Raw genomic sequence first — 56,935 nt, 5'->3', positions numbered from 1 at the left:
TCATTCTTGCCCCCGTTCGCCGACTCGACTCCGAAGCCGGGCTGAAACTGGCCACCCGCCTGCAAGCCGTCGCTGAGGAGCCGATCTCACTTGATGCCACCACGATCTATGTCTCAGCCTCGGTGGGCTTCTGCCTTGACAGCTTCATTCGCGGCGGCACCGGGCGCGACCTGTCCGATGCTGCCGGTACCGCGCTGGTCGAGGCGCGCCGCCACGCCCCATCGGCCATTCGCGCCTACAGCCCCGAGTTGCGCCGGGTCTCGCCCCTGCCCGAGGGCACCGCAACAGAGGTTTTGACCGCACTGACTGATGGGCAGATAAACGCCTGGTTCCAGCCGCAGGTCTCCACCGATACCGGCGGCATTTCCGGGTTCGAGGCGCTGGCGCGGTGGGAACATCCCGTTCGCGGCCTGATTCCGCCCGCAGAGTTTCTTCCGCTCCTGCAGAAAATGGGCAAAACAGACATTCTTGGCACGAAAATCCTGCGGGACGCGCTTTCAGCGCTCAAATTCTGGGACGATGCGGGGTTCGACGTACCTCAGGTCGGTGTGAATTTCTCTGCCGGCGAACTGCGCGACCCGAAACTGGTCGACCGCCTCGCGTGGGAGCTTGACCGCTACGATATCGCGCCGACGCGATTGACGATCGAGATTCTTGAATCCGTTGTCGCCTATTCCCCCGAGGATACGATCGTGCGCAATATCAGGCGCATGGCCGAGATGGGCTGTCACATCGACCTCGACGATTTTGGCACCGGGCACGCCTCGATCTCGTCGGTCCGTCGGTTCGCTGTGCACAGGTTGAAAATCGACCGCTCGTTCGTCAAGAAACTCGATCGCGACGTCGAGCAGCAGCGCATGGTCAACGCAATCCAGCTCATGGCAGAACAGCTTGACCTCGAGACCGTAGCCGAAGGCGTGGAAACCGCGGGCGAACACGCGATGCTAGCCCAACTTGGGGTCGGCCATGTTCAGGGCTTCGGCATTGCTCGCCCCATGCCGGCTGTCAGAACAATCCAGTGGATCGGCGATCACCTTGCGCGGGTTCAGACGCCGCCACGCATCGGCCGTAGCGCCGGCTAGGCCACCCATCGCATCACTGGGCGCAATCGCATCCGTGACGCCCAAGCCCGCAACAAACCTGTCAACGGGCTTCGGTGCAAGCTGCGACACAGTTTTTCACATCACCACGAATCTGCTCTGCCCCCTTGACCTTTGCTGCTGCACTCTGTTGAACGCCCCAAACGAATGAAACTTGCACGGGTGGCCATCCACGATGGACGAACAGAACCGCAATCTCCTGCTGGCAACGGGCCTCAGCCTGTTGGTGATCCTTATCTGGTTCCTGCTTTTCCCGCCGCCCGAGCCGGAAGAGACGCCGGAGGCGACCACCACCAGCACGTCCACCACGGAAACCGGCACCACCCCGTCCGAGCCTGCGGGCGACACGGCCAGTGTGCCAAGTACGGCCGACGACACCGCCGCGACACCCGAGGCGCAACAGGCCGAAGCAGAAACCGACGACACGCCGCGCATCGAGATCGACACGCCCACCCTGCAAGGCACCGTCTCTCTGCGTGGGGGGCGGATCGACGACCTTCAACTCAAGAACTACCGCGAAACGCTCGAACCGGATGCGCCGATCGTCACGCTCCTGTCGCCCGTCGGCACCGACCGCGCCTATTATGCGCTCTTCGGCTGGGCGCCGGGCAGCGGCCTGACGCCCGACCAGGTGCCCGGCGCGAACACCGTCTGGGACGTCGAGTCCGATGGTCCGTTGACCCCCGAAAACCCGCTGGTCCTGACCTGGGACAACGGCGCTGGCCTGACCTTCCGCCGCGAAATGTCCGTCGATGACCGCTCGATGTTCAACGTCACCCAATCGGTGCAGAACACCGGCGACAACGCCGCCTCCGTCGCGCCTTACGGCATCCTCGCCCGCCACGGTTTGCCGCCGGACCTCAAGAACTTCTTCATCCTTCACGAAGGCGGCATCAGCCTGACTGACGGCGAGCTGCGCGAGATCGACTATGACGATTTCGAAGCTGCGGGCGCGCATGAGAATATCGCCCTGCAAGAGGCCGGCTGGTCCGGCTTCACCGATCACTACTGGATGACCGCGCTGATCCCCGGCCAGGCCGAAGGCTCGACCTTCTCGACCTTCCAGGACACCAACCGCAACATCTACCAGACCAACATCAAGCAGCGCACCGAAACCGTCGCGCCCGGGCAGGAAGTGACCATCCAGACCCGCCTCTTCGCCGGCGCCAAGGAATGGGAAACCATCCGGCACTACCAGAACGACGAAGGCGTGACCAAGTTCATCGATTCGATCGACTGGGGCTGGTTCTTCTTCCTGACCAAGCCGATCTTCTGGCTGCTGCACAACCTCAACGAACTCATCGGCAACATGGGCTGGGCGATCATCGCGCTGACCCTCATCATCAAGGCTGTCCTGCTGCCTCTGGCCTACAAGTCCTACGTCTCCATGGCCAAGATGAAGGAACTCCAGCCGCAGATGGAGAAGATCAAGGAAAATGCGGGCGACGACCGCCAGAAGCTCCAGAAAGAGATGATGGAGCTCTACAAGAAGGAAAAGGTCAACCCGGCCTCGGGCTGTCTGCCCATCCTGATGCAGATCCCGATCTTCTTCTCGCTCTACAAGGTGATCTTCGTAACGCTGGAGCTGCGCCACGCTCCCTGGATCGGCTGGATCGACGACCTCTCGGCACCCGACCCATCGTCGCTCTATAACCTCTGGGGCATCCTGCCCTGGGCCGCGCCCGAACCGGGCTCGATCCTGGCGTTGATCTTCATCGGCATCCTGCCGCTCTGCCTCGGCGTGTCCATGTGGTTGCAACAGAAACTGAACCCGGCGCCGACCGACCCGACGCAACAGATGATCTTCGCGTGGATGCCATGGGTCTTCATGTTCATGCTGGGCAGCTTCGCCAGCGGCCTCGTGGTCTACTGGATCGCCAACAACGTGATCACCTTCAGCCAGCAATACCTGATCATGCGCAGCCAGGGCTACAAACCGGACGTGTTCGGCAACATCAAGTCCAGCTTCAAGAAGAAAGCCAAGACCCCGCCGCCGGAGGACAAGTGATGGCAACCGTGGCCGCGCTCTGGCGTCACCCGATCAAGGGGCACGGCCGCGAAGCGCTGGACACGGTCACCCTGACCGAGGGCCGGACCCTGCCATGGGACCGCCGTTGGGCCGTCGCGCACGAGATGTCCAAGGCCGACGGGACCGAATGGGTGCCCTGCGCCAATTTCTCGCGCGGGGCCAAGACCGGCACGCTCATGGCCATCTCGGCCAAGATGGACGAAGCTGATGGCAGCGTCACGCTCACCCATCCCGATCGGCCCGATCTGACTTTCGATCCCGAACGGGACCAAGACGCCTTCCTCGACTGGGTTCGCCCGCTCATGCCCGCCGACCGCGCGCAATCGGCCCGGCTCGTGCATGTGCCCGGGCGCGGCATGACCGACACCGACTACGCGTCGATCAGCCTGATCAACCTTGCCTCCAACGACGCCATGACCGAGGCGATGGCGCAGGACATCTCGCCCCTGCGCTGGCGCGGCAACATCCACCTTACCGGGCTCGACCCATGGGCCGAGTTCGACTGGGTCGGCCAGACCCTGCGCATCGGCGACGCCGAACTGAGCGTGCAGGAACCGATCAAGCGCTGCCTTGCCACCACCGCCAATCCGCAGACCGGCGAACGTGACGCGGACACGCTCGGCACGCTGAACACCCGCTTCGGCCACCAGGATTTCGGCGTCTACGCCACCGTCATGCGCTCGGGCACGATCCGCGTCGGCGACACCGTGGAACCGATCTGATGGCGCTCCCCTTCCCCCTGGCTGAGGCGCCCAGCGAGGCCGCTCTGGAATCCGGCCGAAAGCTCTTTGCCGGCGAGGTTACTTTCGTCAAGGGCGTGGTCGCCATGTCCGGCCTGCCCGACGCCGACCGTCCCGAGGTCTGCTTCGCCGGGCGCTCCAACGTCGGAAAATCCAGCCTGATCAACGCGCTGACCGGCCGCAAGGCGCTGGCCCGGGCCTCCAACACCCCGGGCCGCACGCAGGAAATCAACTATTTCGACCTCGGCGGCCAGACATTCCTCGTGGACCTGCCCGGCTACGGCTATGCCAACGCACCTCTGCCGAAGGTCGAGAAATGGCAGGCGCTGCTGAAACAGTACCTCTCGGGCCGCGTCACCCTGCGCCGCGCCTTCGTGCTGATCGACGCCCGCCACGGGATCAAACCCGTAGACGAAGAGATCATGGCCCTGCTCGACAGCTCCGCCGTGACCTTTCAATGCGTGCTCACCAAGGCCGACAAGGTCAAGGCTGCCGAGCGCGACAAGGTGCTGGCACAGGTCCGCACCCGCCTTGCCACCCATGCCGCCGCCTTCCCCGAGATCGTCCTGACCTCTTCGGAAAAGGGCGACGGCATCGCCACCCTGCGCGCCATCATCGCCACGCTGGAATAGCCCGGGATCACCTCCGGCTTTCTCTTGCCGTAAATACTCATGCACGAAGGCGACCACTGGCGCCCCGATCCTTCAGCGGGGTAGGCCCGCCACAAGGCTTCCCTCCCCCGAGGGGAGGGTCAGGGTGGGGGTCACCTAAAGTCTTGCGCGCCAGCGCCCGTCCGGTGATAACGCCCCGAACAAGGATCACGCCCATGAAGACTCGAGACATGACCCGCGACAACCTCACAACCGCCCGCACCCTCAGCGAGGCCCTGCCCTATCTTCAGCGCTACGACGACGCCATCGTGGTGATCAAGCTGGGCGGCCACGCCATGGGCAGCAACGAGGCGATGGCAACCTTCGCCCGCGACGTCGTGCTGATGCGGCAGGTCGGCGTGAACCCGGTGATCGTTCATGGCGGCGGCCCGATGATCAACCAGATGTTGGAAAAGCTGAACATCAAGTCCGATTTCGTGAATGGCAAGCGGGTGACGGACGAGGCCACGATGGAAGTGGTCGAGATGGTCCTCTCGGGCCGCGTCAACAAGCGCATCGTGCAGGCGATCAACGCTCAGGGCGGCAAGGCCGTGGGCCTGTCGGGCAAGGATGCGGGCCTTATCACCTGCGTGCCCACCGACCCCAAGCTCGGCTTCGTCGGCACGCCCGACAAGGTCGATCCGTCCATCCTGCACACGCTCTTTCAGGATGACGCGATCCCCGTCATCGCTCCCTTGGGCGCGGGCCGGAACGGTGAAACCTTCAACATCAACGGCGACACCGCCGCCGGTGCCATTGCGGCGGCGCTTCAGGCCGACCGCCTGCTGCTGCTTACGGATGTGGACGGCGTGCGCGACGGCGAGGGCAACATCCTCACCGAATTGACCGCATCGCAGATCAAGTCTCTGACCGATCAGGGCGTCATCTCGGGCGGCATGATCCCCAAGACGGAAACCGCGCTCGATGCACTCTCGTACGGCGTGCGCGGCGTGGTCATCCTTGATGGGCGGCTGGACAATGCCGTGCTGCTGGAGCTTTACACCGAACACGGCTCCGGCTCGCTGATCCGCGCGGGTTGAGCGCCGTTAAAAGCGTCACCGCCTTGTGACCCTTCGTCTCTTTGCGGACACATGCGGATGCAATAAATATACCGCATGGAAAACGAGTTGCTGATCCGCCTGTCCGTCTTCATCGGGCTTTTCGCGGTCCTGGCCCTGGTCGAGGCCAAGGCCCCGCGCCGCGTGCGCACGCAACCGCGCAATACGCGCTGGATCACCAACTGGGCCATCGTCCTCCTCGACACGCTGACCCTGCGCGCCCTCGCGCTCGCCCTGCCGCTGCTGGCCGTCGGCGCCGCCGTGGATGCCGAGGCCAACGGCTGGGGCCTGATGAACGCCGTCGACATTCCCGGCTGGATCGCCGTGGTACTGACCGTGCTGATCTTCGACCTTGCCATCTGGGCGCAGCACCTCGTCACGCACAAGATCCCGCTCCTGTGGCGCATCCACAGCGTCCACCATGCCGACCGCGACATCGACGTGACCACCGCGATCCGGTTTCACCCGGTGGAAATCGCGCTGTCGATGCTGCTCAAGATCGGGCTCGTCTACCTGCTCGGCCCGCCCGCGCTCGGCATCATCCTGTTCGAGATCATCCTCAATGGCACCGCCATGTTCAACCACGCCAATATCAAGCTGCCTCTGGGGCTGGACGCTGCCCTGCGCAAGGTTCTGGTGACCCCTGACATGCACCGCGTGCACCATTCCGACCAGCGCAGCGAACACGATAGCAACTACGGTTTCGCCCTGTCGATCTGGGATCGCATGTTCGGCACATACATCGACCAGCCCGGAAAAGGCCATGACGACATGACCATCGGCCTTGAGTGGCAGGATGATCGGCCCTCGCGCCTTGGATGGTCTCTCGGGCTGCCATTCTTCCGCAAATGACGACACTCGACGACATCGCACAGGCCGCGGCCCCGCACCATCTGGCCACCTTCGGCGTGGTGACAGGGGCGGAGATGCCCGACGGCATCGGCACGCTCGTTCTGCTCGGACCGCAGGAGCCCGGCTTCTGGCCGGCCTTCACCGCGTCGCCGGAATATGCCGACACTGCGCCCGACGCGATGGACCGCTGGTCGTCGCGCGTGATCCGCGGCCTCGCCCGGGATCTGGACGGCACTGCCATCTTCCCCTTCGGCGGCCCGCCCTACCAGCCATTCGTAACCTGGGCCAAGGCCAGCGGTCGGGCGCATTCCTCGCCGGTCGGCCTGCTGGTGCACGATGCCGCCGGTCTGATGATCTCGTATCGCGGCGCGCTTGGCTTCGGTCACATCATCGACGCACCGGCCCCTCCGCCCAATCCCTGCGACAGCTGCGCCACCCGGCCCTGCCTCACCGCCTGCCCCGTCGATGCCTTCGCCACCGGCACCTATGAGATCGACGCCTGCAAGGCAGACTTGGACAGGCCGGAAAATGATTGTATGTCAAAAGGATGTGCAGTGCGCCGGACCTGCCCGGTCAGCCAGTCCTACGGGCGGCTGGAAGACCAGTCCGCCTTTCACATGAGGGCCTTCAAATGAGACGTCTCGTACTGATGCGTCACGCCAAATCCAGCTGGGGCGATCCCACGCTCGACGACCATGACCGCACGCTCAACAAGCGCGGCAAACGCTCGGCCGACGCCCTGGGCGACTGGTTGCGGGCGCAAACCATCGTGGTGGACGAAGCGCTTGTGTCGTCTTCGGTCCGCACCGTCGAGACAATGCAGCGGCTCAAGGTCGACTGCGACCGTCAGGTGCTCGACCGGCTCTACCTTGCCGGCCCGGCGGAGATGCTGAAGGTTCTGAAGGGCGCCACGGGCCAGACCGTCCTGATGCTGGCGCACAATCCCGGCATCGCGTCTTTCGCACACCAGATCATGGCCGAGCATCCCGACCATCCGCGTTTCGAAGACTATCCCACCGGGGCCACGCTGGTCGCGCGGTTCGACATCGACGACTGGGGCGCGTTCACGCCCGGCACCGGACGGCTAGAAGCCTTCGTGATCCCGCGCGAACTGGTTGAGTGACCGGGGCCGGGCCACATCCCCTTTTCATCGGGTCCGAGATCTACCGCGGCTCCAGCTATGGCGCGCGCCACCCGCTGAGCATCCCGCGCGTGCCCACGGTCATGGACCTGTGCCACGCGATGGGCTGGCTGCCCCGCGACCGGTTCCGCGTCAGCCCGCGCGCCAAGCCCGCGGCGCTGACGGGCTTTCACACGCCCGCCTACATCACCGCTCTGCAACAGGCCGAGGCAGCGCGCAGGGTGGACGAGGCGACGCGCGCGCGCCACCAGATCGGCACGCTGTCAAACCCGATCTTCCCCGAGATCTACCGCCGTCCCGCCACTGCCGCTGGCGGGTCGCTTCTGGCGGCGGACCTGCTGGCGCAGGGCGGCATCGTGTACAACCCGGGCGGCGGCACGCATCACGGCATGGCCGACCATGCGGCAGGCTTCTGCTATCTCAACGACCCCGTGCTGGCGATCAAGGCGTTCCTCGCACAGGGCCTCACGCGCATCGCTTACGTCGATATCGACGCGCATCACTGCGACGGCGTCGCGGCGGCGTTTCACGGCGACCCGCACGTGCTGATGATCTCTACCCACGAAGAGGCCCGCTGGCCCTTTACCGGCGCGCTCGACGACCGGGCCGGCAGCCATGCGATCAACCTGCCCCTGCCGCGCGGTACGCATGACGACGATTTCGCGCTGCTGCGCGACGAAGTCCTCCTGCCCGCCGTGCAGGACTGGCGCCCGGAGGTCATCGTCCTGCAATGCGGGGCGGACGCGGTGTTGGAAGATCCGCTTGCCCGTCTGGCCCTGTCGAACAACGCTCATTGGCAGGTCGTCACGGCCCTGAAACAGATGGCCCCGCGCCTGCTGGTCCTTGGCGGGGGCGGATACAACCCGTGGACCGTCGGCCGGCTCTGGTCCGGCGTCTGGGCCACGCTCAACGGCTTCGAGATTCCCGACCGCCTGCCGGAACGGGCGCGGTCGGTCCTTGCCGCCCTCAGCTGGACCCGCCAGCGCGGCGACCGTCCCGATCACCTCGTCGAGACGCTCCGCGACACGCCCCGCCATGGCCCCGTGCAGAACGAAATTCGCCGCCGGGTGCAGGTGCTGCAGGCCCGGCGGCGCGTTTGGGTGTAAGGCCCCGAAGGCCCCCGATCAGTGCCCGAGGATCTGGCTGAGGAACAGCTTCGTCCGGTCGCTTTTCGGGTTGTTGAAGAACTCCTCGGGTTCGTTCTGTTCCACGATCTGGCCCTGGTCCATGAAAATCACCCGGTTCGCCACCTGCCGGGCAAAGCCCATCTCGTGAGTCACGCACAGCATCGTCATGCCTTCCTCGGCAAGGCTGACCATCGTGTCCAGAACTTCCTTGATCATCTCGGGGTCCAGCGCCGACGTGGGCTCGTCAAAGAGCATGATCCGCGGCTTCATGCACAGCGACCGCGCGATGGCCACCCGCTGCTGCTGACCGCCCGACAGTTGCCCGGGATACTTGTCGGCCTGTTCGGGGATCTTCACCTTCTCAAGGAAATGCATCGCCGTTTCCTCGGCCTGCCGCTTGGGGATCTTACGCACCCAGATCGGCGCCAGCGTGCAATTTTCCAGGATCGTCAGGTGCGGGAACAGGTTGAAGTGCTGGAACACCATCCCGACCTCGGACCGGATCTTGTCGATGTTCTTGATGTCCGAGGACAGCACCGTCCCGTCCACCTCGATCCGGCCCTTCTGGTGCTCTTCCAGCGCGTTGATGCACCGGATCAGCGTCGACTTGCCCGACCCGGACGGGCCCGCGATGACGATGCGCTCGCCCCGGTGGACCGACAGGTCGATGTCACGCAGCACGTGAAACGTGCCGTACCATTTGTTCATGTTCTCGATCCGGATCGCGATTTCGTCCGAGACCTGCATTTGAGCGGTTTCCGCCATGGATAACCCTCCCCTTACCTGTGATCAGTGTTGAGCTCGCGCTCAAGCCACTGCGAATATTGAGACACGCCATAACAGACGACGAAGAACAGAAGCGCGGCAAACCCGAACAGCTCCCAGTAGACCCCGTTCCAGTCGGTCGAGGCCAGGATCGGACCCCGGATCATGCCGACAAGATCGAACATCGAGATGACCGAGACCAGCGTGGTGTCCTTGAACAGACCCACCGCCACGTTCACGATGCCCGGGATCGAGATCTTCAGCGCCTGCGGCAGGATGATCAGCCGCATCGCCTGGGCATAGTCCAGCCCAAGGCTGTCGCCCGCCTCGTACTGCCCGCGCGGCAGGGCGGCGAGGCCGCCCCGGATCACCTCGGCGATATAGGCCGAGGCGAAGGCCGTGATCATGATGATCACCCGGATGATCAGGTCGAATGTCGTGCCCGGCGGCAGGAAATAGGCCAGCACCACGTTCGCCACGAACAACAGCGTGATCAGCGGCACGCCCCGGATGAACTCGATGAAGACCACGCAGATCCACTTGATGATCGGCATGTCTGATTGCCGCCCCAGCGCCAGCGCGATGCCGATCGGGATCGACAGCGAAACGCAGACCGTGCCGAGGATCATGTTGAGCATGAAGCCCCCCATGTCGCGCGATTGCACCTGCTCCAGCCGCAGCACCTCGATCTTGCCGATGCTGCCGGCCAGGATGATCGCGACGATAAGCACCCCGAGGCCACCCAGCGCCGCGACGCCGAAGCCCCTCTTTTCCAGCGCCTTGAACGCAACATAGGCCGCGACGAACCCAAGCAGCAGCAACAGCGGCGGTACAATGGACCCGCCCCAGATCAGCCAGAATGCCAGGAACGGGTAAACGCCGGTGAACAGCAGCAACTGCCGTGGCAGGTACTTGAAGAACATCACCGGTGCCGCCGCCACGAACAGCAGCAGGAAGGCCAGCGCCGGGCGCCAGTATTCCGTGCTGGGATACTTGAACCCGAACAAAAGCTGGTTCCACCGGTCACTCAGCACCGCGAAACAGCCCCCGGTCGCACCTTCCAGGATCTCGCGGCATTCCCGGATCGACGTTGCATTCCAGATCCCGTTCAGGATCCAGGGCAGCGTTGCGGCCAGCAGGAAGTAGATCACCACGATTGCCGCCACGGTCAGAACCGAGTTGGGGATCGTCGCGAACAGGTTCTGCTTCATCCACTTGGTGACGCCGGTTTCCGCCGCCGGAGGTGGAGTTTCCGGTAGCATGGTGTCGCGGACATAAGCGACGGATTCTGCATGTGTGTCAGACATCTCAGCGCTCCTTCAGCCGCACGGCGTTGTTGTAGACGTTCATCACCGCCGAGATCCCGAGCGATATCAGCAGGTAGAACAGCATCAAGAGCAACACGCATTCGATGGCGCGGCCCGTCTGGTTCAGCGTGATGCCCCCCAGCGTGGCGGTGATGTCGGCATAGCCCACGGCAATCGCCAGCGAAGAGTTCTTGGTTATGTTCAGGTACTGCGAGATCAGCGGCGGGATGATCACCCGCAACGCCTGCGGCAGGATCACGAGGTTCATGATCCGGCGCGGACGCAAGCCCAGGCTTGCCGCCGCCTCGGTCTGGCCCTTGCTGACGGCCAGGATACCGGCGCGCACGTTCTCGGCGATGAAGGCGCCGGTATAGATCGACAGCGCGAACCACAGCGCGATCAGCGGTGCGCCGATCTGCAGCCCTCCGCGAAAGTTGAAGCCACCCAGCTCAGGGAAGTCGAGCGAAATGGGCTGGCCCATGATGAAGAACATCAGGATCGACGGCACGAACAGGATCGCCAGCGACGGCCATCCCATCGGCAACAGCTTACCCGTATCGAACAGCAGTTTCTTGGCATAGGCGCGATAGGCGAAAACTCCGACGATCGACGCCAGGAACGTCACCACGACAACCATCGACCCCGGCCCCCAGATCGGCATGGGTATATAGACGCCGCGGTTGGTAAAGGCGACCGACCCCAAGATCATCGACGCATCCGGATCGTCGCCGCGAAACGCGCTCGGCGCTGGCAACACGGCCGTCATGATCGTGAAGATGATAATGATCCAGATCAGCACCGGCACGTTGCGGAACGCCTCGACGTAGCCGGCCATCAGCTTGCGCACCAGCCAGTTGTTCGACAGGCGCAGCACGCCAGCGATCACGCCGAATATCGTCGCCGTGGCACAGGCCAGGAACGCTACCAGAAGCGTGTTCAAAATGCCCACGATGGCGGCGGTCAGGTGCGAGCTTCGGCTGGTGTACTCCACCAGCGTCTGGTTGATGTCATAGCCCGCTGGCTCGCCCAGGAATTCGTAGCTGATGTTCAGACCCGCGGCGCGCAGGTTGAGCACAAGGTTATAGCCCAGGTAGGCGATGATCGAGATCAGCACGATCAGGGCGATGAACTGGAATGTGTAGGAACGATAGCGCGTATCGTTCAACAGCATAGACGGTCGAAACGACTCCTGTGGAGGGTCGGTCAATGTTGTCATCTGGAGTGTCCCCGTTGGCGGCCCGGATTATTGTGTGCGCTTGTGCGCGGGTGGGCCTGTCCTTGGTTTAGATGCGCGAAGGGCGCGGAGTGATCCGCGCCCTTCGACTTTGTCTCTTAGCGGAACGGCGGCGAGTAGAGCAGGCCACCATCGGTCCACTGCGCGTTCAGGCCGCGCGCCAGACCGATCGGCGTGGTCTCACCGATGTTCTTTTCAAAGAGCTCACCGTAGTTGCCGCCAGCCGAGATGGCCTTCACGGCCCAGTCGGCCTCGAGGCCGAGCATCTCGCCAAGGTTGCCCTCGGTGCCGAGCAGGCGGTTGATCTCCGGGCTGTCACCGGCGGCCGAGGCCATGTCGGCGATATTGGCGCTCGTGACACCCAGCTCTTCGGCTGCGATCAGCGCGTTGAGGGTCCAGCGAACCACGTCACCCCACTCGTTGTCACCGTGACGGACCAGCGGGCCCAGCGGTTCTTTCGAGACGATCTCGGGCAGCAGGACGTGCGCCGACGGATCTTCGAATGCGGCGCGCGTTGCGGCCAGGCCCGAGGCGTCGGTGGTGTAGACGTCACATGCGCCAGCCAGATACTGCTGCTGCGCTTCGGCGTTGGTTTCGATCGGAACCGGCTCGTAGTTCATGCTGTTCTTGCGGAAATAATCCGCCAGGTTCAGCTCGGTCGTGGTGCCAGTCTGGATGCAGACGGTCGCGCCGTCCAGATCCTTGGCCGACGAAACACCCAGTTCCTTGGGAACCATGAAGCCCTGACCGTCGTAATAGTTGACGCCGACAAATTCGAACTTCAGGTCGACATCGCGCGAAAAGGTCCAGGTGGTGTTCCGTGCCAGCATGTCGATCTCGCCCGAGGCCAGCGCGGTGAAACGCGTCTTGCCGGTGGTGGGCACGAATTCGACGGCTTGCGGATCACCCAGCACGGCGGCGGCGACAGCACGGCAAACGCCGACGTCAAAGCCATCCCAGTTCCCGTTGGAATCCGGGGCGGCAAAGCCGACCAGCCCGGTGGTCACGCCACAGTTCAGCGTGCCGCGCGCCTTGACGTCGTCAAGCGTCGCGGCTGCAGCTGCGCCAGCCGTAAGGCCGGCCACTGTCAGCGCGCCTAGAAATACGGATTTTTTCATGTTTACCTCTTCCTGATGTATCCGCCCGATCTAGGGCGGTTTGGTCGGTCCAACAGGACCGGAGCGATACTGTGAAAGGGGGTCCCCCCACGTCAGTGTGCATAAGTGTAAGTGGATTCATTCCTGAACGTCAAGACCCGTGTCACGAAAAACGATGGTATCAGGCCGATGTTTCCGTTTGGGAAACCATCGTCCAAGACCCGGTCTAGCCGCGTTGCGCCAGATCGTGGAAGCGCTTGGCATGCAGGAATTCGGCGCGTTTGACGGCCTCGACCGCGCGGGCTTCCTCGTCAATGCCCCATTGTTCTTCCTGCCAGCGCTCGTCGAGGCGCGAAATCTCCCACAGGTCCTCTACCGGTCGGGCGTCCTGAAGCGCGGCAAGCCCGATCACCAGAGAGCCCGACAAGCCCACGAGATTGTGAAAGGCAGTGAGGGCAAAATTGTCCATAGCGTGCACTTCTGCTGAAAAAAGCGCCAGTGATCGGGCATCCTGCGGACGGTGCATCACGCCCGCCACCGGCACCAGCCGCGCCCCGTACCGCGTTTCCGCCCAGTCCAGCAGCGGGTCCCACACCTCGGCCTGGCGCCGCACAAGGCTGTCGGGGCTGTCGGCGCGATAGCACAGAAGGTCCGTATCGCCGTAACCGGCCAGCATCTCTGCCACTTCGGCATGCTGGTGCCGCACCTTGTCGATGGCCGCATTGGCCGACCGTGTCACCGGCATCGTGCCCGGTTGGATCAGGTCCTCCTGCGCGTCCCACTCCACCGCGATCGCCTCGGCCAGTGGGCGCGTCGGCACGATCATCGCCGCCTTGGCCGGCGTCTTGACCGCCCGGCCATCCAGCCGGATGCAGAACCCGCCCGCTTCCTCCACGACGGTAGCCTCTTTCCAGAACCGCTTGGCCTTCCACTCGCTCATGCTGCGGCCTCCCATATTTGCTGCAACAGGGGCGGCAGGTCCTCGAAACGTTCGATCACGTGCCGCGCCGCGCCCAGCGACTCGCGCGGGTGATAGCCCCAGCCGACGCCAATGCCCGCGACGCCCGCCGCCGCGGCCATCTCCATGTCGAAACTGGTGTCGCCGATCATAACCGCCTGGTGCGGCTCCAGCCCGGTCTCGGACAGGGCCGCGCGAATCATCGACGGATGCGGTTTTGACGGGTGGTGGTCGCTGACCTGCTGGGTGATGAACATCCGCTCGAGCCCATGCCCTTCCAGCAACTTGTCCAACCCCCGGCGCGACTTGCCCGTCGCCACGCCCAGCAGCGTCTCGGGTTGCGCGTTAAGCGCCTCCAGCACCTCCCGCGCCCCGGGATAAAGCGGCGAGGATTGCGCTGCACCGATCTCGGCCCGCAAGGCAATGTAGGCTTCCTTGTACCACTCCACCATGCGGCCTTGCGTGCCAGCATCCACGTCCGGCGCCAGCAACGCGATGGCCCGGTCCAGCGACAGCCCGACAATCGACAGGATCGCCTCGCGCGTCGGTGGCTCTCGCTCGGCCCTCGCAAAGGCATGGCTCATCGCCGCGACGATATCCGCCTGGCTGTCGACCAGCGTGCCGTCCACGTCGAAGATCACCAGCCGCAGCGCGCTCATCGCAGCGCCTCGAACGGGTCCTCGGCGGCCAGGTCCGGCGTCCAGCCCAGCGTCTCGAACGTATTTGCCATGTGCTCTGGCAGCTCCGCGTCGATTACCACCGGCTTTTTCGTCACCGGATGCTCGAACGCCATGGTCCGCGCATGCAGGTGCAGCTTGTTCGAAATGATCCCGCCCAGCTTTGCCCCCCAGCCGTCGCCAAGGTTCTCCTGGCTCGAGCCGCCATATTTGCCATCGCCCACGATGGGGTGGCCGATCTCGGCCATATGCGCCCGCAACTGATGCGTGCGCCCTGTGATGGGCTCCATCGCCACCCACGCGGCCCGGCTGGCCACCCGGTAGAGCGTCGCGTATTGCGTGATCGCCCGCTTGGCGCCCTTGGTGTGGTCCACCTCGCCGGGATGGATGCAGACCATCTTCTCGCCCTCGCCGCGCGATCCATGCCCCCCGGCCTTGACCAGCCCGTATTTGACCTCGCCCAAATACGGCGTCGGCACACCGGCCACCACGGCCCAGTAGATCTTGCGCGTCTCGCGGTGCCGGATCGCCTGGGTCATCGCCGCTGCCATCGCCCGCGTGCGCGCCAGGATCAGGACACCGGATGTATCCTTGTCCAGCCTGTGCACCAGCCGCGGCGCTTCATCCATTCCGAACCGCAGCGCATCGGCCAGCCCGTCCACGTGCCGGGTCAGCTTGCTACCCCCCTGCACCGGCAGGCCCGGCGGCTTGTTCAGCGCGATGATATGATCGTCGCGATAGATCACCGCGTCCCGCATCATTTTCGCGTCGGCGTCCGAAACCTTGGACTTCTGTTTCTCCACCGGCACGCTTTCCACCTCGCCCGGCTCCGGCAGGGGCGGCACGCGCACCTGCTGGCCCTCTTTCAGACGCGTGTTTGCCTTCACCCGCCCGCCATCGACGCGCAGCTCGCCCTTGCGGCACATCTTCTCGATCCGGCCTTGCGCCACATGCGGAAATCGTCGCCGCAGCCAACGATCCAGCCGCTGGTCGCCCTCGCCGGCCTCCACCGTCAATGTCTGCACACTGCTCATGCCCAGATCCCCCGCGCCAGCCAGACGCCCAGTGCCAGTCCGAGGATCGACAGCGCCACCGACAGGATCACATAAAGTGCCGCCGTCCCCACCGCGCCGCGCTCGTAAAGTGTGAACGCCTCCAGCGAAAAGGCCGAGAAGGTCGTGAACCCGCCCAGCACGCCGGCCATCAGGAACGGGTTCAAATGCGTGATGTCCTTGTGGAACGTGTAGACCACCACCATCCCCATCAGGAACGACCCCAAGACGTTTACCGGCAGCACGCCCAGCGGGAACCCGCCAGCGACGTGACGCGCCACCGCCTGCCCCACACCGAAGCGCAGCATCGAGCCCATGGCGCCGCCAAGGCCCACCTGAAGAAAGGTCATCCACATGGCCGCGTCTGTCGCCTCTGCCCCCGGTTTTGTCAAGCTGGGCAGGCTTGGCTTGCATGCGCCGTGAACAACGCTACGCTGCGTCAACCAAAGACCCGGAGCCCCCGATGCAAGACCCCGACAGCTTCCTGCGCCGCCTGTTCGACCGTGCCGTGGAAGTGGCCGACCCGATGCAAAGCCTCGCCGCGCACCTTCCACCCCGCCCCGAGGGGCGCCTCGTGGTGATCGGCGCCGGCAAGGCCAGCGCCCGCATGGCCGAGGCGGTCGAGGCCGCCTATGGTCCCTGCGAGGGGCTGGTGATCACCCGCTACGGCTATGCCCGTCCCTGCGAAGGTATCGAGATTGTCGAGGCCGCGCATCCCGTCCCGGATCAGGCCGGGGTCGACGCCACCCGCCGGATGCTGGCCCTGCTGGAAACCTGCGGCGAAGGCGACACCGTTCTGGCCCTCATCTCCGGCGGCGGCTCCGCGCTCCTCTGCGCGCCCGCCGAGGGGATCACGCTCAACGAGAAACAGGCGCTGACCGACGCGCTGCTGGCCTCCGGCGCGCCCATCGGCGCCATCAACGGCATCCGCAAGCAGATCTCGGCGGTCAAGGGCGGCAAGCTCGCCGCCGCCGCCCACCCCGCCAAAATGGTCGCGCTTCTGATCTCCGACGTGCCCGGCGACAACCCGAGCGACATCGCCAGCGGCCCAACCGTCGGCGACACCGGCACCCCGGCTCGCGCCTTGGAAGCCTTGGACCGCTGGAACGTCACGCCGTCGCCCTCCATTACCGACTACCTGAGCGCGGGCGGAAATCCCCTGCCCCCCGACGATCCGCGCCTGTCGACCGTGGAAAACGTGATTTACGCCGCGCCCTCGCAATCGCTCGCCGCCGCCGCCGAGATGGCGGAAGCGGAAGGGATCGAAGTGCAAATCCTCGGCGACGCAATCGAAGGCGAGGCCCGCGACGTCGCCGCCGAACATGCCGACCTCGCGCGTAAGGCACAGGGCGACAAACCCGTCCTCCTGCTCTCGGGCGGCGAACTTACCGTCACCCGACGCGGCAACGGCATCGGCGGGCCTAACGCGGAATATTGTCTCGCTCTCGCCGTCGCCCTCGATGGCGCGCCCGGCATCCACGCGCTGGCCTGCGACACCGACGGCGTCGACGGCGCGGCAGAGGTCGCCGGTGCGGTCGTCTCACCCGACACACTCTCCAAGGCCCCCGACGCCGCCGACGCGCTCGCCATCAACGACGCGCACGGCTACTTCGGGCGCATCGGCGATCAGGTCGTGACCGGCCCCACGCTCACCAACGTCAACGACTTCCGCGCGATTCTCGTCTTGCCAAAACCGTGACGCTGCCGCCCGACCTCTCGGCGCAAATGACCGAATGGCGCCATGCCTTTCACCGGATGCCGGAACTGGGCTTCGACCTGCCCCGCACCAGTGCCCGCGTCGCCGACCTGCTGCGCGGCTTCGGGCTGGAGGTTCACTCCGGCATCGGCCAGTCCGGCGTCGTCGGCATCCTTCAGAAAGGCAACGGCACCCGCACCATCGCCATCCGCGCCGACATGGACGCGCTGCCGATCACCGAGCAGACCGACGTCGCTTACCGTTCCGAGGTTCCCGGCCAGATGCACGCCTGCGGCCATGACGGCCACACCACAATGGCCCTTGGCGCGGCAAAGGCGCTGGCCGAAGCCGACGACCTCTCGGGGCGCATCGTCTTCCTCTTCCAGCCGAACGAAGAACACGGTCAAGGTGCCGCTGCCATGATCGCCGAAGGTGTTTTCGACCGCTTTGACGTCGAGGCCGTCTACGGCATGCACAACATCCCTGGCATGCCCGTGGGCCAGTTCGCCACCCGCACGGGCCCGATCACCGCCAGCGAAGCGCTTTTCGAGATCATCATCGAGGCGCGCGGCGGCCACGCTGCCCTGCCCCACATGGGCGCCGATGCCATCACCATCGGTGCCGAGCTCGTCGGCGCGCTGCAAACCATCGTCTCGCGCAAGCTCGACCCAGCACAGAACGGTGTCGTATCGGTCACCGGCTTCGAAACCGACGGCAAGCGGAACGTCCTGCCCGGACGCGCCACCCTCACCGGCGACGCCCGGGCGCTCACGCCCGAGGTCAACGCCCAAATCGAGGCCGCCATGCGCCGAATCGTGGCCGGCATCTGCACCGCCCATGACGTCACCGGCCATGTGACCTACGACACGATCTTCCGCCCCACGATCAACGCGCCCGAACCCGTCACCACGGCCACCGCCGCCGCGCAGGCCATCGGCGCACCGATGGATGCGGCCTGCCCGCCGAAACTCTTCTCCGAGGATTTTGCCGAAATGGCCGCAACACGCCCGGGATGTTTCGTGCTGATGGGCAACGGCACCGAAGGGCCGCACGCACGCCCCCTGCATTCGGCGGACTATGACTTCAACGATGACGCGCTGGCCCACGGCGCAGCTTTCTGGGTTGCCGTTGCACGGGCCGAACTGGCCGGCTGACCTACTCTGCCGCTTCTTCCGCTTCGGGTCTGCGCTCGAACGCGGTGCGGCCGACGCTGTCATAGGCGATGAACCCGGCGCGTTTCGCGTCCTTGACCGAGTAGATGTTGCGCAGATCGGCCATCCGGGCGACGTTCATCCGCCGCGCGATCCGCTTCAGGTCCAGCGCCCGGAACTCGTTCCATTCCGTCAGGATCACCACCAGGTCTGCATTGCCCACCGCCTTGTAAGGGTTCTCGGACCATTGCACGCCCGGTAGCCGTTCATGCCCTTCCCGCTCGCCCTGCGGGTCGCAGATGCGCACCTTGGCCCCCCCGCCCACCAACGCCGGCACGATGGTCAGCGACGGCGCCTCGCGCATGTCATCCGTGTTGGGTTTGAATGTCGCCCCCAGCACCGCGATGATCTTGCCGTTGAAGCTGCCCTCGCAGAGGTCCAGAAGCTTGTCGATCATCCGCCGCTTCATCTCTTCGTTTACGGAAATCACCGCCTCGGTGATGTGCAGCGGCACGCCATATTCCTGCCCGGTCCGGGCCAATGCCCGCGTGTCCTTGGGAAAGCAGCTGCCGCCATAGCCCGGCCCGGCATGCAGGAACTTGTTGCCGATCCGCCCATCCAGGCCCATGCCCCGGCTGACCTGCTTCACGTCTGCGCCGGTGCGCTCGCACAGCGCGGCGATCTCGTTGATGAAAGTGATCTTGGTCGCCAGAAAGGCGTTCGCCGCGTACTTTATCATCTCCGCGCTTTCCAGATCCGTGATCAGGATCGGGAACTCGCGCAGGTAAAGCGGGCGATAAATATCCTCCATCACCTCCGCCGCGCGCTGCGACTGCACGCCCACGACCACGCGGTCGGGCTTCATGAAATCCTCGATCGCCGCACCCTCACGCAGGAATTCAGGGTTCGAGGCGACGTCGAACTCCAGATCCGGATTCGCCTTGCGCACCGCCTGTTTCACCTGCCGGTTCGTGCCCACGGGCACCGTCGACTTGGTGACGATCACGATATAGTCGTTGGCCAGCTTCGCCACTTCCTGCGCTGCGGCCATCACGTAGGTCAGATCGGCATGCCCGTCGCCGCGCCGCGTGGGCGTGCCCACCGCGATGAATACGGCCTCCGCACCGTCCAGCGCCTGTGGCAGGTCCTGCGTGAACGTCAGCCGCCCGGCCTCGACGTTCTTCTGCATCAGAACGTCCAGCCCCGGCTCGTAGATCGGCACCTCGCCATGGTTCAGCTTCTCGACCTTGGCGGCGTCCTTGTCGACGCACACGACGTCATGCCCGAAATCCGAGAAGCACACCCCGGACACAAGCCCGACATAGCCGGTTCCAATCATCGCAATCTTCATCGGGTTTCGCCCCTGATCTGCCTGTCGCCCCCGCCCTTCTTATGCGGTCGCGGTTCGCCGTCCGTCAACGCGCATCTGCGACGGGCCGGCGGGGCTATGCGTTCTATGCCACAAATGGCTCATGCCCGCGCGCACCATTGGACAGGGCGCAGCCGCGCTTGTATGAGAATGGTCACAAAAACGTCACGGGGCTAAAGGTGCGGGTGCATGGCTGACAAACTGTTCGGAACCGACGGTGTCCGCGGAGAGGCCAATACTTGGCCCATGACCGCCGAACTGGCGCTGAAGCTGGGCGCGGCCGCCGGCCGTCACTTCCGCCGCGACAACCAGGAACACCGCGTGGTGATCGGCAAGGACACGCGCCTGTCGGGCTATATGATCGAATACGCCCTGACCGCCGGATTTGCCTCGACCGGCATGGATGTCTTCCTGCTCGGCCCTGTGCCGACACCCGCCGTGGGGTACCTGACCCACTCGCTTCGGGCTGACGTGGGCGTGATGATCTCGGCCAGCCACAACCCGGCCAGCGACAACGGGATCAAGCTTTTCGGCCCCGATGGCTTCAAACTGTCGGATGAGTCCGAAGCCGGGATCGAGAAACTGCTGCAGGACGGCGCACGACTTGCCAAGCCGGAAAACATCGGCCGCGCCAAGCGGTTCGAGGACGCCCGTGGCCGCTATGTCGAGTATGCCAAGACCACCTTCCCCTATCGCGGACGGCTCGAAGGGCTGCGGATCGTGGTCGATTGCGCCAACGGCGCGGCTTACAAGACCGCCCCCGCCGTGCTGTGGGAACTGGGCGCCGACGTGATCTCTCTCGGGGTCGAGCCCGACGGCACCAACATCAATTTCGAATGTGGCTCCACCCACCCCGAAGCCGCTGCGCGCAAGGTTCTGGAAACCCGCGCCGATCTCGGCATCTGCCTCGACGGCGACGCCGACCGCGTCGTGCTGATCGACGAAACCGGGCATATCGCCGACGGGGACCAGATCATGGCCCTCATCGCCACCCGCTGGGCCGCCGAAGGCCGGCTGAAGGGCGATGCGCTGGTCGCCACCGTCATGTCCAATCTTGGGCTGGAACGGCACCTTGAATCCAAGGGCATCGGGCTCAAGCGCACCAAGGTCGGCGACCGCTACGTGGTCGAAGAGATGCGCGCCAGCGGCCACAACCTGGGCGGCGAACAGTCCGGCCATATCGTCATGACGGATTACGCCACCACCGGCGACGGGCTGATCGGCGCGCTTCAGTTCCTCGCCTCAATGGTGGAAACCGGCCAAAAGGCCAGCGAACTGGCGCGTGTCTTCACCCCCATCCCGCAAAAGCTGATCAATGTCCGCTACCAGTCCGGCCAGACCCCGCTCGAGGCCGACGCGGTGCAACAGGCCATCGCCGACGGCGAGAAGAAGCTGGGCAGCGACGGCCGCCTTCTGATCCGCAAGTCCGGCACCGAACCCCTGATCCGCGTCATGGGCGAGGCCGTCGATCCCGCCCTTTTGGACACCGTCCTGGAGGATGTCGTGGGTGCGGTGAAACAGGCGACGGTCTGAACGCATCGCGCGGAACAAAGGCGCTGCAAAGCAGCGCCGCCGCGCGATCGCCAGACCGCCCGGACGGGCTGGCGATTGGCGGAGGTGGGCGCGCCAGTGCGAGGTTTCGCGGATCTGGCAGCGATAAAGTTCCTTGAATATCTGTCAGATCGCCATCCCGCGGTCCGGCGATCGCGCGGCCAGCCTCACCCCAACCGCCGCTGCGTCGTCGCCACTTTGTCGACCACGCCCTCCTCGATGACCACGCCAAAGAGCCGCTCCGCCTCCTCGACGCTGTACCGCCCCAGCCGCACATCCGCGGCCACCAGCGCCGGCTCCCGCTGCATCGGGTCCCCGTACCCGCCACCGCCCGGCGTTTTCACCCGCACCCGGTCGCCGGGCTCAAGCGGAATGTCCTGCTCCTTCGAAAAATGCACCGGCGTATAGGGCACGTCGCCCCGCCACACCGTCACCTCGTTCGGCGCACCGTCGCCGCCGCCCATCGCGCCCTGAGGCCCGAACCGCCCGTGATCCATGACAAAGCTCGCCTTGGCCTGACCGCGCCGCAGTTCCACCTCGTAATCAAGGCCGAACCCGCCACGCATTCGGCCCGCCCCGCCTGACCCTTCGCGCAGCGCATAGCGGTGGTAGAGCACCGGAAAGGCCTGCTCCATGATCTCCACCGGCGGCGCCTTGGAAATCCCGATGGTCGAACAGCCATTGGTGATCCCGTCACCATCGTCCCAGCCGCCATAACCGCCGCCGGACAGCTGATACATCACGAAATCCCGCCCTTTCGCCGGGTCATGCCCGCCCAGCGCGAAGTTTCCGCTTGTTCCCGCCGGCGCCGCCGTCACCCGCTCGGGCAGCGCCTGAACCAATGCGCCGAACACCGCCTCCGCGATCCGCTGGCTCACTTCTGCGGCGCATCCCGACACCGGGCGCGGATACTGCGCATCCAGGAACGTGCCCTCGATCCCCGTCACTTCCAGCGGCTCGAACGCCCCCGCGCTGATCGGCACGTCGGGAAAGATATGCCGCATCGCCAGGTAGACCGAGCTCAGGGTCGTTGCTCGGACCGAATTCATCGGCCCCAGGCACGGCGGCGCCGACCCGGTGAAATCGAACACCAGCCGCTCGGCCTCGCGCGTGACGGTCAGCCTTATCGCCAGCGGCTCATCCACAACGCCATCGCTGTCGATCCACGCAACGGCCTCGTACGCCCCCGCCGGAATCTCCCCGATGAACCGCCGCATCTGCTGCGCCGCGCGGTCCCGCAACTCGTCAATCGCCGCCTCGACCACCTCATCGCCATAGCGATCCATCAGCGCGCCCAGCCGCTCGGCCCCCAGATCCAAAGCCGCGGCCTGCGCCCGCACATCGCCGATCCGCTGATCGGCCACGCGGATATTGGAACAGATGATGCTGTAGATCTCCGCATCCATCTGCCCCCGCTTGAACAGCTTCACCGGCGGCAGGCGCAGCCCTTCCTGCTCCACCGCCGTGGCACTGGCGGAAAAGCCTCCGGGCACCGCACCGCCGGTGTCAGGCCAATGCCCCGTATTCGACAGCCAGCAGAACAGGCGATCCCCGCGATAGAAAGGCCGCGCAAAGCGCACGTCCATCAAATGCGTGCCCCCCAGATAGGGATCGTTGACGATATAGATATCCCCCGGCTCCGGCGCGCCCACGCGCCCATCCCCGATCATATCGATCAGCGTGGCCGTGGAATATTGCATCGTGCCGACGAACACCGGCAGGCCACCCGCCCCCTGCGCGATCAACGCCCCATCGGCAGCGGCGTATATCCCGTCCGAACGGTCATTCGCCTCGGCGATCACCGGCGAAAACGCGGCCCGTGAAAACGCCAGGTCCATCTCGTCGCAGACCTGCTGCAACCCGGCCTGGATAACCGACAGCGTGATCGGATCCATCGTCATGGCGCCTCTCCCACGGAGATCAGGATATTGCCATGCGCGTCTCCCGCCGCCACGCAGCCCGGCTCTATCAGCACGGTCGTGTCCATCTGCGCCACGATGCCCGGCCCCTGCAGCCGGAATTCCAAAGGCAGGTGATCGCGCCAATAGATCGGCGTCTCGTGCCAGTCGTCCTCGAACCGCACGCGCCGCGATCCCTGCCGGGCTTCTTCCAGCGTCGCCTTCCGCCCCGCCGGATCGACAAGCACCGACAAATCCAGCGGCGCCCGCTCTCCGATGACAGAGCAATTCGCGTTCACCACATGCGCCCGGATTTCGGGCAGTCGCACCTTGAAGCGCGCAAAATAGACATCCTCGAACAACGACTGAAGCTCCTCCGGCATCACGTCCGGCCGCTCCAGCGGCACGCGCAACAGGTGCGTCTGCCCGGCAAACTGCATGTCCACGCTATAGACATGCCGCACCCCGGTCATCGCCACGCGCTCGCGGTCCAGCATCGCCTTGCCCGCCGCCGCCTGCCCGGCGAAGACCGCCGCCAACTCGCCCGCCTCCAGCGCATGCACGGGCCGGTTCACCGTCTGCACGAAGTCATGCCGCAGGTCGGCCACCACGCAGCCCAGCGCGTTGGTGATCCCCGGCCGGGCCGGCACCAGCACACGCGGCACGCCCAACTCCCGCGCCAGCGCGCAAGCATGAAGCGGCCCCGCCCCGCCAAAGGCAAACAGGGCAAAATCCCGCGGATCGGCCCCCAGCGACAGCGACACCATGCGAATGGCCCCCGCCATCTTGGTATTCGCCATCCGGATCACCGCCAGCGCCGCCTCGGTCACGTCCAGACCCAGCGGCTCGGCCAGGTCCCGAGCAAAAGCCTGCGCCACGTCGCCTGCCGCGACCGCGCCGGACTTGGCCAGCCTGGCCGCATCCAGCCGCCCCAGGATCAGGTTCGCGTCCGAGATCGTCGGCCGTGTCCCGCCCCGCCCGTAGCAGATTGGCCCCGGGTCGGCCCCGGCACTCTCCGGCCCCACATCCAGCAATCCAGCGGAGTTCACCTTCGCGATGGACCCGCCCCCGGCCCCTACCGTGCGCACATCCACCATCGGCACGTGGATCGGCATCGCGTACTCGATCTCGATCTCGTTCGACACCGGCGGCTCCGCCCCCCGGATCAGCGCCACGTCGGTCGAGGTGCCGCCCATGTCATAGGTGATCAGGTTCACCAACCCGGCCTGCCGACCCGTATAAGCCGCCGCCATCACGCCCGAGGCCGGCCCCGACATCACCGTCTTCGCCGCCTCCCGCGCCACCAGCCGCGCCGACACCATTCCGCCATTCCCGTTCATCACCAGAACGTCGCGGTCGTATCCGCCCTCCGACAGGCTGTCGGTCAAACGCTTCAGGTAGCGGTCGAGGATCGGCTGCACGCTGGCATTCACCGCCGCCGTCACGCCGCGTTCGTATTCCCGGCTTTCCTGCAAGATCGCATGGCCCAGGGTGATGTGCCCGTTGGGCCAAACCTCGGCGATGATCTCCCCGGCGCGAAGCTCATGCGCCGGGTTGGCATAGGCATGCAGGAAATGCACCACCACCGCCTCGCACCCTTCGGCCAGCAAACGCTCCGCCGCCGTCCGCACCGCATCCTCGTCCAGCGGCACGACGACGTCTCCAGCGGCATCCACCCGCTCGGGCACCTCGATCCTCAGGTCGCGCGGTATGATCGGCGTGAACTGCCCCGTCATGCCATAGGCTTGCGGCCGTGTCCGCCGCCCCAGTTCCAGCACGTCACGAAAGCCTTGCGTGGTGATCAGCCCGGTCCGGCTCAGCTTGCGTTCCAGCACCACGTTCGTCGTCGTGGTGGTGCCATGCACGATCAGGTCGATCGCCGCCAGCTCGGCCTCGGCCGCCGCCAGGGCATCCATCACGCCGAAGGCCTGGTTCTCGACCGTGGTCGGCACCTTGGCCAACCGCACCTTGCCGCTGGCAGGATCAAGCTGCACAAGGTCGGTGAACGTCCCGCCCACGTCGATCCCCACGATCGTGCCATTCTGCCGGTTTGTCATCGTCGTCCCTTGCCTGCACCCAAAGCGACCGTCCGCGAGGGGTCGGTAAAAGTCAATCTCGGGGAGAGACCCCGCATCTTTCCCCAAACAAATCGTCACACTCTGTAAATAACCTGTGCTAATGAAAATTCCGGCAGAGGCGGCAACAGCCTCGTCATGAAAAGAGGACACTGATATGCTAAGCGAATTCAAAGACTTCATCGCCCGCGGCAATGTCATGGATATGGCCGTCGGCATCATCATCGGCGCGGCCTTCACCGCCATCGTCTCGTCCATGGTCGCCGACCTCATCAATCCGATCATCGGGCTCGTGACCGGCGGGCTGGACTTCACCAACAACTACACCGTCCTTTCCGGCGACGTGGCCGAAGGCGCCTCGCTGGAAGCCGCGCGCGAGGCCGGTGCCGCCGTCTTCGCCTGGGGCGCGTTCGTCATGGCCGTGATCAACTTCCTGATCATCGCCTTCGTCGTGTTCATGCTGGTGCGCTACGTGAACAAGGTGAAGGACGCCGCCTTCAAGAAAAAGGAAGAAGCCCCCGAAGAGGCCCCCGGCCCCAACGAGATCGACCTGCTCGTGGAAATCCGCGACGCGCTGAAGGCCCGCTAAGGCCACACCACCGCAACACAGCGTCTGGCGGGCTCTTGTAAAAGGGCTCGCCTGTCGCAGCTCGGCACCCTGCCGCTCGCTGCGCGAATCCCTCTGGTCATCGCACCGAACAGGCCTATGCTCCGCCGCAGAGTATCTCGTTCCAGGTTGCGGAAATGTACGACATCATCGGGGCCAACGCCCCTGTCATCGCGCTTGTCATCCTCGCGCTTCTCTTCGTCGCCTTCACGCTTGAAAAATACCCGCCCGAAGTGACCGCCGCCGGCGCCGCCGCGCTCTTCATCATCCTCGGCCTCGTGCCCACGGACGAGGTGATGGACGTCTTTTCCAGCTCCGCGCCCATCACCATTGCCGCGATGTTCGTGGTCTCCGGCGCTCTGGTGCGCACCGGCGTGCTGGATGCCATCGCCGGGCTTGTGATCGGTCGGGCCAAGGACCGTCCACTTCTGGCCATCGGCATCTTCATCTTTGCCACCATCGCCGCCTCGGCCTTCATCAACAACACGCCGGTCGTGCTGGTGCTGATCCCCGTGGTCATGCGCCTGGCAGGCAGTCTCAACATCGCCGCCACGCGCCTGCTTATCCCGCTCTCCTATGCCGCCGTACTTGGCGGCACCTGCACGCTCATCGGCACCTCGACCAACCTTCTGGTCGACGGCGTCGCGCGAGAGGCCGGGCTGGAGCCGTTCTCGATCTTCGAAATCGCCCCGGTCGGCATTGTCGTCGCCATCGTCGGCGGTGCGGCGATGGTGCTGCTAGGCCGCTTCCTGCTCCCCGACCGCCGATCAAAGGACGAGGCAGAGACCTCCGAGACCGCCTTTCTGTCCGAGATCACGGTGCTGGCCGACTCCCCCATGATCGGGATGCCCCTGTCCGAGATCGCCGATTTCCAGCGCAACAGCATCCGCGTCACCGGCCTGCGCCGGGGCAGCCAGATCGTGCGCAGGGACCTGTCCGATCAGGTCATCGCCCGTGGCGATGCCGTCATCCTGCTCGCCCCCACCTCCGAGATCCTGACCTTTTCGGAAACGCCCGGCCTTCGCGTCGGCCTGCGCCGCTCGGTCGAACTTGACCCCGAGGCCGAAATCCGCGTGGCCGAGGCCATCGTCACCCCCTCGCGCCGCAGCACCGGGGTCCGCATCGCCGACCTCGCGCTAGGACGCCGGGCGGGAATGCGCGTGCTGGGCGCGTTCCGTGCCGGGCACATCGCCGGCGCCGATCTGTCCGGCGTGCGCCTGCGTCCCGCCGACAAGCTGCTGCTCGAAGGCACCTCCGAAGGCTTCGAGGAGCTGCGCAAGTCCGGCGATGTCGTCTCGGTCAGCGAACCGGGCGGGCGCGCCTTCCGCCGCAAGCAGGCCCCGGTTGCGATCCTGGCGCTCCTGGGCATCGTCGGCCTCGCCGCGTTCGAGGTCATGCCCATCGGCATCCTCGCCCTCGTGGGCGTCGCCGCCATCCTCGTGCTGCGCTGCATCGACAGTGACGAGGCGTGGTCCTCCATCGACGGCTCGATCCTCGTGCTGATCTTCGCCATGCTGATCGTCGGCGCCGGGCTGGACCATACCGGCGCGGTGGAACTGCTCGTTGCCGCGCTCACGCCCTGGCTCGAGGGCATGCCACCCTTCCTGACCCTGCTGGCGATCTACGCGGTCGGCTCGATCCTGACCGAGGTGGTGACCAACAACGCCGTCGCCGTGATCTTCACACCCATCGTCGTGGCACTGGCCAGCCAGCTGGGAGTCGATCCCCGGGCCTTTGTCGTCGCCGTCATGTTCTCCGCCAGCGCCAGCTTCGCCACGCCCATCGGGTACCAGACCAACACGCTGGTCTACGGCGCGGGCAATTATCGATTCACCGATTTTCTCAAGGTCGGCGTGCCGATGAACATCATCGTCGGCCTGACGGCCAGTTTCGCGATCAGCATTTTCTTCCCACTCTGAAGCAGGCTACTCCGCCGCGACCTTGATCACCGGCTCCATCTCGGCCAGCTTCACCTCGGCCAGATGACATTTCAGCTGGTGACCGTCATCCAGCGTTCGCATCGGCGGCACCTCGACCTCGCACAGACCCGCCGGCACCTGGAATTTCCACCGGCACCGCGTCTGGAACGGACAGCCCGAGGGCGGATTCATCGCCGACGGCACGTCGCCTTCCAGCACGATATGCGTCTTCTCGACGCTGGTATCGGCAATCGGCACAGCCGACAGCAACGCCTCGGTGTAGGGATGATAGGGCGGCGCAAATACCTGCTCGGTCGTGCCCAGTTCCACCACGTGCCCCAGGTACATCACCATCACCCGGTCGCTCAGGTAGCGCACGATGCTCAGGTCGTGGCTGATGAACAGAAGCGTCGTCTTCTTCTCGCGCTGTATCTCCATCAGCAGGTCCGTCACCGCCGCCTGCACGCTGACATCCAGCGCCGACACCGGCTCGTCCGCCACCACGATCCGCGCGCCCCCGGCAAAGGCCCGCGCAATCCCCACGCGCTGCTTCTGCCCGCCGGACAGCTGCCGGGGCATCCGGTCTGCAAATTCACGCGGCAGTTTCACAAGGTCCAGCAGTCGCATCAATTCCGCCCGCCGCTCGGCATCGTTTTTGCCCACGCCAAATACTTCGAGCGCGCGGATGATCTGCCGCCCCACGGTCATCGACGGGTTCAGCGTATCGAACGGGTTCTGAAACACCATCTGGATATCGGCCACCGTCTTGGTGTCCCGCCTCTCGATCCGCGTGCGCTCGATATTGCGATTGTCCAGCAGGATCTGTCCGTCCGTCGCCGTCTCCAGCCCCATAAGTACCTTGGCAAAGGTCGACTTCCCACAGCCCGACTCGCCCACGATGGCCAGCGTCTCGCTCTCCCGTGCCTCGAAACTCAGGGTCTCGTTCGCCTTCACGACCTTGGTGTCGCCGCCTGTTCCAAACAGCGCGTTCGCCGCCACCTCGTAGTATTTCTTGAGCTTGTCCATTTTCAGCACGACCTCGCCCTTCTCGGTCGCCTCGGTCGTCACGCTGGCCTTCACCGGCGCGGTCCAGTCGATCTCCTCGAACCGCAGACAGCGCGACGCATGGCGCTCGTCCCCCGGCACGGGCGACATCGGAAGGCCCTCCGCCCGGTTGCAGCGCCCCTCCTTGAAATAATCGCAACGCGGGCCGAAGTTGCACCCCTGCGGCCGCTCGTGCGGCAGGGGAAAGTTCCCCGGAATGGCCACCAGCGGACGCGCGTTCTTGTTCGCCCCGGGCAGCGGGATCGACCGGAACAGCGCCTGCGTATAGGGATGCCGCATCTTGTCGAAGACGTCCCGGATGCTGCCCGTCTCCACCGCTTCGCCGGAATACATCACGCAGATCCGGTCGCAGGTTTCCAGCACCAGCCCTAGGTTGTGGCTGATGAACCGCATCGACGTGCCGTATTTCTTGCCGAGGTCCTTCACCAGCTCGACCACGGCGGCCTCCACGGTAACATCCAGCGCCGTCGTCGGCTCGTCGAGGATCAGCAGCGACGGCTTGGACATCAGCGCCATCGCGATCACGATCCGCTGCTGCTGCCCGCCCGACAACTGGTGCGGAAAGGATTTCAGGATGCGCTCTGGATCGGGCAGTTTCACGTCCCGCACCACGTCCAGCGCGCGTTGCCACGCTTCCGTCTCGCCGATTCCCTCGTGGATCATCGGCACCTCGATCAGCTGCTTGCCGATTTTCATCGCCGGATTCAGGCTGGCCATCGGCTCCTGGTAGATCATCGCGATCTCGTTGCCGCGAATATCGCGCAACTCCTTGGCGCTCATCTGGCTCAGGTCGCGCCCCTTGAACTTGATCGTGCCGCCCACGATCCGTCCGTTCACACCCAGATCCTGCATCACGCCCAGCGCGACCGTGGACTTTCCGCAACCGCTCTCGCCCACCAGCCCCACAGCCTCGCCCGGCTGCACAGAGACCGAGAAATCCATCACCGCAGGAATTTCCCGCAGCCGCGTGAAGAAGGAAATCGACAGGCTGTCGATCTCCAAAATGGGTCCGTCATGCGCTTGCAGTTTCGACATCTCTCATGTCCCTCTCGAAATCCCGTCCCGGGCCTGCCCGGGACCTCGCCGCCAGAGGCCCCGGATCGGGGTCCGGGGCGGGTTGGTCCCTAATCCCTCAAGCTCTCTTCCCGCAGCCCGTCCGCCAGGAAGTTCAGCCCCAGAACGAGGCTGAGCAGCGCCAGCGCAGGCGGAATGGCGATATGCAGGATATTGGCCGACAGCAGGCGCCGCCCGTCGATGATCATCTTGCCCCAGTCGGCGCTCTCGCTTTCCAGCCCCAGCCCGAAGAAACCCAGCGTCCCCAGAAGGATCGTGGTGTACCCGATCCGCAGGCAGAAATCGACCAAGAGCGGCCCGCGCGCATTGGGCAGGATCTCCCACAGCATGATGTACCACGGCCCCTCGCCCCGCGTCTGGGCGGCGGCCACGTAATCGCGCGTCTTGATGTCCAGCGCCAGCCCGCGCACGATCCGGAACACCGTGGGCGAGTTCACGAATACCACCGACACGAACACCACCAACAGGTTGGGCGGAAAGCTGATGATCCCCGTCGGGTCCGCATCCCAAGCGATGCCCAGGTACACCCACGTCCCCAAGACCAAGGTGAGGCCAACGTAAAGGTTACGCTTGGACGCCTGCGTTCGGAACCGCGAATTCCACAGCACCGTCAGGAAAACGATTGGAAAGATGAACAATGTGCCCGCCATGATCCGCGGGATCAGCGTCTCCTTGATCTCGGGCGTCACAAGCAGGTAAAAGAGCAGGATCACCGGAAAGGCCAGCACCAGGTTCGCCAGGAAACTCAGCACCGTGTCGAACCGCCCGCCGTAATACCCGGCCGGCAGGCCCAGCGTGATCCCGACCATGAAGGCGAAGATCGTCGCGAACGGCGCGATCAGCATCACCTTGATGCTGCCATCCACCACCCGGCTGAACACGTCGCGGCCCAGGTTGTCCCCGCCCAGCAGGTAATGCTCCCCCGCGTTCGGGTCCGGCTCGCCGATCAGCTTGGTATAGGGCTCGCCGGGCAGTGCCTTTTTCATCATCGCCGACTGGTCCAGCGGGTCATGCGTGCCCACCATGTCCAGCGCCCCGGCGAAGAACGCCGTGAACACCCAGAACAGCACCAGCGCCAGCCCGATCATCCCGATCACGCTGTCAAAAAGCTTGCCGTAAAGGCCCAGCCTGCGCTTGAACACGAAGGAAACCACAAAGGTCACCGCCACCGCGATCAGCGGCGCCGCGAATTGCTGCACCATCTGCAAGAGGATCCCGCTCCAGCTCAAGGGGTCCATGTCCGCTCTCCTCCCCTCAGCTGACCGAAATACGCGGGTTCAGGTAGACATACCCGATGTCCGAGATCAGCTGCGTCACCAGCACCACGACGACCGAAACCACCGAGATTCCCAGCAAAAGTTCGATGTCATTGTTCCCCGCCGCCAACACCAGCGCCCAGCCGAAGCCCTTGTAGTTGAACAGCGTCTCGACGATCACCACGCCGTTAAGCAGCCAGGGAAACTGCAACATGATCACCGTGAAAGGGGCGATCAGCGCGTTGCGCAACGCGTGTTTCATCACGATGTTGGGAAAGCTCACGCCTTTCAACCGCGCCGTTCGGATATATTGCGAGGTCATGACCTCGGCCATGCTGGCCCGCGTCATCCGCGCGATATACCCCATGCCGTAAACAGCGATGGTCAGCACCGGCAGAAAGAAATTCTCGAAGGTGATATTGTCCATCGCACTGGTCGCCGTGCCCTTGAACCACTTCAACCCCACGGCGGAACTGGCGAAGACGGCGATGAACAGAACACCCGACACGTATTCCGGGGTCGCCGTCGTGCCGATCGAAAAAGTCGACAACGTCCGATCCAGTTTTGACCCTTCCCGCATCCCCGCCAACACCCCGAGGATCAGCGCCGAGGGCACCATCAGCAGCATCACCCAGAACATCAGGATGCCGGTCAGCGCCAGCTTCTCGCCGATCACCACGTCCACGTCTTTCTTCAGACGGTTGGAATAGCCCCAGTTCCCCTGCAACACGCCGCAAAACGCCGGCGCCTGCTTTACGGGCGTCTCGGGCGTGGCGCATTTCGCCCGCACCTTCCCGTCCGTCCCTTCGATGACATACCCGGGCAGCACGCCCAGCCACTGGCCGTATTTCACCAGCGTCGGCTGCAAATACCCGTTGTTCTGAAGATAGCTTTCGACCTCGGCATCCGACATCCGCATGTTGCCCTCGGTCTTCGCCATCTTTTCCAGGTTCGGGTAAAGATTGGTCAGGAAGAAGACGATGAACGTCAGGCAAAGCGCCGTCAGAAGCATCACTCCGATACGGCGCAGGATAAATCGGCCCATATGGCGATGCCCCCGGCTGGCTCTACGGTTATTCTTGTTTGTATGACCATAGAGCCGCTGGGGCCAAGCCGCGCGGTCCAAAAGCGACCTCAGAAAGGTCGCAAAACGACATTACGCCGTGTGCAGCAACCGGGCCTCGCCACCGTACAGAAAGCAGCCCCGGTCGAACAGCGACAGGTCCACCGGGTTCGGCATCCTGAGATCGTCAAAGCCCGGCACGTCCCCGGTCTCGGCATCGAACCTCCGGTCTACCTGGGAAATCGCGGCGATAATGGCCCCGGTTGCTTGCGCATGGCGCTTCAGGTCCTCCAACTGTTCCTGCAACGGCGGATGCACCCGCTTCTGGTCCAGAAGCTGCAGGAAGTCGATCACGATCACGTCGCCCCGCCCCGCATCCCCCGTAGAGGCCAGGATATGCGCCGCGCATATCTCGTCCGATGTATCCACGGTACATTCCGTGGCCTCGCCTTCATCCAGAAGCGTGGCAACGTCCCGGCGCGTGTAATCCAGCGTAAAGAACCACCCCCGCTGCCCGGCCCGCACCGCCTCCTGCGTCAGTTCCAGGCCCAGCCGCGTCTTGCCCTGCCCGGGCCGTGCCGCCAGCACAACCAGCGATCCGGGCCCGATCCCGGCCCGCACCTGCGCCGCCAGCGTCGCCACGGGCCGCGCCGCCATCATGTGGCTCCAGCTTCGGAACCCTTCGCGCACCGCAACCTCGTCCAGCGCCACGTGCAACGGCACGGAGCGGTCCCGCGCCAGTTTCTTTGCGTCTCTCTTCAGTCTGAAAACAGGGGCACTCAGCCGCATGTCGTCTCTCCTCGCGGATGCGCCCCGTGCAGCCCCTCCTCATGCGCAAACGCATCCCGAAAAGTGTCGAAACTCAGCGGCCCTGCACCAAACATGCTGCCCCGATCGGAGGGAGGAGGCCCGGACTCGGCCCTTTTCCCACCGTATCCAGCCAAGCGCCACCGATCAACTCAGGCTTCGTGCCGATTGGTGAAAAGCTCCAGTTGTACCGCGCCCCAACGCCAAGTCCCGCAACCAGCACCCCGCCGAACGTCCCCTTGGTCACCTTCAACGCGTTCTGGCACACCGCCGCCCACACGCACCGCGCATGGGCGGTGCGGTCAGGCAGGGTCACGCCCCATCCGGTGGTCTTGTCATCCTGCTGCAGGCAGTTGATCTTCATGGTTTGAGCCATCAGCCTCTCTCAAGATTGACGCCTACCATACAACCCTGTATTTAACCATACAGCCCTGTACAGAGACCTCGATGCAAGTCACGCAGAAAGAAGACCGACAAACCCGTCTGACCCGCGATGACTGGATCGACGCAGCCCTGCGCCTGCTGATCGACAGTGGCGTCGACGCAATCCAGATCACCGTCCTGTCCCGCAGCCTCGGTGTCACGCGTGGCAGCTTCTACTGGCATTTCGACTCCCGCGAATCGCTCCTCGACACGCTTGTTCACCAATGGCGCTCCCGCAACACCGGCGTTATCGTCGACGCGGTTTCCAAAGCCGAGACACTCGACGACGGCATCCTCGCGCTCTTCGCCGTCTGGACCGATCACCGCCGCTTCGACCCGGCGCTCGATCAGGCGATCCGCAACTGGGCCCGCTACGACGACGCCCTCCGCGCGCGCCTCAAGGCCGAGGACGACGCCCGGATCGACGCCGTCGCCGCCATGTTCCAACGCTTCGATTATCCCCAGCCCGAGGCGTTCATCCGCGCCCGCGTGATCTGCTTCACCCAGATCACCTATTACGCGCTCGACATCGCAGCGGGCGAAACCGACGCCCAGCGAATGAGCTATCTCGAGGCCTATTTCCGCTGCTTCACCGGGCGCGACATCAACCCGGGCACGGCCAACTCCTATCGCGACATCCTGATGCGCGGGGCACAAAGATCATGAACACCCAACGCTCCGGCGGCCGCCGTGGCCGCGCCGCCAAGCGCGCCAATGCCGCCGAACACGCGTTCGACGCCGCCTGGCGCCAGTGGAAGCGTCCCTATCCGCCCATCGAGCAATTCAGTGCCGACGAGATCGAGGCGATCCACCAAACCTCCCTCAGGGTCCTGCGCGACATCGGCATCAAGGTTCTGAATGACGAGGCCCGCGCCCTCTATCGTTCCGCCGGGATGACCGAAGTCGATGACAAAATCATCCGCTTCGACCCCGGCGCGCTGATGGCGCTCATGGCCCACGCGCCGCCAGACGTCACCCTGCACAGCCGCAACCCCACCCGCACGCAGACCCTCGGCGGGCCCAACGTCGGCATCACGACCTCCGCCGGCTCGCCCAACTGTTCCGACCTGCAGGGCGGCCGCCGCCCCGGCACGCAGGCGGACTACGACAATTTCTGCAAGATCGCGCAGGCGTTCGACGTGATCCATTTCATCGGTCCGGTGGTCGAGCCGCAGGACATCGCCCTCGGCCTGCGCCACCTGCACATGACCCGCTCCATTGCGGCCCTGACCGAAAAGATCCCCTTCGTCTATTTCCGCGGGCGCGAGGCCATCGCCGACAGCTACGAGATCCTGCGCCTCGCCCACGGCCTCGGCAAGGACGACTTCCCCAATACCTGCGTCAGCTATTCCGTTGCCAACTCCAATTCGCCCCTGCAACTGGACGCCCTGATGTGCCGCGGCATCATCGACGCGGCCCGCGCGGGCCAGATGATGATCCTCACGCCCTTCACGCTGGCCGGCGCCATGGCCCCGGTCACCATCCCCGGCGCGCTGGTCATGCAGAACGCCGAGACGCTGGCAGGTCTGTGCCTGTCCCAGATCGTCCGTCCCGGCGCGCCCGTCTGCTACGGTAGCTTCACCTCCAACGTCGACATGCGCAGCGGCGCGCCCGCCTTCGGCACGCCGGAATACGTCAAGGCCGCCTTCGCCTCGGGCCAGCTTGCGCGGCGCTACAACGTCCCCCTACGCTCTTCAGCGCCGACAGCCTCGAACGCGCCGGATGCGCAAGCCGCCTACGAATCGCAGATGTCGCTCTGGGGCGCCCTGATGGGCGGCGCCAACCTGATCCTGCACGGCGCAGGCTGGCTCGAAGGCGGGCTGACCATCTCGGCCGAGAAGTTCATCATCGACGTCGAAGTGCTGCAAATGTTCGCTGAACTCTTCAAGCCGGTCGAGGTCACCGAGGCGACGCTCGCCTATGACGCCATCGCCGACGTGCGCCACGGCGGCCATTTCTTCGGTACGCAGCACACGCTGGACCGCTTCGAGACGGCCTTCTATTCGCCGCTCCTGTCCGACTGGTCCAACTACGAGAACTACCGCGACCGGGGTGCGGTGGACACGACCGAACGTGCCAACCGCATCTTTTTCGAAACGCTCGCCGCGCACGAGGACCCGGCCCTGCCGCAAGACCGGCTGGAGGCCATCGACGCCTTCATCGCCAAACGCACCGAAGAAGGCGGCGCGGATATCGTGCAGTAGGTCTGGTGCCGAGTGCGGCAATCAAGCGTAGGGTGGGTGACAACCCACGCGGACCCTACCCTTTCACAACCATCTGCGGCGAGATCACGTCGATCCCCAGCGCCTTGCCCACGGCGAAATACGTCAACTGCCCGGCATGCACGTTCAGACCGTTCAGCAGGTGCGGATCATCGGCACAGGCCTTTTTCCACCCCTTGTCCGCCAGCGCCAGCATGAACGGCATCGTCGCGTTGCCCAGCGCGATGGTCGAGGTCCGCGCGACGGCGCCCGGCATGTTGGCCACGCAGTAATGCATGATCCCGTCGACATCATAGATCGGGTCGGCATGGGTGGTGGCCTTCGAGGTCTCGAAACACCCGCCCTGGTCGATCGCCACGTCCACCAGCACCGCGCCCGGCTTCATGTCGGCGAACTGTGCCCGCTTCACCAGCTTGGGCGCTTCGGCCCCGGGGATCAGAACCGCGCCGATCACCATGTCGGCCTGCTCCAGATGCTCGGCCAGAAGGCCTTGCGACGAATACCCGGTGTTGAAAGTACCCGAGAACACGTCGTCGAGATACCGCAGACGCGGCAGCGAGCGGTCCAGCACGGTCACGTCCGCGCCCATGCCCGCCGCGATCCGCGCCGCGTGCGTGCCCACGACACCGCCACCGATCACCAGCACCTTGGCCGGGCCCACACCGGGCACGCCGCCCATCAGCACGCCGCGCCCGCCATTGGCTTTCTGCAGCGTGTAGGCGCCCACCTGCGGCGCCAGGCGGCCCGCAACCTCCGACATAGGCGCCAGCAGGGGCAGGCCGCCGCGCTCGTCCGTCACGGTCTCATAGGCAATCGCCGTGCATCCGCTTTCCAGCAGGTCCTTCGTCTGTGCCGGATCGGGCGCCAAGTGCAGGTAGGTGAACAGCAGCTGCCCTTCGCGCAGCATCTTGCGCTCACCGGCCTGCGGTTCCTTGACCTTCACGATCATGTCGGCGGTGGCAAACACCTCTTCCGCCGTGTCGATGATCGTGGCCCCGGCGGCGACATAATCCGCATCCTCGAACCCCGCGCCCTTGCCGGCACCGGACTGGATGATGACCTCGTGACCATGGGACACGGCCTCTCCAGCGGCGTTGGGGGTCATCCCCACGCGAAACTCCTGCGGTTTGATCTCAGTCGGGCATCCGATTTTCATGTCGCACTCCTCTTTGCGCTATAGACTAGAATACAGCGGCCTCATTGAAAGGGGTTTGATATTTTGCCCGTGCTTGCTGTAGAAACCGGAATATTCTTCGAAGCACTGGCGTTTTACCAAAAGGTTTTGCCCCGAATGACCCTCGACACGATGGATCGTCGTCTTCTTGCCGTCCTGCAGAAACGCGGCCGCATCTCCAACGCCGACCTGGCCGAGGCGGTCAACCTCTCGCCCTCGGCCTGTCATCGCCGGGTGCAGCGGCTGGAATCCGAAGCCTACATCAAGGGCTATGTCGCCCTTCTGGACCCGCGCCGCATGGGGGTGCCCACCACCGTCTTCGTCGAGATCACCCTCACGACCCAGGCAGACGATGTGCTCGACGCGTTCGAGACCGCCGTGGCCCGCATCCCCAATGTGCTGGAATGCCACCTGACGGCGGGCACCGCAGACTATCTGCTCAAACTCGCGGTCGAGGACACCGAGGATTTCGCCCGCATCCACCGCCAGTATCTCACCCGCCTGCCCGGTGTGGCCACCATGCAATCCAGCTTTGCGCTGCGCACGGTGCTGCAAACCACGGCCCTGCCGGTTTAAGTCAAATCCGCCGTATTTTCCTTTCGGTAATCAACATCGCCTTAGGCTCTTGACGTGATGCTCGCCTCTCGGAGTGGCGGGCATGACCAAGACGTTTTACGGCATAGATAACGAATTTGCGGTTGCGACCGGGGCAAACGTCAACGACACGCCCGGGCAATCGTCATTCGACTATCCGCCCAACAGCTCGCAGGACCTGATCGTCACCTCGAACGCGAGCGACAGTGGCCCCAACCTGTTCGAACTGGGCGAGACCTACGATGTCCAGTATTCCGGCCCCGGCGGCACGCATCTGCTCGACGACGCGGTCGTGATCCGCAGCGACCCGGCCCCGGCTGATGGCGGCATCATCGTGTTCGAAGGGACGGATGGCAACGGCGACCCGGCCCAGGTCATCTGGTCGCCGGGCTTCGATCTGGAAACCTGGTACTTCGACAATTTCACCAACGGCCAGCCGCCCAAGTTTTTCACCTCCGACCAGAACGCCAGCTATACCCATACGGTCAATTGTTTCGCCGGCGGTACCTTGCTCGAAACCCCGTCCGGCGCCCGGCCCGTCGAGCATCTTCGTCCCGGTGACCGGGTGCTGACCCGCGATGCCGCGCCCCGGCGCATCCTCTGGGCAGGCGCGCGGCGCATGGCGGGCGACGGGCCCGCCTGTCCGGTCCGTTTCGCCCCCGGCGTTCTCGGCAACAAGCGCCCACTGCGTCTGTCCCAACAGCATCGCGTCGCGATCCGCGCGTGGAAGGCCGAGCTGCTCTTCGGCACGCAAGAGGTCCTGGTGCCCGCCAAGGCGCTGGTGGGCCAGCCCGGCATCACCTTCGCGCCCTGCCGCTCCGTGACCTATGTCCATCTTCTGCTCAAGGATCATCAGCTTGTCCTTGCCGAGGGCGGCGCGCCCTGCGAAACCATCCTGCCCGGCGTGATGACAGAGGACTGGCTGATCGAAGAAGCCGCCGCGATCCGTCGCGCCGCCGGTACCGCACCCTATCGCGCGGCACTGCCGATCCTGACCTACCGCGAGGCCCGCTGCATCGCGGGCAGGCGCGGCCCTCTCCGCGCACCTGCCTACATGCGGCTTTAGAAACAAGGAAAATCCAAAGGGCCCCGGTTCGTTGACCGGGACCCCCTCCGACGCGCATGATCCGTGAGTGACAGCGCAGCCGGATACCCTTCCGGTACCCGTATTCTAACCGCGGAGCGGCTGAGCGGTGTATCGGAAAAAACACGGGCTTTGACCCGTAGGGAAAACCTTACCTTTGGCTGTGACGTCGCGTCACTTTCCCGCAAAAAAGCCCCGGCGTCTCCACCGGGGCTTTCCGTTTCTCAAAGACCGCGGATTTTACTCGTCCGCAGGCTCTTCTTTCTTGGCTTCCTCGCCGGTCTCCTGGTCGACAACCTTCATCGACAGGCGCACCTTGCCGCGATCGTCAAAGCCCAGCAGCTTGACCCACACGTCCTGGCCTTCCTTCAGAACGTCCGACGGATGGTTCAGGCGGCGGTTCTCGATCTGGCTGACATGCACCAGCCCGTCGCGCTTGCCGAAGAAGTTCACGAAGGCGCCGAAGTCCACGATCTTCACGACCGTACCCTTGTAGATCTTGCCTTCTTCCGGCTCTGCCACGATCGAATGGATCATGTCGTATGCCTTCTGGATGGCCTCGCCGTTGGGCGACGCGATCTTGATGACACCCTCGTCGTTGATGTCGACCTTGGCGCCCGACACTTCGACGATCTCGCGGATCACCTTGCCACCGGACCCGATCACTTCGCGGATCTTGTCGGTCGGGATCTGCATCGTCTCGATGCGCGGTGCGTGAACCGAGAACTCGCTCGCTTCGGTCAGCGCCTTGGCCATCTCGCCCAGGATGTGCAACCGGCCGGCCTTCGCCTGCTCAAGCGCTTTCTCCATGATCTCCGGCGTGATGCCTGCGACCTTGATGTCCATCTGCAGCGACGTGATACCGGCTTCGGTCCCCGCCACCTTGAAGTCCATGTCGCCCAGGTGATCCTCGTCCCCAAGGATGTCGGTCAGGATGCCGTAGGAACCGTCGTCTTCCAGCACCAGGCCCATGGCCACGCCGGCCACCGGCGCCTTCAGCGGCACACCGGCGTCCATCATGGACAATGACCCACCACAGACCGACGCCATCGAGGACGAGCCGTTCGACTCGGTGATCTCGCTGACGACCCGGATCGTGTAGGGGAAATCCGTCGCCGCCGGGAGCACCGCCTGCAACGCGCGCCATGCCAGCTTGCCGTGACCGATTTCACGCCGTCCCGGAGGGCCCACGCGACCCGCTTCGCCGACCGAGTAGGGCGGGAAGTTGTAGTGCAGCAGGAAGTTCGAACGGAAGTTGCCGTGCAGCGCGTCGATGATCTGCTCGTCGTCGCCGGTGCCCAGCGTGGTCACGACCAGACCTTGCGTTTCCCCACGGGTGAACAGGGCCGAGCCATGCGTCCGCGGCAGCAGGCCGGTTTCCGAAACGATCGGGCGGACCTCGTCGAGGCTCCGGCCGTCGATCCGCTTACCGGACTTCACGATGTCACCGCGCAGGATCGACGCTTCCAGCTTCTTGAGAGCGGAGCCCAGGTTCGGATCTTCAAGCTGCTCTTCGGACAGCGATGCCTTGATCTCTTCCTTGGCGGCCGAAACGGCACTCGTGCGTTCCTGCTTGTCCTGGATCTTGTAGGCCGCGGCCAGCTTGTCTTCGCCCGCCGCCTTTACGGCCTCGTAAAGGTCGCTGTAATCCGGCGGCTGGAAGTCGAACGGCTCTTTCGCAGCGTCCTCGGCCAGGTCGATGATCATGTCGATCACCGGCTGGATCTGCTCATGCGCGAAGTTCACCGCGCCCAGCATTTCCTCTTCCGACAGCTCGTAGGCTTCGGATTCCACCATCATCACGGCACCCTTCGTGCCCGCAACCACCAGGTCGAGCCGCTGCTCGGGGTTGTTGCGCAGGTCGTGCATGTCGTCGACCTCGGGGTTCAGCACGTACTCGCCATCGGTGAAACCGACACGGCAGCCCGCGATCGGCCCCATGAAGGGCGCGCCCGAAATGGTCAGCGCGGCGCTGGCCGCGATCATCGCCACCATATCCGGGTCGTTGACCAGGTCATGGCTCAGCACGGTGCACATCACCAGCACTTCGTTCTTGAAACCCGGCACGAACAGCGGGCGGATCGGACGGTCGATCAGGCGCGCGGTCAGGGTTTCCTTTTCCGTGGGCCGTGCCTCACGCTTGAAAAAGCCGCCGGGCACCTTGCCCGCGGAATAGTATTTCTCCTGGTAGTGAACGGTCAGCGGAAAGAAATCCTGACCTTCACGCGGGGCTTTTGCAAAGGTCACGTTCGCCATGACCGAGGTTTCCCCGTAGGTGGCGATGACCGAGCCATCCGCCTGACGGGCAACCTTGCCCGTTTCCAGTGTCAGCGTATCCTCGCCCCACTGGATCGATTTTTTCACTTCTTTGAACATCTATCGTTTCCTAGCTGGAGGCCCTCCCGGGCGTATCCCGGGTCCTCCGTTACATTGGTGGCCCCATTGCCACCGACCCCTCCATCATCTCATGCGCCGGGGTCTAAGGCGTCACGTTTCAGATAGGTGCGCCCATACAGCAGATCGGTGTGAAATGAAAGCGGCGATGTCGCGCCGGCCACAGCCCGAAACACGCACCCGGCGGCATATTGCACAGGACGGCCATCGAACATCGTCATGATTGGAATTTCAGGGCTCGTCCCCGGGACAAGCCGCGCGGCCTCACTGGGTCGGCTTGTCCGGCAGCGATCCGAAAACCTCTTCGGCCAGAACCTCGCCGGACAAGCTCAGCTTTTTCTGCCCCTGCGGGTCTTCCTCGACCTCAAGCCAGACTTTCTCGCCGTCCAACTCGACATAGAACCGCCACTCGTCGTGCTCGATGCTGGCAATCGCGTCTTCGGGCCTGAGTTGCCACGGCGCCTTGCCAAAGAATTTCTTCACATACCCCCGAGCTGCCGGATATCCGTCCCCGGTTTCGTCGAAGTGTTTGCCCAAGTCACCTGTGCCGGTACTGCCATCGCATAAACTCCCTCCAGAGTTTAAAGGATAGCACGATTAACAATTTTGTCACGATTCGCGGCAAAAGCCGGGCGGGTCAGCCCCCCACGTTCAGTGCGGCGCGTCGAAACATGCCAATTCCCAAGGCAAATAGGGCAGAGGGTTCGCATCACACGAGACCCCGCGCCACGCGGCGAAAGGCCGTCAATCCTCGATCCTCCGCATCGACCAGTTGACGCTGAAACCGTGCAGGATCGTGGACAACAGGATGACCAACCCGACAAGCGACCAAAGCTCACTCTCGTTCACGAAATCTATATGGCTCATCGCGTAGCACAGGTAGTAGATCGAGCCGATCCCGCGCACCCCGTAGACGGCAACCACCGCCCGGTCCCGGTGCGGCATATGCGACCCCATCAGGCTCAGCCAGCCTGATACGGGCCGGATGACCAAGATCAGGATCAGCGCAATGACCACATGGGGCCAGGTCAGATCGGCCAGCACCAGCGGCAGGACCGTCCCCAGCGCGACCAGCAACAGGGCGGTCAGCGCATGTTCGATCGATTCCGTGAAATCATGCAGGCGCCGGTGAAATCGGTGGTCCTTTTCCTCTCGCCGCAGGGTCAGCCCCATCACGGCAACGGCGATGAACCCATAGCCCTCCACCAGTTCCGTCGAGCCATAGCACAACAGCACCCCGGCCAGTGCCACCACCCCCGATCCGGTGTCGGCCAGCGGCGCGTTCCGCGGGACCGAGAACAGCACGAAAGCAAGCACGCGGCCACCGGCCCATCCGGCGACGATCCCGACGGCGATGCGATAGAACACATCCCAAACCAGCCAGTCCAGCGCCCAGGCACCCGGGTTCAGGCCTTCCGCGGCCACGATCAGTCCCAGATACACGAACGGAAACGCCAGCCCGTCGTTCAGCCCCGCCTCCGTCGTCAGGGTAAAGCGCACGGGATGCTCCCGGCCTTCCTGCGGCGGACCGACCTGCACATCGGCCGCCAGCACCGGATCGGTGGGCGCGATGACTGCCCCCAAGAGGATCGCCCCGGCCACGGTCAGGCCCTCCAGGCTGACGCCAAGCAGAGCCACGGCGGCGATGGTCAATGGCATGGCGATGCCAAGCATACGCGCCGTCGGACTCCACTTGCGCCAGGGCCTGATCGTGTCGATCCGCATCCCCGTCCCGAACAACGCCACGATCACGGCCAGCTCGCTCATCTTTTCCCACAGCAGCGGCGCTTCGCGCGGGTCAGGCATGAAAGCCGCGGCTGGGATCAGCATGGCGGACCCGGCCCCGAACAGGATCATCAGCGGCGCAAACACCGGCTCCGCGCGGGACACCAGCCGCGGCAGCCACCGCGCGCTGATGACGATCACCCCGGTCACCGCCAGCGCAATGTGATAGGGATCAAGACCAAAAAAGGAATCCGAGTTCATGGATGCTTCTGTTTCGTTGAAATCGTCGTACCAGGAACGGGATTAGCACAGCTTTGCAAGCGACCGCCACAAGGCCTCGGGGCGCGGACGCTGCCGTTTACCGGCACACCCTGTCCGGGCCTCACGCGGTCAGGATCCCGCTGACTTTCAGCGCCCGCTGCGCATTCCCTTCGACCTTCAGCTTGCCCGACATGTAGGCCATAACGGGGTTCTGCTCGCCCGACAGGATGTCGCGAAAGACCGCATCGCTGGCCATCAGCACCACGTCGGCGTCCTCGTCGCCCACCCTTGCGCCGGTCTCGTCCAGCATCACGCTGCCCGCACCCTCGATCACCAGCTTCGCGGTGCCGCGAATGGCCCCCTTCGCCTTGGGGTCCAGCGTTTCGACATAACTCTCGATGATCTCGTTCATGGAATGACGCACCTTTCGCTGTCCCGACGGGCAAATCTCTCCATGCACGGCCCGCTGCGGTCAACGCGAACCTTGCGTCACCAGCGGCTCAGCGCATCCTCGTCGGCGTCCTTGGCATCCACCCAATCGGCGCCGTCCCGCGTCACTTCCTTTTTCCAGAAGGGCGCGCGGGATTTCAGGTAATCCATCAGGAACTCCGCCGCCTGAAACGCATCCGCCCGGTGGGGCGAGGACGTGGCGACCATCATGATCATCTCGTCGGGGGCCAGCGCACCATGGCGATGAATGACCAGCACATCGCCCAAGCTCCAGCGCGCGCTTGCCTCCTCGGCGATCCCGGCCAGCGCCTTCTCGGTCATCCCCGGGTAATGCTCGATCTGCATCGCCTCCAGGCCCGCCGCGATATCCCGCACGATCCCGGTGAAACTCACCACCGCGCCCATGCCACTCTGCCGGCTGGTGAAATCGTTGACCTCTGCGCCAAGGTCGAACGCCTCTTCCTGCACACGGATGTCCAAGGCCTCAGCCCCCCGTCATCGGCGGAAAGAATGCCACCTCGCGCACCCCCGCAAGCGGCGCATCGAAATCCGCCAGCTCCTGGTCCACGGCCACCCGCAGCGCATCCAGATCGGCGAACGCCATCTCGTAGCGCGCCTCCCGCGCCCGCAACTCCTCGACCAGGTCCCGCACCGTCGCGGCCCCGGTTTCGATGTTGTCCTTGGGGCGCCCGATCCGCTCCCGCACCCATGCGAAGTATAGAACGTCCATGTGCTCAGTCCTTCAGGTAAGGCATCGCCTTGCGAAAATAGTCGAAGCCGGTGATCAGCGTCAGCCCGGCGGCCAGCCACAACAACCACAGCCCAACGTGGCCGGTGACGACCATCCCGTCGAATTTCCACCGCAGCCCATGCAGATCCTCTTCGCGACCCGCCAACACATCGGCCACGATCTGTTCGTCCATGCCCATGCTGGACATGCCGAAATAGTGCAGGAAAACACCTTGCGCAAAAAGCACCGCAATCGCCACCATCTGCAACGTGGTCTTCCACTTGGCCAGCCTGGTCACCTTCAGCGTCCCTGCCGTATCGCCCAGGTATTCCCGCAGGCCCGACACGAACACTTCCCGGAACAGGATCATCGTCGCCGGCAGCACCAGCCACGGCGACATCGACGAGTATCCCAGGATCACCGCGAGTGCGATCACAACCATCGCCTTGTCCGCGATCGGGTCCAGCATCGTGCCCAGCTTGGTCGTCTGCTTCCACGCCCGGGCCAGGTAGCCGTCGAACCAGTCCGTGATCGCCGCGCCGACGAACAGCACCAGCGCAAACCAATCCGCCCACGGGCGGTTGAAGTAAAGAAACATCACCGCCAGCGCCGGGGCCGCCAACAACCGCAACACGGTCAGAATATTCGGAAGATTCCACGTCATACGCTCTAAGTAGTGCGAACCGCCCCCGTCCGAAAGCCCTGATCAGGTTTCCACGGCTTCATCGTTCCCGAAATACTCCGGGGGTCTGGGGGCAGCGCCCCCAGCCGGTCGGCGCGGGCGCAGCCCGCGTCGAAATCCGCTCAGCCTTTCTCGTGGAAATGGTCATAGACCTTCTGCGCCAGCGCGGCCGAGACGCCGTCCACAGCCTTGAGATCTGCCAAGTTCGCCCGGCTCACCGCCTTGGCCGACCCGAAATGCGCCAGCAATGCGCGTTTACGCGACGCGCCCACCCCCGCGATCTCGTCCAGCGGTGAGGCACTGACCGCCTTGGTCCGCTTTGCCCGGTGCGTGCCGATGGCAAACCTGTGCGCCTCGTCCCGCAGCCGCTGGATGAAATACAGCACCGGATCGTTGTGGCGCAGCGCCATGGGCCGCTTGCCCATCCGGTGAAACTCTTCCTTGCCGGCGTCGCGGTCCAGCCCCTTGGCCACGCCCACCATCGGCAGGTCGCGCACGCCCATCTCCTGCATGATCGAATGCACGGCGCTCACCTGCCCCTGACCGCCATCGATCAACAGCAGATCGGGCCACAGCCCCTTGTCGCGGTCCGGATCGTCCTTGATCAGCCGCTTCAGCCGACGGGTCAGGACCTCTTTCATCATCCCGAAATCATCCCCGGGGGTCAGGTCGTCGCCGCGGATGTTGAACTTGCGATACTGGTTCTTCATCAACCCCTCGGGCCCGGCCACGATCATCGCCCCCACGGCATGCGCCCCCTGGATATGGCTGTTGTCATAGACCTCGATCCGCTCCGGGGGGCCTGGCAGGTCGAACGCCTCCGCCACGCCCTTCAACAGCTTGGCCTGCGTCGCGCTCTCGCTCATCTTCCGCGCAAGGCTTTCGCGGGCATTGCGCAGCGCCGCCTCGACCAGTTCCGCCTTCTCGCCCCGCTGCGGCACCAGCAGTTCCACCTTGCGCCCCAGTTTGCCACTCAGCGCCTCGGCCATCAGGTCCGGGCTCTCGATCTCGTGGCTCAGGATGATCTGCCGCGCCGGGTCCTTGGTGTCATAGAACTGGCCCAGGAACGCCTCCAGCACTTCCGCCTCGGCCACGTCCGCACCGACGCGCGGATAGAAATCCTTGTTCCCCCAGTTCTGCCCCGCGCGGATGAAAAACACCTGCACGCAAGCCTGACCTTTCTCCAGGTGCAGCGCCACCAGATCCGCCTCGCCCACCGTGCGCGGGTTGATCCCCTGCGCCGTCTGCACTTGCGTCAGTGCCTTGATCCGATCACGCAAGGCCGCGGCGCGCTCGAATTCCATCGCCGCGCTGGCTTCCTGCATGTCGGCGGCCAGCTTCTCCTGGATCTCGGTCGACCGCCCCGACAGGTAACGCTGCGCATCCTTCACCTGCGCGCCATACTCCTGTTTCGAGATATACCCCACACATGGCGCCGTGCAGCGCTTGATCTGGTATTGCAAACAAGGCCGCGTGCGGCTCTCGAACTGCGTGTCGCTGCAATTGCGCAGCTGGAACACCCGCTGCAATTGCCCCAGCGTCCGGTTCACCGCGCCCGCGCTGGCGAAGGGGCCATAATACTGCCCTTTCTCCTTCTTCGCGCCGCGATGCTTCTTGATCATCGGGAAGTCGTGCCCGGTCACAAGGATATTCGGAAACGACTTGTCGTCGCGCAAAAGCACGTTGTAGCGCGGCTTCAGCTGCTTGATCAGGTTCTGCTCCAGCAGCAGCGCCTCGGTCTCGGTCGCCGTGGTCAGGAACATCATCGACGCGGTTTCCGCGATCATCCTAGCGATCCGCGGCGTATGCCCCGTGGGCCGCGAATAGCTCGACACCCGCGCCTTCAGGTTCCGCGCCTTGCCGACATACAGCACCTGGCTCTGCGCCCCCAGCATCCGGTAGACCCCGGGCGAGCCATCCAGCGTCTTCAGGTAAGACTGGATCACCTTATGCCCGGTCTCGGGGACGGCAGCGCGCTCTGTTTCGTGTTTCGATTCGCCGGTCATTCGTTCTGGTTTGATTCTGCCTGTTGGGCTGCAATGATTAGCACACACCCCGCAATAGGAAACATCTCCACCGATCGTGTGGATAACTCTGCGGACAAGTTTTGGGCAGCCGGATTTTTTCGTTGTATTAGACCTGCTTCGTTAAGTTGCACAGAAATTAAGCACAAACATAAGGCATTGTTTTCAATACACAAAAAATCCGTGGTATCCCAAATATATGAAAACATTAAAACTTTTGTAACGCTTCGGTAACCACCCGGCGGCACGTGAACAAGTTGACGTAGCGTCTATACATCGACCCCCAGAACATCCGGCGTTTGCCATGCCAGATGCTGCCCGCCATCGACGCAGATCAGCTGCCCGGTGACCGCCTTTGCCTCCAGGAAATAGCCCAGTGCGGCGGTGATATCCTCGGGGTTCACGCCCCGCTTCAGAATCGTCCGCGCCCGCTGGTCAAAGAACTGTTCTTCGCTCTGCTCAGTGCTCTTCAGCGTCGGTCCGGGGCCGATCCCGTTGACCCGCACGCGCGGGGCCAGCGCCTGCGCGGCGGTGCGCGTCATCGTCCACAGACCCGATTTCGCAATCGTGTAACTGGCGAAATAGGGCGTCAGCTTGCGCACCCGCTGGTCGATCATGTTCACCACCAGCCCCTGCGCCACCGGCTCGCCGTTCTCGTCCTTGACCGGCTCCGGCACCTGCGCCGCCAGCGCCTGCGTCAGCGCAAAGGGCGCGCGCAGGTTCGATTCCATGTGCCGGTCCCAGCTTTGCCGCGTCGCCGTCTCGTATGTCTCGTCCTCGAAAATCGACGCGTTGTTCACCAGCACATGCACCGGCCCGCCCAGCCGCGCCGCCGCCTCGGGCATCAGCGCCTGTACCGCATCCTCGTCCAGCAGGTCCGCCTGCACGGCCACGGCCCTTTGCCCCTTCGCCTCGATTTCGCCGGCAGTTTCCTCGGCCGCATCCGCCGAGCCGCCGTAATGCACGGCCACGTCATATCCCCGCGCCGCCAGGTACAGCGCCATCGCACGCCCAAGGCGCTTGCCGCCTCCGGTCACAAGGGCGCGGCGGGTCTGGGGTTGGTCGGTCATGCGGGGGCTCCGTTCAGCTCAACACGACCAAGACATAGATCACGTAAAGAACGGTCAAGGCGATGCCCCACAGCCGGTGAATGTCCCGGCCCAGGAACACGAACGGGATCAGCAGCAGCGACGCGCCCAGCATCACCCAAAGGTCGAATTGCAGGAACTCGGGGTCGACCGGGATCGTGCCGACAAAGGACGTGATCCCGATGATGGCCAGCAGGTTGAACATGTTTGACCCGATGACGTTGCCCAGCGCCACGTCGGCCTGCTTGCGCAAGGCCGCCATCACCGTCGTCGCCAGCTCAGGCAGCGAGGTGCCCAGCGCGACCAGCGTCAGGCCGATCACCGCATCGCTGACGCCGAATTCCCGCGCGATGATCGACGCATTGTCCACCAGCAGGTCCGCGCCCAGCGGCAGCCCCACAAGGCCCAGCGCCAGAAAGACGAAGATCTGCCACCACGGCATGTCGGGGTCCGCGCCCTCGACCTCTTCTTCGTCCTCGGCCTCGGCGGCTGCCGCGGCCCCGGCCTTGCGGTGGTTGCGCGCATCCCGAAACGCATCGCCCAGCACCAGCCCAAGGCAGGCCAGCAGAACCGTCCCCGCCAGCATGTCGAACGGACCCCGGAATGCCATGCCGATGAAGATCAGCGTCGCCCCGATCATGAACAGATACGTCTTGCGCGTGTTGCACCCCGAGGTGTGCAGCGGCGCCAACAGCGCCGGCACCCCAAGCACCAGCAGGATATTGGCCGTGTTCGACCCGATCACGTTGCCCAGCGCCAGCCCCGGCTTGTTGTCCAGCACCGCGTTGACCGAGATCAGCAGTTCAGGCGCCGAGGTGCCGAAAGCCACGATGGTCAGGCTGACGATCAGCGCGGGAATGCCCACACGCAGGCTCAGGTTCACCGCGCCTTTCACAAGCGCATCGCCTGCCAGCAGCAGGATCAGCAACCCCAAGCCCGACATCAGCCATGGCCACATCAGGATTTGCCCTCCCGGCACTGGCACGGCCCCTTGCCGATGCGAAACCGCTTGCAATGCGGGCAACGGGCCGACTCCAGCTTTTTCTGTCCGGGAAAGCGCAGGCGTCCGAACATCGCCAGCACTGCGATGAAGGCCAGGAATATGAGGGCGATCTTGCTCAGCACGTCACAGGCCGAACCGGGCAAAAGCCGCGCGTTCCTCGACCGAGGCGAACGCATCCTCGACCACCGAAGACCCGAACCGCTGGAAAAAGCCCTTTTTCTTGCCGTAGGTGGCGAACCGCACCTTGTCGCCGTAAAGCTCCTTCAGCTTCGGCACCAGGTGCGCCACCCCGTCGGCCAGCCCCAGCTCGACACCCCGGCCACCCAGCCAGAACTCGCCGGTAAACAGGTCGTCGTCCTCGCTCAGCCGGTCGCCCCGCCGCGCCTTGATCTGCGCGATGAAGTTTCCGTGCATCTCTTCCAGAATGCCTTTCAGACGCGCCACGTCTTCCTTCTTCTCGGGCTGGAACGGATCAAGCGTGCTCTTCGACTTGCCAGCCGTGTAGACCCGCCGTTCCACACCCTGCCGCGCCAGGAACACATGCGCGCCGAAGCCCGCCGAGATCACGCCGATGCTGCCCACGATCGAATTGTCGTCGACCCAGATATCATCCGCCGCCGAGGCCAGCCAATAGCCGCCCGACGCCGCGACGTCCTCGACGAAAGCATGAACCGGCACTTTCTTTTCCTCGGCCAGCCGCCGGATGCGTCCCGCGATCAGCGCAGATTGCACCGGCGATCCGCCAGGGCTGTTGATCAACAGCGCGACGGCCTTGGGCTTGCCGCGGCTGAACGCCTTTTCAATGGCGGGCGCCATCGCCTCGTCGCTCAGCGGCATCCGGGACCCTGCGCCAATCGCACCCGACAGGCGTATAACCGACACCAGCGGGTCGCTTTTCAAAAACGGGATAAATCGCTTCATGGAGGGGCATGTAGAATGCCCGCGCGCGACAAACAAGGTGGCGGCGCGTATCAATAGGGCCGACGGGCAAGAAAGCCACGAATACGACGCAGGGTCAGACCGCCGCCGCCCTTTCCCAGGACGTCGCCCATCCTGCGTAGGGTGGGTGAAAACCCACGCGCCTCCCGACGCCAACCCAGGCGCGCTCTCCTCAACTCTTGATCCGGTACCCCGTCTTGAAGATCCGCCAGATCAGGAACAGGCACAGCGCCGTGAACCCCGCAATCGCCAGCAGGCTCAGCCCGATGGACACGTCCGCCTGCCCGAAGAAAGCCCAGCGGAACCCCGAGATCAGGTAGACCACCGGATTGAACAGCGTCACCGTCTGCCAGAACGGCGGGAGCATCGAGATCGAGTAGAACGAGCCCCCCAGGAACACCAGCGGCGTCACGATCAGCAGCGGCACCAACTGCAACTGCTCGAAATTCTGCGCCCAGATCCCGATGATGAACCCGAACAGCGCGAAACTGATGCAGGTCAACAGCAGAAACACCACCATCGCGCCCGGATGCTGTATCTCCACGTCCACGAACAACGCCGAGGTCGCCAATATCACCACCCCGATGAACAGCGCCTTGGTGGCGGCGGCCCCCACATACCCGATCACGATCTCCAGGAAGTTCACCGGCGCCGACAGCAACTCATAGATCGTGCCGATGAACTTGGGGAAATAGATCCCGAAGGAGGCGTTTGAAATCGCCTGCGTGATCACCGACAGCATGATCAGCCCCGGCACGATGAACGCGCCATAACTCACGCCCTCCACCTGGTCGATCCGGCTGCCGATGGCCGCGCCGAACACCACGAAGTAAAGCGAGGTCGAGATCACCGGCGACACGAAACTTTGCAGCAGGGTGCGAAAGAACCGCTGCATCTCGAACTTGTAGATCGCTGCAATGGCCAGAAAATTCATGCCGCATCCTCCTTCACCAGCCCCACGAAGATCTCTTCCAAACTCGACTGGCTGGTCTGAATATCGCGGATCACCAAGCCCGCCTCCGTCAGTTCGCGCACCAGCCGCGCAATCCCCGTCCGCTCGGCATTGGTGTCATAAGTATAGGTCAGGCTCTGGCCGTCCGGGCTCTTCCACAAGTCGTAATCCGACAGGCTCTCGGGCACCGCCTCCACCGGCTCGACCAGATCGATCCGCAAGCTCTTGCGCCCCATCCGCTGCATCAGCGCGGCCTTGTCCTCGACCAGCAGGATCTCGCCCTTGTTGATCACCGCCACCCGGTCGGCAATCGCCTCAGCCTCCTCGATGTAATGGGTGGTCAGAATGATTGTCACCCCGTCCTGCCGCAGCCCTTCGACCACCTCCCACATATCGCGGCGCAGCTCCACATCGACACCGGCGGTCGGCTCGTCCAGGAACAGAACACGCGGCTCGTGCACCAGCGCCTTGGCGATCAGCACCCGGCGCTTCATGCCGCCCGACAGTTCCTTGACCTGGTTGGTGCGCTTGTCCCACAGGCTCAGCTGCCGCAGGATCTTCTCCACCAGCGCCTCGTCACGCCCCTTGCCAAAGAGGCCGCGCGAAAACCGCACCGTGTTGATCACCTTCTCGAACGGCTCCAGCGCGATCTCCTGCGGCACCAGTCCCACCAGCGACCGCGCCGCGCGATACTCCTCGGCGATATCATGCCCGCCGACGCGCGCCGTCCCGCCCGTGGGCGTCGTGATCCCGCACAGCGCCGAAATCAGCGTCGTCTTTCCCGCGCCGTTGGGCCCCAACAGCGCCAGGATCTCGCCCTCGCGGATCTCCAGGTCCACGCCCTTCAAGGCCTGGAACCCGTCGTCAAAGGTCTTCTCCAGGCCGCTCACCTCGACAAACGCTGCCATGTCCCGCGCTCCTTCTTTCGTCATTCGCGGCAAAGTAATCCGGCCGCGACCCGGCGCAAGCCGGTACGGAAACACAACCCCTTGTGCATTCCTGCGCGCCGAAACCCATGCCGCCCCAAATAAAACGTATCGTTTCCACATTTTGCATTGCACGACTCGTCTCAAGCGGGAATTCTGTCCGCGGTTGGGGGCGCATGATGCATGCGCATCAAGAAAATCGCAGGACAGACATGAAACGCCTCTCTCGTTTTGTCTGGCCGCTCATCATATTTGCGCTCGGTGCCTGCACCGAGTCGGTGACGCGTGCCGACAACTCCCGTATCCTTCTCATGGGCGACTCCATGATGGCCTTTCACGGCACGGCCGGGAAATCCGTCTCTCACGCCATGGAACGCCGCCTGGGCGAGCCGGTCATCGACCGCTCCGTGTCCGGCGCCCGCTTCCTCTATTCCCTGCCCATCTCGGGCGCGGCCGGCATGAACATCACGAAACAATTCCGCGCCGGCAACTGGGACTGGATCGTGATGAACGGCGGCGGCAACGACATTCTCTTCGGCTGCGGCTGCGGGCTTTGCGACCGCCGCATCGACCGGCTGATCTCCGACGACGGTACCACCGGCGTTATCCCCGGTTTCGTGTCGAAAATGCGCAAGACTGGCGCCAACGTGGTGATGGTGGGCTACCTGCACACCCCCGGCGTGCGCTCCCCCATCGAAGGCTGCGTCGACGAGGGCCGCGAGATGGACGCCCGCATGGCCCGCCTCGCCGCGCTCGACCGCGGCGTGCACTTCATCCCGATGAGCGATGTCGTCCCGCCTGGCGACCGCACCTACCACGCGGTCGACCTCATCCACCCGTCACCCAAGGGATCCGACGCCATCGGCAGCCGCATCGCCGAGCTCATCCGCCAGAACGGACCGCGCCGGAAATAAGGTGTCCCGCCTTTGGCCTGACACTTCAAATAAAGGCGGGGCGCGCGCCCCGATCACGCGCCCCCTTTTCCTCTGGCCAAAAATATCCCCGCCGGAGGCTCCGACGGGGACGCAATCAACCCGGCATGAAACGAACTCTCACCCCTTCGAGATCATCCGCTTCAGCCAACCTTTCTTCTCGGCCTGCTCTTCCGGCTCGTCCTCCTTCGGCCCCTCGATGACATCCTCGAGGTTGGAAAAGAACTGGTCGGCCATCTTCTTGGCAAACCCGTCCACGATCCGGCTGCCAAGCTGCGCCAGCTTGCCACCCACCTTCGCCTCCACGTCATAGCTCAGCTTCGTGCCGCCCTCGACCTCTTCCAGCCGAACATCCGCCGCGCCCTTGGCAAAGCCCGCGGCCCCGCCCTTGCCCTCGCCTTCCAGGCGCAGGCTCTCGGGCTGGGTCATCTCGCTGAACGTCACCATGCCCTTGAACGTGGCCTTCACCGGCCCGACCTTCTGTGTCACCGTCGCCTCGTACCCGTCCTGCGGGTTGCCCGTGACCTCCTGCGCGCCCGGCACGCATTCCTTCAGAACTTCGGGTTCCATCAGTGCGGCCCAGACCGTCTCCCGGTCCGCCGCGATCTCGCGCTCGCCACTCATCTGCATGACACGTCTCCTCCTTGGGTTGGCCCGATCCTACCGCACGGCCCCGAACCCTCCAAGACCGATGCGCAGTATAAATTGACAGACGCAAGGCGTCTCGCGCATCAAGACCTTAGTCGCATGGGGGACCGCACTTGCCCGGCACGCTTTGCCTCACCTTCGACGATCTGTTCGTCGCAAACTGGGTCGCCGCCCGACCCGTGTTCGACGCCCATGACGCCCGCGTCACCTTCTGCGTGTCGCACCTGCACACGGCCATGCCGGACCAAATCGAAGGCCTGCACCTCCTGCAATCCGACGGTCACGAGATCGCCTGCCACACCCGCACGCACCCGAAACTGAAATCGTACCTCGCAACCCACGGCCTCGACCACTGGCTCGAACACGAAGTAGACCTTGCCATAGCGGAACATCGCGCGGCAGGCTTCCCGGCACGCACCTTCGCCTGCCCCTTCCACGCTTCCACGCCCGAGACCCGCGCGGCCCTCGCCTCCCGCTTCGAGGTCATCCGCGCCGCCGGCCCCCGCAGCCTCGACCACACCAACCCCGCCAGCCGCATCTACGGTGAAATCCCCGCCTCACGCTGCCTCGACAACCTTGGCTTCGCCGACATGCAGCACAAGGCCTTCCCCGGCTGGCGCCGGCAGCACCACTTGCTCGACCTCATCGCCAAGACGGACGGCCTCGCGGTCTTCACCGGCCACGACATCAGGGACCGCAAAACCGGCCCGGGATTCTACAGCAGCCAAGCCCAGATCGGCCGCCTGCTGGGCGCCGCCACCACGCGGGGCGTTGCGATCAAACCCGCGTAGGGTGGGTGAAAACCCACGCGTCCTGCACACGGCGCATCAAACGCCGTCCACCTTCCCCCTCAACGCCTTCACTTCCGCCCGCTTCTTCTTCGCCTCCACCCGCTTGCGCTTCTGGTTCTTCGACACTTTCGTCGGGATGCGCCGCTTCGGCTTTTCACACGCCTTGACGATCAGGTCCGCCAGCCGCTCCCGCGCGATCTCGCGGTTGCGGGCCTGGCTGCGTTCCTCCGACACCTGTAGCACCACCGCGCCGTCCTTGGTCCAGCGCCGCCCGGCCAGCCGCCGCAGCCGCCGTTTCACCGGGTCGGGCAGGTTCGGCGAGCGATCCGCCTCGAACCGCAACTCCACCGCCGAGGACACCTTGTTCACGTTCTGCCCGCCCGGCCCGGACGCGCGGGTGAACTGCTCGGTCAGCTCCCAATCCTCGATGGTGATCTTGTCGTTGATCTTCATGATGCCCTGTCAAATAGCACTGACGCGATGCCACTCAAAGCGTTTCGCCTTTGACCTGAGGAATCAGCTAAAGGCGAAACGCGTGCGACGCTTGAATGTTGCGCGGCGTTTCTCGATAAGCAGCGTTTCAGGTTTATCGCGAAACGCTTTAAATACCGACGCGATACCGACGCGCCATTTTCACACTAAAAGGGCCGCCCCAACCTCATGGAGCGGCCCTTCTAAAAGTTTCGGAGGCGAGGTCGGTTAGGCCCTGCCAATCCGGGTGTTCACGCGCCCAAGGGCTGCCTCAGACACGAACCTCCCTGACTGTTCCGACACCTCTCTCCAATCCCTTTATAGACACTGGATCACCTCCTTTCAGTTGTTGAACTCAAAGGTAGCCTGCCACAGATTTCGCGTTTGTCAAAACAAAATCATGTGGTCCTGCCACTAAGTGACCCCACGATGATGCGAAACGGCACAAGTGCCAAAATTGCCAGCACCAGCTTCACCAGCCAGTCCGCCACCGCCAGCGACACCCAGAGCGGCACCACCGGGCCTGCACCCAAAAGCGGCAGCGCCTCGCCGGCCCAGCTCACGTCATTGCCCGGCTCCAGGAATGTCAGGCTGGCCGAAAACGCGATGGTAAAGAACAGGCCCGTGTCCACGCTGCCGCCGATCAGCGACGACACCACCGGCGCCCGCCACCATGCGCCGGCCCTGAACCGATCGAACACCGCGATATCCAACAGTTGCGCCGTCAGAAACGCCACTGCCGAGCCCAGCGCGATCCGCACCGTCACCAGCGGCCCGAACTCCCCCGAAATCTGCGTCCCGATGAACGAACAGATCAGCCCCACCACGAAGCCCACGAGAACAACACGCCGCGCCGCCGCGCGGCCATAGACACGGTTCATCACGTCCGTCACCAGAAAAGCCAGCGGATAGGTGAACGCACCCCAGGTCAGCCACTGGCCGAACAGGAACTGCACCAAAATGTTCGACGCGACGACAATCGCCGCCATCGCCAGAACACCGGGAAGGATCTTGGATGTCATGCGCACAGGCCCCCGATACGCGTTTATATCAGGGGCCTGCGCTAGTCATTTTGCGGCAGAACCGCAAGACCTCACTCCGATTGCAGCACGCCCAGGCACTGCGCCGGCAGGTCCGCCATGGTCAACTCGCGGCGCGGCTTGGGCGGCGGCGCGTTGGGGTCAGGCGGCGGCGGGTTCAGGATGTTGCGCTGCCACTGCCGCGCATCGGCGCAGCCATCCCCGGCGGGGGGTGCGGCTTGGTCGACGCATCCTTTCGCGCCGCGCGGACATTTCAGGCGCACGTGGAAATGATAGTGATGCCCGTACCAGGGCCGGATCTTGCGCAGCCAACTGCGGTCGCCGGTCTCTTCCTCGCACATCCGCACCTTGGCCCCCGGAAAAACGAAAATCCGCGCAACGCGCGGATCCTTCGCCGCGGCCTTCATGATCTCGTGGTGGGTCCGGTTGTAATTGTCGTTCGTATAGGCCCCGTTCGCCCGCCGCAGCGAAATCGACGACAGGCTTTCGCGCTGCGCCCGGCTGAGGTTCAGGTTGTTCGCGGGCCGCAGCCAGATATCGGCATCCAGCCCCATCTGGTGACTGCGGTGCCCGCTCAGCATCGGCCCGCCGCGCGGCTGGCTGATGTCTCCTACATAGAGCCCGTTCCAGCCCGGCTGCGTCGCGGCAAAGCGCGAAAGCTTCTGGATGAAATCGATGGTCTCGGGATGGCCCCAGTTGCGGTTCCGGCTCAGGCGCATCGCCTGCCATGTCGGCCCGGTCTCGGGCAGTTGCACACCGCCCGCCACGCATCCCTTGGCATAACCGCCATAGGGCCGCGCGGCCTGCTGCGAGCCGCCTCGTTTGGCGCCGAACAGCTGTTTCGCCTGCACCCCGCGCATGTCTGCCGGAATGTTCTGCGTCGAAAGCACCGCGGGCTGGGCGCTCTCCTGTTCTGCCGTGGACCCACCACAGCCCGCCAGCACCAACGCCAGCAGGACCGGCTTTACGATACGGACCATGTTTCACTATCCCCTTTTGCCTGAACCCAGCGTAGCAAGATCAACCCCACGAGGAAAAGAAGAATAAGGGGCGTGACACCAATT

The 56,935-nt window shown here is 64.5% G+C and carries 57 protein-coding genes (2 of these 57 only partly in view); 20 read left to right on the top strand and 37 right to left on the bottom strand.

What is annotated here, in order from left to right; all coding sequences use genetic code 11:
* From PVV74_RS14770 to PVV74_RS14730, 9 genes are all read left to right on the top strand, one after another.
* Positions 1-1,082: the 3' portion of a putative bifunctional diguanylate cyclase/phosphodiesterase gene (locus PVV74_RS14770; protein ID WP_274593732.1), read on the top strand. It extends 430 nt beyond the left edge of the window; the window shows 1,082 of its 1,512 coding nt (coding positions 431-1,512); its start codon lies off the left edge, out of view; it ends in the stop codon at positions 1,080-1,082.
* A gap of 193 nt (positions 1,083-1,275) precedes the next feature.
* Complete coding sequence (gene yidC, locus PVV74_RS14765; protein WP_274593731.1) at positions 1,276-3,108, top strand: membrane protein insertase YidC; 1,833 nt, start codon at positions 1,276-1,278, stop codon at positions 3,106-3,108.
* A complete protein-coding gene (locus tag PVV74_RS14760) occupies positions 3,108-3,851 on the top strand; it encodes an MOSC domain-containing protein (protein ID WP_274593730.1) in 744 nt (247 codons plus the stop codon). The genes yidC and PVV74_RS14760 overlap by 1 nt, the downstream gene beginning before the upstream one ends.
* On the top strand, positions 3,851-4,501 hold the full coding sequence (gene yihA, locus PVV74_RS14755; protein ID WP_103763496.1) for a ribosome biogenesis GTP-binding protein YihA/YsxC: 651 nt from the start codon (positions 3,851-3,853) through the stop codon (positions 4,499-4,501). Before PVV74_RS14760 ends, yihA begins: the two co-directional genes overlap by 1 nt.
* A gap of 194 nt (positions 4,502-4,695) precedes the next feature.
* Positions 4,696-5,559: an acetylglutamate kinase gene (gene argB / locus PVV74_RS14750; protein WP_274593729.1), complete on the top strand. Its 864-nt coding sequence runs from the start codon at positions 4,696-4,698 to the stop codon at positions 5,557-5,559.
* A gap of 75 nt (positions 5,560-5,634) precedes the next feature.
* Positions 5,635-6,429 (top strand): sterol desaturase family protein, encoded by a 795-nt coding sequence (locus PVV74_RS14745; protein ID WP_274593728.1) that lies wholly within the window; start codon positions 5,635-5,637, stop codon positions 6,427-6,429.
* Positions 6,426-7,064 (top strand): ferredoxin, encoded by a 639-nt coding sequence (locus PVV74_RS14740; RefSeq protein ID WP_274593727.1) that lies wholly within the window; start codon positions 6,426-6,428, stop codon positions 7,062-7,064. Before PVV74_RS14745 ends, PVV74_RS14740 begins: the two co-directional genes overlap by 4 nt.
* The gene (locus PVV74_RS14735; protein ID WP_274593726.1) at positions 7,061-7,552 is read left to right on the top strand and encodes a SixA phosphatase family protein; all 492 of its coding nucleotides are present in this window, start codon (positions 7,061-7,063) and stop codon (positions 7,550-7,552) included. Before PVV74_RS14740 ends, PVV74_RS14735 begins: the two co-directional genes overlap by 4 nt.
* Positions 7,549-8,676: an acetoin utilization protein AcuC gene (locus PVV74_RS14730; protein ID WP_274593725.1), complete on the top strand. Its 1,128-nt coding sequence runs from the start codon at positions 7,549-7,551 to the stop codon at positions 8,674-8,676. Before PVV74_RS14735 ends, PVV74_RS14730 begins: the two co-directional genes overlap by 4 nt.
* 18 nt (positions 8,677-8,694) lie before the next feature.
* Here the strand turns inward: PVV74_RS14730 and PVV74_RS14725 are convergent, their stop codons facing one another.
* The 8 genes from PVV74_RS14725 to crcB all read right to left on the bottom strand — a co-directional run bounded on the left by PVV74_RS14725 (position 8,695) and on the right by crcB (position 16,143).
* Positions 8,695-9,462, bottom strand: a complete 768-nt coding sequence (locus PVV74_RS14725) for an amino acid ABC transporter ATP-binding protein (protein WP_103763501.1) — start codon at positions 9,460-9,462, stop codon at positions 8,695-8,697.
* Between the two features lie 14 nt (positions 9,463-9,476).
* Positions 9,477-10,769, bottom strand: coding sequence for an amino acid ABC transporter permease (locus PVV74_RS14720; protein WP_103763502.1), 1,293 nt, complete (start codon positions 10,767-10,769; stop codon positions 9,477-9,479).
* Position 10,770: 1 nt separating this feature from the next.
* Positions 10,771-11,985 (bottom strand): amino acid ABC transporter permease, encoded by a 1,215-nt coding sequence (locus PVV74_RS14715; protein WP_274593724.1) that lies wholly within the window; start codon positions 11,983-11,985, stop codon positions 10,771-10,773.
* Positions 11,986-12,101: 116 nt separating this feature from the next.
* On the bottom strand, positions 12,102-13,121 hold the full coding sequence (locus PVV74_RS14710; protein WP_103763504.1) for an amino acid ABC transporter substrate-binding protein: 1,020 nt from the start codon (positions 13,119-13,121) through the stop codon (positions 12,102-12,104).
* Positions 13,122-13,326: 205 nt separating this feature from the next.
* Positions 13,327-14,040 (bottom strand): ATP12 family chaperone protein, encoded by a 714-nt coding sequence (locus tag PVV74_RS14705; protein WP_274593723.1) that lies wholly within the window; start codon positions 14,038-14,040, stop codon positions 13,327-13,329.
* Positions 14,037-14,717 (bottom strand): HAD-IA family hydrolase, encoded by a 681-nt coding sequence (locus PVV74_RS14700; protein ID WP_274593722.1) that lies wholly within the window; start codon positions 14,715-14,717, stop codon positions 14,037-14,039. The genes PVV74_RS14705 and PVV74_RS14700 overlap by 4 nt, the downstream gene beginning before the upstream one ends.
* Entirely contained in the window at positions 14,714-15,769 is a 1,056-nt protein-coding gene (locus PVV74_RS14695) for an RluA family pseudouridine synthase (protein WP_274593721.1), read from the bottom strand. Before PVV74_RS14695 ends, PVV74_RS14700 begins: the two co-directional genes overlap by 4 nt.
* Positions 15,766-16,143, bottom strand: coding sequence for a fluoride efflux transporter CrcB (crcB, locus tag PVV74_RS14690; protein ID WP_103763508.1), 378 nt, complete (start codon positions 16,141-16,143; stop codon positions 15,766-15,768). Before crcB ends, PVV74_RS14695 begins: the two co-directional genes overlap by 4 nt.
* A gap of 107 nt (positions 16,144-16,250) precedes the next feature.
* Here crcB and PVV74_RS14685 point away from each other — a divergent pair, with 107 nt between their 5' ends.
* Both PVV74_RS14685 and PVV74_RS14680 read left to right on the top strand, forming a co-directional pair.
* Positions 16,251-17,486 (top strand): glycerate kinase type-2 family protein, encoded by a 1,236-nt coding sequence (locus PVV74_RS14685; RefSeq protein WP_274593720.1) that lies wholly within the window; start codon positions 16,251-16,253, stop codon positions 17,484-17,486.
* Complete coding sequence (locus PVV74_RS14680; RefSeq protein WP_338020426.1) at positions 17,483-18,637, top strand: amidohydrolase; 1,155 nt, start codon at positions 17,483-17,485, stop codon at positions 18,635-18,637. The genes PVV74_RS14685 and PVV74_RS14680 overlap by 4 nt, the downstream gene beginning before the upstream one ends.
* Position 18,638: 1 nt before the next feature.
* On the opposite strand, the gene PVV74_RS14675 is transcribed toward PVV74_RS14680, so the two are convergent.
* Positions 18,639-19,985: a UDP-glucose dehydrogenase family protein gene (locus PVV74_RS14675; protein ID WP_103763510.1), complete on the bottom strand. Its 1,347-nt coding sequence runs from the start codon at positions 19,983-19,985 to the stop codon at positions 18,639-18,641.
* A 207-nt stretch (positions 19,986-20,192) separates the two neighbouring features.
* On the opposite strand from PVV74_RS14675, the gene glmM reads away from it, so the two are divergent.
* The gene (gene glmM / locus PVV74_RS14670; protein WP_103763511.1) at positions 20,193-21,536 is read left to right on the top strand and encodes a phosphoglucosamine mutase; all 1,344 of its coding nucleotides are present in this window, start codon (positions 20,193-20,195) and stop codon (positions 21,534-21,536) included.
* 185 nt (positions 21,537-21,721) lie between these two features.
* Here the strand turns inward: glmM and PVV74_RS14665 are convergent, their stop codons facing one another.
* Both PVV74_RS14665 and PVV74_RS14660 read right to left on the bottom strand, forming a co-directional pair.
* Positions 21,722-23,455 (bottom strand): hydantoinase B/oxoprolinase family protein, encoded by a 1,734-nt coding sequence (locus PVV74_RS14665; RefSeq protein WP_274593719.1) that lies wholly within the window; start codon positions 23,453-23,455, stop codon positions 21,722-21,724.
* Positions 23,452-25,509, bottom strand: a complete 2,058-nt coding sequence (locus PVV74_RS14660) for a hydantoinase/oxoprolinase family protein (protein WP_274593718.1) — start codon at positions 25,507-25,509, stop codon at positions 23,452-23,454. Before PVV74_RS14660 ends, PVV74_RS14665 begins: the two co-directional genes overlap by 4 nt.
* Positions 25,510-25,684: 175 nt before the next feature.
* Between PVV74_RS14660 and mscL the strand changes: the two genes are divergently transcribed.
* Complete coding sequence (mscL, locus tag PVV74_RS14655; protein WP_103763514.1) at positions 25,685-26,116, top strand: large conductance mechanosensitive channel protein MscL; 432 nt, start codon at positions 25,685-25,687, stop codon at positions 26,114-26,116.
* Positions 26,117-26,271: 155 nt separating this feature from the next.
* Entirely contained in the window at positions 26,272-28,053 is a 1,782-nt protein-coding gene (locus PVV74_RS14650) for an SLC13 family permease (protein ID WP_274593717.1), read from the top strand.
* Between the two features lie 6 nt (positions 28,054-28,059).
* On the opposite strand, the gene PVV74_RS14645 is transcribed toward PVV74_RS14650, so the two are convergent.
* The 5 genes from PVV74_RS14645 to PVV74_RS14625 form a co-directional block, all read right to left on the bottom strand.
* Positions 28,060-30,153, bottom strand: a complete 2,094-nt coding sequence (locus PVV74_RS14645) for an ABC transporter ATP-binding protein (protein ID WP_274593716.1) — start codon at positions 30,151-30,153, stop codon at positions 28,060-28,062.
* 89 nt (positions 30,154-30,242) lie between these two features.
* Positions 30,243-31,430, bottom strand: a complete 1,188-nt coding sequence (locus PVV74_RS14640; protein WP_274593715.1) for an ABC transporter permease — start codon at positions 31,428-31,430, stop codon at positions 30,243-30,245.
* 16 nt (positions 31,431-31,446) lie between these two features.
* Complete coding sequence (locus PVV74_RS14635; RefSeq protein ID WP_274593714.1) at positions 31,447-32,493, bottom strand: ABC transporter permease; 1,047 nt, start codon at positions 32,491-32,493, stop codon at positions 31,447-31,449.
* Between the two features lie 111 nt (positions 32,494-32,604).
* Entirely contained in the window at positions 32,605-33,300 is a 696-nt protein-coding gene (locus tag PVV74_RS14630; protein WP_274593713.1) for a DNA helicase, read from the bottom strand.
* 73 nt (positions 33,301-33,373) lie between these two features.
* Complete coding sequence (locus PVV74_RS14625; RefSeq protein WP_274593712.1) at positions 33,374-33,694, bottom strand: hypothetical protein; 321 nt, start codon at positions 33,692-33,694, stop codon at positions 33,374-33,376.
* 71 nt (positions 33,695-33,765) lie between these two features.
* Between PVV74_RS14625 and PVV74_RS14620 the strand changes: the two genes are divergently transcribed.
* Positions 33,766-34,407: a TetR/AcrR family transcriptional regulator gene (locus PVV74_RS14620; RefSeq protein WP_274593711.1), complete on the top strand. Its 642-nt coding sequence runs from the start codon at positions 33,766-33,768 to the stop codon at positions 34,405-34,407.
* Positions 34,404-35,945, top strand: a complete 1,542-nt coding sequence (locus PVV74_RS14615) for a trimethylamine methyltransferase family protein (protein WP_274593710.1) — start codon at positions 34,404-34,406, stop codon at positions 35,943-35,945. Before PVV74_RS14620 ends, PVV74_RS14615 begins: the two co-directional genes overlap by 4 nt.
* A gap of 55 nt (positions 35,946-36,000) precedes the next feature.
* Here PVV74_RS14615 and ald read toward each other — a convergent pair whose 3' ends face one another.
* Entirely contained in the window at positions 36,001-37,119 is a 1,119-nt protein-coding gene (gene ald / locus PVV74_RS14610) for an alanine dehydrogenase (RefSeq protein ID WP_274593709.1), read from the bottom strand.
* Between the two features lie 135 nt (positions 37,120-37,254).
* Here ald and PVV74_RS14605 point away from each other — a divergent pair, with 135 nt between their 5' ends.
* Complete coding sequence (locus tag PVV74_RS14605; RefSeq protein ID WP_274593708.1) at positions 37,255-37,713, top strand: Lrp/AsnC family transcriptional regulator; 459 nt, start codon at positions 37,255-37,257, stop codon at positions 37,711-37,713.
* Positions 37,714-37,795: 82 nt separating this feature from the next.
* Positions 37,796-38,797 carry a Hint domain-containing protein gene (locus PVV74_RS14600; RefSeq protein ID WP_274593707.1) on the top strand — a complete coding sequence of 334 codons (1,002 nt, stop codon included), beginning with the start codon at positions 37,796-37,798 and terminating at the stop codon, positions 38,795-38,797.
* 258 nt (positions 38,798-39,055) lie between these two features.
* Here the strand turns inward: PVV74_RS14600 and pnp are convergent, their stop codons facing one another.
* The 15 genes from pnp to PVV74_RS14525 form a co-directional block, all read right to left on the bottom strand.
* Positions 39,056-41,191, bottom strand: a complete 2,136-nt coding sequence (gene pnp / locus PVV74_RS14595; protein ID WP_274593706.1) for a polyribonucleotide nucleotidyltransferase — start codon at positions 41,189-41,191, stop codon at positions 39,056-39,058.
* A gap of 89 nt (positions 41,192-41,280) precedes the next feature.
* Positions 41,281-41,430: a hypothetical protein gene (locus tag PVV74_RS14590; protein ID WP_211286142.1), complete on the bottom strand. Its 150-nt coding sequence runs from the start codon at positions 41,428-41,430 to the stop codon at positions 41,281-41,283.
* Positions 41,431-41,473: 43 nt separating this feature from the next.
* Positions 41,474-41,746 (bottom strand): hypothetical protein, encoded by a 273-nt coding sequence (locus PVV74_RS14585; protein WP_274593705.1) that lies wholly within the window; start codon positions 41,744-41,746, stop codon positions 41,474-41,476.
* 207 nt (positions 41,747-41,953) lie between these two features.
* Positions 41,954-43,195, bottom strand: a complete 1,242-nt coding sequence (locus PVV74_RS14580; RefSeq protein ID WP_274593704.1) for a cation:proton antiporter — start codon at positions 43,193-43,195, stop codon at positions 41,954-41,956.
* Between the two features lie 121 nt (positions 43,196-43,316).
* Positions 43,317-43,607, bottom strand: coding sequence for an SCP2 sterol-binding domain-containing protein (locus PVV74_RS14575; RefSeq protein WP_274593703.1), 291 nt, complete (start codon positions 43,605-43,607; stop codon positions 43,317-43,319).
* Positions 43,608-43,684: 77 nt separating this feature from the next.
* Positions 43,685-44,125 carry a molybdenum cofactor biosynthesis protein MoaE gene (locus PVV74_RS14570; RefSeq protein WP_103763530.1) on the bottom strand — a complete coding sequence of 147 codons (441 nt, stop codon included), beginning with the start codon at positions 44,123-44,125 and terminating at the stop codon, positions 43,685-43,687.
* A gap of 4 nt (positions 44,126-44,129) precedes the next feature.
* Positions 44,130-44,375 carry a molybdopterin converting factor subunit 1 gene (gene moaD, locus PVV74_RS14565; protein ID WP_103763531.1) on the bottom strand — a complete coding sequence of 82 codons (246 nt, stop codon included), beginning with the start codon at positions 44,373-44,375 and terminating at the stop codon, positions 44,130-44,132.
* 4 nt (positions 44,376-44,379) lie between these two features.
* On the bottom strand, positions 44,380-45,039 hold the full coding sequence (gene pgsA, locus PVV74_RS14560) for a CDP-diacylglycerol--glycerol-3-phosphate 3-phosphatidyltransferase (RefSeq protein ID WP_103763532.1): 660 nt from the start codon (positions 45,037-45,039) through the stop codon (positions 44,380-44,382).
* Positions 45,040-45,179: 140 nt separating this feature from the next.
* Positions 45,180-47,063 carry an excinuclease ABC subunit UvrC gene (gene uvrC / locus PVV74_RS14555; RefSeq protein ID WP_274593702.1) on the bottom strand — a complete coding sequence of 628 codons (1,884 nt, stop codon included), beginning with the start codon at positions 47,061-47,063 and terminating at the stop codon, positions 45,180-45,182.
* 287 nt (positions 47,064-47,350) lie between these two features.
* Positions 47,351-48,151, bottom strand: coding sequence for an SDR family oxidoreductase (locus PVV74_RS14550; RefSeq protein WP_103763534.1), 801 nt, complete (start codon positions 48,149-48,151; stop codon positions 47,351-47,353).
* Positions 48,152-48,164: 13 nt separating this feature from the next.
* Positions 48,165-49,127, bottom strand: a complete 963-nt coding sequence (locus tag PVV74_RS14545) for a calcium/sodium antiporter (protein ID WP_274593751.1) — start codon at positions 49,125-49,127, stop codon at positions 48,165-48,167.
* Positions 49,127-49,294 (bottom strand): hypothetical protein, encoded by a 168-nt coding sequence (locus PVV74_RS14540; protein ID WP_172977391.1) that lies wholly within the window; start codon positions 49,292-49,294, stop codon positions 49,127-49,129. Before PVV74_RS14540 ends, PVV74_RS14545 begins: the two co-directional genes overlap by 1 nt.
* Position 49,295: 1 nt before the next feature.
* Positions 49,296-50,093, bottom strand: coding sequence for a S49 family peptidase (locus tag PVV74_RS14535; RefSeq protein WP_103763536.1), 798 nt, complete (start codon positions 50,091-50,093; stop codon positions 49,296-49,298).
* 190 nt (positions 50,094-50,283) lie between these two features.
* Positions 50,284-51,045 carry an ABC transporter permease gene (locus PVV74_RS14530; RefSeq protein ID WP_103763537.1) on the bottom strand — a complete coding sequence of 254 codons (762 nt, stop codon included), beginning with the start codon at positions 51,043-51,045 and terminating at the stop codon, positions 50,284-50,286.
* A complete protein-coding gene (locus PVV74_RS14525; protein ID WP_274593701.1) occupies positions 51,042-51,971 on the bottom strand; it encodes an ABC transporter ATP-binding protein in 930 nt (309 codons plus the stop codon). Before PVV74_RS14525 ends, PVV74_RS14530 begins: the two co-directional genes overlap by 4 nt.
* Positions 51,972-52,201: 230 nt before the next feature.
* Between PVV74_RS14525 and PVV74_RS14520 the strand changes: the two genes are divergently transcribed.
* Positions 52,202-52,903, top strand: a complete 702-nt coding sequence (locus PVV74_RS14520; protein WP_274593700.1) for an SGNH/GDSL hydrolase family protein — start codon at positions 52,202-52,204, stop codon at positions 52,901-52,903.
* A 138-nt stretch (positions 52,904-53,041) separates the two neighbouring features.
* On the opposite strand, the gene PVV74_RS14515 is transcribed toward PVV74_RS14520, so the two are convergent.
* A complete protein-coding gene (locus tag PVV74_RS14515) occupies positions 53,042-53,551 on the bottom strand; it encodes a CoxG family protein (protein WP_103763538.1) in 510 nt (169 codons plus the stop codon).
* Between the two features lie 131 nt (positions 53,552-53,682).
* Between PVV74_RS14515 and PVV74_RS14510 the strand changes: the two genes are divergently transcribed.
* Entirely contained in the window at positions 53,683-54,360 is a 678-nt protein-coding gene (locus PVV74_RS14510; RefSeq protein ID WP_274593699.1) for a polysaccharide deacetylase family protein, read from the top strand.
* Between the two features lie 36 nt (positions 54,361-54,396).
* Here the strand turns inward: PVV74_RS14510 and arfB are convergent, their stop codons facing one another.
* From arfB to PVV74_RS14490, 4 genes are all read right to left on the bottom strand, one after another.
* Positions 54,397-54,813 (bottom strand): alternative ribosome rescue aminoacyl-tRNA hydrolase ArfB, encoded by a 417-nt coding sequence (gene arfB, locus PVV74_RS14505; RefSeq protein ID WP_371931665.1) that lies wholly within the window; start codon positions 54,811-54,813, stop codon positions 54,397-54,399.
* A gap of 416 nt (positions 54,814-55,229) precedes the next feature.
* On the bottom strand, positions 55,230-55,853 hold the full coding sequence (locus PVV74_RS14500; protein WP_274593698.1) for a queuosine precursor transporter: 624 nt from the start codon (positions 55,851-55,853) through the stop codon (positions 55,230-55,232).
* Positions 55,854-55,924: 71 nt separating this feature from the next.
* Entirely contained in the window at positions 55,925-56,851 is a 927-nt protein-coding gene (gene mepA, locus PVV74_RS14495) for a penicillin-insensitive murein endopeptidase (protein WP_274593697.1), read from the bottom strand.
* Positions 56,836-56,935, bottom strand: partial view of an MFS transporter gene (locus PVV74_RS14490; protein WP_274593696.1) — the end only. 1,280 nt of this gene lie beyond the right edge of the window; 100 of the gene's 1,380 nt are visible here — the last part of the coding sequence; its start codon lies off the right edge, out of view; the stop codon is at positions 56,836-56,838. Before PVV74_RS14490 ends, mepA begins: the two co-directional genes overlap by 16 nt.

The organism is Roseovarius sp. SK2 (assembly GCF_028807495.1).
GTDB lineage: Bacteria > Pseudomonadota > Alphaproteobacteria > Rhodobacterales > Rhodobacteraceae > Roseovarius > Roseovarius confluentis.
Note: the sequence above shows the minus strand (reverse complement) of the source record. Positions and strands in the feature narration are given on the sequence as shown.

Coding starts and splice junctions, on each gene's coding strand:
- PVV74_RS14605 (WP_274593708.1), top strand. CDS start 37,255: ATGACCCTCGACACGATGGATCGTCGTCTTCTTGCCGTCCTGCAGAAA.
- moaD (WP_103763531.1), bottom strand. CDS start 44,375: ATGGACGTTCTATACTTCGCATGGGTGCGGGAGCGGATCGGGCGCCCC.
- mepA (WP_274593697.1), bottom strand. CDS start 56,851: ATGGTCCGTATCGTAAAGCCGGTCCTGCTGGCGTTGGTGCTGGCGGGC.
- crcB (WP_103763508.1), bottom strand. CDS start 16,143: ATGTGGATGACCTTTCTTCAGGTGGGCCTTGGCGGCGCCATGGGCTCG.
- PVV74_RS14525 (WP_274593701.1), bottom strand. CDS start 51,971: ATGGCAGCGTTTGTCGAGGTGAGCGGCCTGGAGAAGACCTTTGACGAC.
- PVV74_RS14630 (WP_274593713.1), bottom strand. CDS start 33,300: ATGCGGCTGAGTGCCCCTGTTTTCAGACTGAAGAGAGACGCAAAGAAA.
- ald (WP_274593709.1), bottom strand. CDS start 37,119: ATGAAAATCGGATGCCCGACTGAGATCAAACCGCAGGAGTTTCGCGTG.
- PVV74_RS14640 (WP_274593715.1), bottom strand. CDS start 31,430: ATGGACCCCTTGAGCTGGAGCGGGATCCTCTTGCAGATGGTGCAGCAA.
- PVV74_RS14575 (WP_274593703.1), bottom strand. CDS start 43,607: ATGAACGAGATCATCGAGAGTTATGTCGAAACGCTGGACCCCAAGGCG.
- PVV74_RS14710 (WP_103763504.1), bottom strand. CDS start 13,121: ATGAAAAAATCCGTATTTCTAGGCGCGCTGACAGTGGCCGGCCTTACG.
- PVV74_RS14500 (WP_274593698.1), bottom strand. CDS start 55,853: ATGACATCCAAGATCCTTCCCGGTGTTCTGGCGATGGCGGCGATTGTC.
- PVV74_RS14645 (WP_274593716.1), bottom strand. CDS start 30,153: ATGTCGAAACTGCAAGCGCATGACGGACCCATTTTGGAGATCGACAGC.
- PVV74_RS14590 (WP_211286142.1), bottom strand. CDS start 41,430: ATGACGATGTTCGATGGCCGTCCTGTGCAATATGCCGCCGGGTGCGTG.
- mscL (WP_103763514.1), top strand. CDS start 25,685: ATGCTAAGCGAATTCAAAGACTTCATCGCCCGCGGCAATGTCATGGAT.
- PVV74_RS14650 (WP_274593717.1), top strand. CDS start 26,272: ATGTACGACATCATCGGGGCCAACGCCCCTGTCATCGCGCTTGTCATC.
- PVV74_RS14725 (WP_103763501.1), bottom strand. CDS start 9,462: ATGGCGGAAACCGCTCAAATGCAGGTCTCGGACGAAATCGCGATCCGG.
- pgsA (WP_103763532.1), bottom strand. CDS start 45,039: ATGACGTGGAATCTTCCGAATATTCTGACCGTGTTGCGGTTGTTGGCG.
- PVV74_RS14720 (WP_103763502.1), bottom strand. CDS start 10,769: ATGTCTGACACACATGCAGAATCCGTCGCTTATGTCCGCGACACCATG.
- argB (WP_274593729.1), top strand. CDS start 4,696: ATGAAGACTCGAGACATGACCCGCGACAACCTCACAACCGCCCGCACC.
- PVV74_RS14545 (WP_274593751.1), bottom strand. CDS start 49,127: ATGTGGCCATGGCTGATGTCGGGCTTGGGGTTGCTGATCCTGCTGCTG.
- PVV74_RS14685 (WP_274593720.1), top strand. CDS start 16,251: ATGCAAGACCCCGACAGCTTCCTGCGCCGCCTGTTCGACCGTGCCGTG.
- PVV74_RS14745 (WP_274593728.1), top strand. CDS start 5,635: ATGGAAAACGAGTTGCTGATCCGCCTGTCCGTCTTCATCGGGCTTTTC.
- PVV74_RS14760 (WP_274593730.1), top strand. CDS start 3,108: ATGGCAACCGTGGCCGCGCTCTGGCGTCACCCGATCAAGGGGCACGGC.
- PVV74_RS14620 (WP_274593711.1), top strand. CDS start 33,766: ATGCAAGTCACGCAGAAAGAAGACCGACAAACCCGTCTGACCCGCGAT.
- PVV74_RS14715 (WP_274593724.1), bottom strand. CDS start 11,985: ATGACAACATTGACCGACCCTCCACAGGAGTCGTTTCGACCGTCTATG.
- PVV74_RS14530 (WP_103763537.1), bottom strand. CDS start 51,045: ATGAATTTTCTGGCCATTGCAGCGATCTACAAGTTCGAGATGCAGCGG.
- arfB (WP_371931665.1), bottom strand. CDS start 54,813: ATGAAGATCAACGACAAGATCACCATCGAGGATTGGGAGCTGACCGAG.
- PVV74_RS14600 (WP_274593707.1), top strand. CDS start 37,796: ATGACCAAGACGTTTTACGGCATAGATAACGAATTTGCGGTTGCGACC.
- PVV74_RS14535 (WP_103763536.1), bottom strand. CDS start 50,093: ATGAAGCGATTTATCCCGTTTTTGAAAAGCGACCCGCTGGTGTCGGTT.
- glmM (WP_103763511.1), top strand. CDS start 20,193: ATGGCTGACAAACTGTTCGGAACCGACGGTGTCCGCGGAGAGGCCAAT.
- PVV74_RS14615 (WP_274593710.1), top strand. CDS start 34,404: ATGAACACCCAACGCTCCGGCGGCCGCCGTGGCCGCGCCGCCAAGCGC.
- PVV74_RS14515 (WP_103763538.1), bottom strand. CDS start 53,551: ATGCAGATGAGTGGCGAGCGCGAGATCGCGGCGGACCGGGAGACGGTC.
- PVV74_RS14520 (WP_274593700.1), top strand. CDS start 52,202: ATGAAACGCCTCTCTCGTTTTGTCTGGCCGCTCATCATATTTGCGCTC.
- PVV74_RS14625 (WP_274593712.1), bottom strand. CDS start 33,694: ATGGCTCAAACCATGAAGATCAACTGCCTGCAGCAGGATGACAAGACC.
- PVV74_RS14695 (WP_274593721.1), bottom strand. CDS start 15,769: ATGAGCAGTGTGCAGACATTGACGGTGGAGGCCGGCGAGGGCGACCAG.
- PVV74_RS14700 (WP_274593722.1), bottom strand. CDS start 14,717: ATGAGCGCGCTGCGGCTGGTGATCTTCGACGTGGACGGCACGCTGGTC.
- PVV74_RS14705 (WP_274593723.1), bottom strand. CDS start 14,040: ATGAGCGAGTGGAAGGCCAAGCGGTTCTGGAAAGAGGCTACCGTCGTG.
- PVV74_RS14580 (WP_274593704.1), bottom strand. CDS start 43,195: ATGAACTCGGATTCCTTTTTTGGTCTTGATCCCTATCACATTGCGCTG.
- PVV74_RS14550 (WP_103763534.1), bottom strand. CDS start 48,151: ATGACCGACCAACCCCAGACCCGCCGCGCCCTTGTGACCGGAGGCGGC.
- PVV74_RS14675 (WP_103763510.1), bottom strand. CDS start 19,985: ATGAAGATTGCGATGATTGGAACCGGCTATGTCGGGCTTGTGTCCGGG.
- PVV74_RS14665 (WP_274593719.1), bottom strand. CDS start 23,455: ATGACGATGGATCCGATCACGCTGTCGGTTATCCAGGCCGGGTTGCAG.
- PVV74_RS14635 (WP_274593714.1), bottom strand. CDS start 32,493: ATGGGCCGATTTATCCTGCGCCGTATCGGAGTGATGCTTCTGACGGCG.
- yidC (WP_274593731.1), top strand. CDS start 1,276: ATGGACGAACAGAACCGCAATCTCCTGCTGGCAACGGGCCTCAGCCTG.
- pnp (WP_274593706.1), bottom strand. CDS start 41,191: ATGTTCAAAGAAGTGAAAAAATCGATCCAGTGGGGCGAGGATACGCTG.
- uvrC (WP_274593702.1), bottom strand. CDS start 47,063: ATGACCGGCGAATCGAAACACGAAACAGAGCGCGCTGCCGTCCCCGAG.
- PVV74_RS14660 (WP_274593718.1), bottom strand. CDS start 25,509: ATGACAAACCGGCAGAATGGCACGATCGTGGGGATCGACGTGGGCGGG.
- PVV74_RS14740 (WP_274593727.1), top strand. CDS start 6,426: ATGACGACACTCGACGACATCGCACAGGCCGCGGCCCCGCACCATCTG.
- yihA (WP_103763496.1), top strand. CDS start 3,851: ATGGCGCTCCCCTTCCCCCTGGCTGAGGCGCCCAGCGAGGCCGCTCTG.
- PVV74_RS14735 (WP_274593726.1), top strand. CDS start 7,061: ATGAGACGTCTCGTACTGATGCGTCACGCCAAATCCAGCTGGGGCGAT.